Origin of the sequence: Pseudomonas sp. B26(2017), from assembly GCF_002113045.1 — a bacterium.
Taxonomy (GTDB): Bacteria; Pseudomonadota; Gammaproteobacteria; order Pseudomonadales; family Pseudomonadaceae; genus Aquipseudomonas.
Genome location: NZ_NEJJ01000021.1, coordinates 56,265 through 113,652, shown reverse-complemented (window position 1 = coordinate 113,652; position 57,388 = coordinate 56,265). Strand labels below are relative to the sequence as shown.

At 62.0% G+C, this 57,388-nt stretch carries 49 protein-coding genes and 1 pseudogene (1 of these 50 running past the window's edge); 15 read left to right on the top strand and 35 right to left on the bottom strand.

Features of this window, described 5'->3' with window-relative positions; genetic code table 11:
• The 18 genes from CAF79_RS26315 to cbiE form a co-directional block, all read right to left on the bottom strand.
• Positions 1-105, bottom strand: partial view of an urease accessory protein UreD gene (locus tag CAF79_RS26315; protein ID WP_085701011.1) — the start only. 735 nt of this gene lie to the left of the window's left edge; 105 of the gene's 840 nt are visible here — the first part of the coding sequence; it begins with the start codon at positions 103-105; its stop codon lies off the left edge, out of view.
• 43 nt (positions 106-148) lie between these two features.
• Complete coding sequence (gene urtE, locus CAF79_RS26310) at positions 149-847, bottom strand: urea ABC transporter ATP-binding subunit UrtE (RefSeq protein WP_085685026.1); 699 nt, start codon at positions 845-847, stop codon at positions 149-151.
• A gap of 44 nt (positions 848-891) precedes the next feature.
• The gene (urtD, locus tag CAF79_RS26305) at positions 892-1,761 is read right to left on the bottom strand and encodes an urea ABC transporter ATP-binding protein UrtD (RefSeq protein WP_085685022.1); all 870 of its coding nucleotides are present in this window, start codon (positions 1,759-1,761) and stop codon (positions 892-894) included.
• Positions 1,758-2,837, bottom strand: a complete 1,080-nt coding sequence (gene urtC, locus CAF79_RS26300; RefSeq protein ID WP_085701010.1) for an urea ABC transporter permease subunit UrtC — start codon at positions 2,835-2,837, stop codon at positions 1,758-1,760. Before urtC ends, urtD begins: the two co-directional genes overlap by 4 nt.
• On the bottom strand, positions 2,837-4,339 hold the full coding sequence (gene urtB / locus CAF79_RS26295; RefSeq protein WP_085701009.1) for an urea ABC transporter permease subunit UrtB: 1,503 nt from the start codon (positions 4,337-4,339) through the stop codon (positions 2,837-2,839). Before urtB ends, urtC begins: the two co-directional genes overlap by 1 nt.
• A gap of 159 nt (positions 4,340-4,498) precedes the next feature.
• Positions 4,499-5,764, bottom strand: coding sequence for an urea ABC transporter substrate-binding protein (gene urtA, locus CAF79_RS26290; protein ID WP_085701008.1), 1,266 nt, complete (start codon positions 5,762-5,764; stop codon positions 4,499-4,501).
• 205 nt (positions 5,765-5,969) lie between these two features.
• Positions 5,970-6,980, bottom strand: coding sequence for an iron ABC transporter permease (locus CAF79_RS26285; RefSeq protein WP_085701007.1), 1,011 nt, complete (start codon positions 6,978-6,980; stop codon positions 5,970-5,972).
• Positions 6,977-7,924, bottom strand: coding sequence for an ABC transporter substrate-binding protein (locus tag CAF79_RS26280; protein WP_085701006.1), 948 nt, complete (start codon positions 7,922-7,924; stop codon positions 6,977-6,979). The genes CAF79_RS26285 and CAF79_RS26280 overlap by 4 nt, the downstream gene beginning before the upstream one ends.
• Entirely contained in the window at positions 7,921-8,709 is a 789-nt protein-coding gene (locus tag CAF79_RS26275; protein WP_085701005.1) for an ABC transporter ATP-binding protein, read from the bottom strand. The genes CAF79_RS26280 and CAF79_RS26275 overlap by 4 nt, the downstream gene beginning before the upstream one ends.
• A 191-nt stretch (positions 8,710-8,900) precedes the next feature.
• The gene (locus CAF79_RS26270; protein ID WP_085701004.1) at positions 8,901-10,280 is read right to left on the bottom strand and encodes a PepSY domain-containing protein; all 1,380 of its coding nucleotides are present in this window, start codon (positions 10,278-10,280) and stop codon (positions 8,901-8,903) included.
• A gap of 147 nt (positions 10,281-10,427) precedes the next feature.
• Positions 10,428-12,548 carry a TonB-dependent copper receptor gene (locus CAF79_RS26265; protein WP_085701003.1) on the bottom strand — a complete coding sequence of 707 codons (2,121 nt, stop codon included), beginning with the start codon at positions 12,546-12,548 and terminating at the stop codon, positions 10,428-10,430.
• Positions 12,549-12,632: 84 nt separating this feature from the next.
• On the bottom strand, positions 12,633-13,079 hold the full coding sequence (locus CAF79_RS26260) for a DUF2946 domain-containing protein (protein ID WP_085701002.1): 447 nt from the start codon (positions 13,077-13,079) through the stop codon (positions 12,633-12,635).
• Between the two features lie 21 nt (positions 13,080-13,100).
• Positions 13,101-13,580, bottom strand: a complete 480-nt coding sequence (locus CAF79_RS26255) for a copper chaperone PCu(A)C (protein WP_085701001.1) — start codon at positions 13,578-13,580, stop codon at positions 13,101-13,103.
• Positions 13,581-13,628: 48 nt separating this feature from the next.
• The gene (locus CAF79_RS26250; protein ID WP_085701000.1) at positions 13,629-14,030 is read right to left on the bottom strand and encodes a DUF2946 domain-containing protein; all 402 of its coding nucleotides are present in this window, start codon (positions 14,028-14,030) and stop codon (positions 13,629-13,631) included.
• A gap of 97 nt (positions 14,031-14,127) precedes the next feature.
• Complete coding sequence (locus CAF79_RS26245) at positions 14,128-14,418, bottom strand: addiction module antidote protein (protein ID WP_085700999.1); 291 nt, start codon at positions 14,416-14,418, stop codon at positions 14,128-14,130.
• A gap of 257 nt (positions 14,419-14,675) precedes the next feature.
• The gene (locus CAF79_RS26240; protein WP_085700998.1) at positions 14,676-15,404 is read right to left on the bottom strand and encodes a cobalt-precorrin-6A reductase; all 729 of its coding nucleotides are present in this window, start codon (positions 15,402-15,404) and stop codon (positions 14,676-14,678) included.
• Positions 15,401-16,498, bottom strand: coding sequence for a cobalt-precorrin-5B (C(1))-methyltransferase (locus CAF79_RS26235; protein ID WP_085700997.1), 1,098 nt, complete (start codon positions 16,496-16,498; stop codon positions 15,401-15,403). The genes CAF79_RS26240 and CAF79_RS26235 overlap by 4 nt, the downstream gene beginning before the upstream one ends.
• Entirely contained in the window at positions 16,491-17,702 is a 1,212-nt protein-coding gene (gene cbiE / locus CAF79_RS26230; RefSeq protein WP_085700996.1) for a precorrin-6y C5,15-methyltransferase (decarboxylating) subunit CbiE, read from the bottom strand. Before cbiE ends, CAF79_RS26235 begins: the two co-directional genes overlap by 8 nt.
• Before the next feature lie 144 nt (positions 17,703-17,846).
• Between cbiE and cobG the strand changes: the two are divergent.
• The 4 genes and pseudogenes from cobG to cobJ all read left to right on the top strand — a co-directional run.
• Positions 17,847-19,136, top strand: a pseudogene (gene cobG, locus CAF79_RS26225) (precorrin-3B synthase); the annotation flags it as partial.
• Positions 19,137-19,763 (top strand): precorrin-8X methylmutase, encoded by a 627-nt coding sequence (locus CAF79_RS29355; RefSeq protein ID WP_218191889.1) that lies wholly within the window; start codon positions 19,137-19,139, stop codon positions 19,761-19,763. It begins immediately after the preceding pseudogene.
• A complete protein-coding gene (locus tag CAF79_RS26220; RefSeq protein ID WP_371917944.1) occupies positions 19,760-20,494 on the top strand; it encodes a precorrin-2 C(20)-methyltransferase in 735 nt (244 codons plus the stop codon). Before CAF79_RS29355 ends, CAF79_RS26220 begins: the two co-directional genes overlap by 4 nt.
• Complete coding sequence (gene cobJ, locus CAF79_RS26215; RefSeq protein ID WP_085700993.1) at positions 20,494-22,197, top strand: precorrin-3B C(17)-methyltransferase; 1,704 nt, start codon at positions 20,494-20,496, stop codon at positions 22,195-22,197. Before CAF79_RS26220 ends, cobJ begins: the two co-directional genes overlap by 1 nt.
• A gap of 87 nt (positions 22,198-22,284) precedes the next feature.
• Here cobJ and CAF79_RS26210 read toward each other — a convergent pair whose 3' ends face one another.
• On the bottom strand, positions 22,285-22,935 hold the full coding sequence (locus CAF79_RS26210; RefSeq protein WP_085700992.1) for a hypothetical protein: 651 nt from the start codon (positions 22,933-22,935) through the stop codon (positions 22,285-22,287).
• Between the two features lie 231 nt (positions 22,936-23,166).
• On the opposite strand from CAF79_RS26210, the gene CAF79_RS26205 reads away from it, so the two are divergent.
• Together CAF79_RS26205 and CAF79_RS26200 are read left to right on the top strand one after the other, a co-directional pair.
• On the top strand, positions 23,167-23,985 hold the full coding sequence (locus CAF79_RS26205; RefSeq protein ID WP_085700991.1) for a hypothetical protein: 819 nt from the start codon (positions 23,167-23,169) through the stop codon (positions 23,983-23,985).
• 57 nt (positions 23,986-24,042) lie between these two features.
• Positions 24,043-24,705: a hypothetical protein gene (locus CAF79_RS26200; protein WP_085700990.1), complete on the top strand. Its 663-nt coding sequence runs from the start codon at positions 24,043-24,045 to the stop codon at positions 24,703-24,705.
• A gap of 100 nt (positions 24,706-24,805) precedes the next feature.
• Here the strand turns inward: CAF79_RS26200 and CAF79_RS26195 are convergent, their stop codons facing one another.
• The 8 genes from CAF79_RS26195 to prmA all read right to left on the bottom strand — a co-directional run bounded on the left by CAF79_RS26195 (position 24,806) and on the right by prmA (position 35,164).
• Entirely contained in the window at positions 24,806-25,402 is a 597-nt protein-coding gene (locus CAF79_RS26195; protein ID WP_085700989.1) for a MarC family protein, read from the bottom strand.
• Positions 25,403-25,464: 62 nt separating this feature from the next.
• On the bottom strand, positions 25,465-28,242 hold the full coding sequence (locus CAF79_RS26190; protein ID WP_085700988.1) for a hybrid sensor histidine kinase/response regulator: 2,778 nt from the start codon (positions 28,240-28,242) through the stop codon (positions 25,465-25,467).
• A 102-nt stretch (positions 28,243-28,344) separates the two neighbouring features.
• A complete protein-coding gene (gene purD / locus CAF79_RS26185; protein WP_085700987.1) occupies positions 28,345-29,637 on the bottom strand; it encodes a phosphoribosylamine--glycine ligase in 1,293 nt (430 codons plus the stop codon).
• A 155-nt stretch (positions 29,638-29,792) separates the two neighbouring features.
• The gene (gene purH, locus CAF79_RS26180; protein WP_085700986.1) at positions 29,793-31,400 is read right to left on the bottom strand and encodes a bifunctional phosphoribosylaminoimidazolecarboxamide formyltransferase/IMP cyclohydrolase; all 1,608 of its coding nucleotides are present in this window, start codon (positions 31,398-31,400) and stop codon (positions 29,793-29,795) included.
• Positions 31,401-31,482: 82 nt separating this feature from the next.
• Complete coding sequence (gene fis, locus CAF79_RS26175; protein WP_002555375.1) at positions 31,483-31,803, bottom strand: DNA-binding transcriptional regulator Fis; 321 nt, start codon at positions 31,801-31,803, stop codon at positions 31,483-31,485.
• Positions 31,800-32,810, bottom strand: coding sequence for a tRNA dihydrouridine synthase DusB (dusB, locus tag CAF79_RS26170; RefSeq protein ID WP_085700985.1), 1,011 nt, complete (start codon positions 32,808-32,810; stop codon positions 31,800-31,802). Before dusB ends, fis begins: the two co-directional genes overlap by 4 nt.
• Positions 32,811-32,995: 185 nt before the next feature.
• Entirely contained in the window at positions 32,996-34,255 is a 1,260-nt protein-coding gene (locus CAF79_RS26165) for a DUF3426 domain-containing protein (protein ID WP_085700984.1), read from the bottom strand.
• Positions 34,256-34,285: 30 nt separating this feature from the next.
• Positions 34,286-35,164 carry a 50S ribosomal protein L11 methyltransferase gene (prmA, locus tag CAF79_RS26160; protein ID WP_085700983.1) on the bottom strand — a complete coding sequence of 293 codons (879 nt, stop codon included), beginning with the start codon at positions 35,162-35,164 and terminating at the stop codon, positions 34,286-34,288.
• A 194-nt stretch (positions 35,165-35,358) separates the two neighbouring features.
• On the opposite strand from prmA, the gene CAF79_RS26155 reads away from it, so the two are divergent.
• Positions 35,359-39,309 (top strand): type III effector 1, encoded by a 3,951-nt coding sequence (locus CAF79_RS26155; RefSeq protein ID WP_085700982.1) that lies wholly within the window; start codon positions 35,359-35,361, stop codon positions 39,307-39,309.
• 65 nt (positions 39,310-39,374) lie between these two features.
• On the opposite strand, the gene accC is transcribed toward CAF79_RS26155, so the two are convergent.
• From accC to gcbA, 6 genes are all read right to left on the bottom strand, one after another.
• Entirely contained in the window at positions 39,375-40,730 is a 1,356-nt protein-coding gene (gene accC, locus CAF79_RS26150) for an acetyl-CoA carboxylase biotin carboxylase subunit (RefSeq protein WP_085700981.1), read from the bottom strand.
• Between the two features lie 17 nt (positions 40,731-40,747).
• A complete protein-coding gene (gene accB / locus CAF79_RS26145) occupies positions 40,748-41,218 on the bottom strand; it encodes an acetyl-CoA carboxylase biotin carboxyl carrier protein (RefSeq protein WP_085700980.1) in 471 nt (156 codons plus the stop codon).
• A gap of 24 nt (positions 41,219-41,242) precedes the next feature.
• Positions 41,243-41,698, bottom strand: a complete 456-nt coding sequence (aroQ, locus tag CAF79_RS26140; RefSeq protein ID WP_007951022.1) for a type II 3-dehydroquinate dehydratase — start codon at positions 41,696-41,698, stop codon at positions 41,243-41,245.
• Positions 41,699-41,830: 132 nt separating this feature from the next.
• Positions 41,831-43,588, bottom strand: a complete 1,758-nt coding sequence (locus CAF79_RS26135; protein ID WP_085700979.1) for a protein-disulfide reductase DsbD — start codon at positions 43,586-43,588, stop codon at positions 41,831-41,833.
• Positions 43,589-43,646: 58 nt separating this feature from the next.
• Entirely contained in the window at positions 43,647-44,690 is a 1,044-nt protein-coding gene (locus CAF79_RS29830) for a methyl-accepting chemotaxis protein (RefSeq protein ID WP_371917945.1), read from the bottom strand.
• A 953-nt stretch (positions 44,691-45,643) separates the two neighbouring features.
• On the bottom strand, positions 45,644-47,314 hold the full coding sequence (gene gcbA / locus CAF79_RS26125) for a diguanylate cyclase GcbA (RefSeq protein ID WP_085700977.1): 1,671 nt from the start codon (positions 47,312-47,314) through the stop codon (positions 45,644-45,646).
• A gap of 495 nt (positions 47,315-47,809) precedes the next feature.
• On the opposite strand from gcbA, the gene CAF79_RS26120 reads away from it, so the two are divergent.
• The 6 genes from CAF79_RS26120 (at position 47,810) to CAF79_RS26095 (ending at position 54,501) form a co-directional block, all read left to right on the top strand.
• Positions 47,810-48,877, top strand: coding sequence for a DUF2333 family protein (locus tag CAF79_RS26120; RefSeq protein WP_085684934.1), 1,068 nt, complete (start codon positions 47,810-47,812; stop codon positions 48,875-48,877).
• 3 nt (positions 48,878-48,880) lie between these two features.
• On the top strand, positions 48,881-49,438 hold the full coding sequence (locus tag CAF79_RS26115; protein WP_085700976.1) for an NUDIX hydrolase: 558 nt from the start codon (positions 48,881-48,883) through the stop codon (positions 49,436-49,438).
• A gap of 186 nt (positions 49,439-49,624) precedes the next feature.
• Positions 49,625-49,996 (top strand): translation initiation factor Sui1, encoded by a 372-nt coding sequence (locus CAF79_RS26110; protein WP_064379228.1) that lies wholly within the window; start codon positions 49,625-49,627, stop codon positions 49,994-49,996.
• A gap of 218 nt (positions 49,997-50,214) precedes the next feature.
• Positions 50,215-52,128, top strand: coding sequence for an arginine decarboxylase (gene speA / locus CAF79_RS26105; protein ID WP_085700975.1), 1,914 nt, complete (start codon positions 50,215-50,217; stop codon positions 52,126-52,128).
• A 232-nt stretch (positions 52,129-52,360) separates the two neighbouring features.
• Positions 52,361-53,710, top strand: a complete 1,350-nt coding sequence (locus CAF79_RS26100) for a type VI secretion system Vgr family protein (protein WP_085700974.1) — start codon at positions 52,361-52,363, stop codon at positions 53,708-53,710.
• The gene (locus tag CAF79_RS26095) at positions 53,707-54,501 is read left to right on the top strand and encodes a DUF4123 domain-containing protein (protein ID WP_085700973.1); all 795 of its coding nucleotides are present in this window, start codon (positions 53,707-53,709) and stop codon (positions 54,499-54,501) included. The genes CAF79_RS26100 and CAF79_RS26095 overlap by 4 nt, the downstream gene beginning before the upstream one ends.
• A 9-nt stretch (positions 54,502-54,510) precedes the next feature.
• On the opposite strand, the gene CAF79_RS26090 is transcribed toward CAF79_RS26095, so the two are convergent.
• Both CAF79_RS26090 and CAF79_RS26085 read right to left on the bottom strand, forming a co-directional pair.
• Positions 54,511-55,860, bottom strand: coding sequence for an MATE family efflux transporter (locus CAF79_RS26090; RefSeq protein ID WP_085700972.1), 1,350 nt, complete (start codon positions 55,858-55,860; stop codon positions 54,511-54,513).
• Between the two features lie 37 nt (positions 55,861-55,897).
• The gene (locus tag CAF79_RS26085; RefSeq protein WP_064379237.1) at positions 55,898-56,191 is read right to left on the bottom strand and encodes a hypothetical protein; all 294 of its coding nucleotides are present in this window, start codon (positions 56,189-56,191) and stop codon (positions 55,898-55,900) included.
• Between the two features lie 143 nt (positions 56,192-56,334).
• Between CAF79_RS26085 and CAF79_RS26080 the strand changes: the two genes are divergently transcribed.
• Entirely contained in the window at positions 56,335-56,637 is a 303-nt protein-coding gene (locus tag CAF79_RS26080) for a MazG-like family protein (RefSeq protein ID WP_007951009.1), read from the top strand.
• Positions 56,637-57,386, top strand: coding sequence for a methyltransferase (locus CAF79_RS26075; RefSeq protein ID WP_085700971.1), 750 nt, complete (start codon positions 56,637-56,639; stop codon positions 57,384-57,386). Before CAF79_RS26080 ends, CAF79_RS26075 begins: the two co-directional genes overlap by 1 nt.
• Positions 57,387-57,388: the final 2 nt, after the last annotated feature.

Genomic DNA, 57,388 nt, shown 5'->3' with positions numbered 1-57,388 from the left:
CCGGCGTCGGGTCGGCCGCGTGCAATCGCCGAAGCGGGCATAGGCCAGCTCCAGCTCGGCGTGCCAGCTCGGGGTAAACAGGGCAGTCGCAACAGGTAAGTTCATGTTTTCTGATTATCGTTAGGACGCTACAGATTAGACCGTAACCTCAAATAGTCACCAGCCCGCGTACACCTTCGGCTTCCATATTCTCGCCCCGGCCCTGCTGCACGATCTCGCCCCGGGACATCACCAGGTACTGATCGGCCAGTTCGGCGGCGAAATCGTAGAACTGCTCCACCAGCAGAATCGCCATGTCGCCACGGGCCGCGAGCTTCTTGATCACCGCGCCGATTTCCTTGATCACCGACGGCTGAATGCCCTCGGTTGGCTCGTCGAGGATCAGCAACCGTGGACGGCTGGCCAGCGCGCGGCCGATCGCGAGCTGCTGTTGCTGACCGCCGGACAGGTCGCCACCGCGCCGCTGTTTCATTTGCAGCAGCACCGGGAACAGCTCGTAGATGAACGCCGGAACCTCTTTGGCTTCGCTGCCGGGAAAGCGCGACAGGCCCATCAGCAGGTTCTCTTCCACGGTCAGCCGGCCGAAGATTTCCCGGCCCTGGGGCACGTAGGCGATACCGGCGTGCACCCGTTGATGCGGCTTGTACGTGGTGATCGGTTGGCCTTCCCAGTTCACCGCGCCTTCCTTGGCCGGCAGCAGGCCCATCAGGCATTTGAGCAACGTGGTCTTGCCCACGCCGTTGCGCCCGAGCAGGCAGGTCACTTCGCCGACCTTCACGTCAAAGCTCAGGCCGCGCAGGATGTGGCTACCGCCGTAGTACTGGTGCAGCTTGTCGACTTGCAGCATGTTCAAATTCTCCCCGGTGATCGTTCCCACGCTCTGATTCCTCTTCAGCGGCCGAGATAGACTTCGATCACGCGCTCGTTGTCCTGCACCTGTTCCAGTGATCCTTCGGCCAGCACGCTACCCTGATGCAACACCGTGACGTGGTCGGCAATCGAGCCGACGAAGCCCATGTCGTGTTCCACCACCATCAGCGAATGCTTGCCCGCGAGCGACTTGAACAGTTCGGCGGTGAACTCGGTTTCGGCATCGGTCATGCCGGCCACCGGTTCGTCGAGCAGCAGCAATTGCGGGTCCTGCATCAGCAGCATGCCGATCTCCAGAAACTGTTTCTGCCCGTGGGACAGCAGCCCCGCCGGACGATTGACCGAGGAGGTCAGGCGAATGGTGTCGAGCACTTCGCTGATCCGGTCTTTCTGCTCGCCGCTCAACTTCGCCCGCAGGCTGGCCCACACCGACTTGTCGGTCTTCTGCGCCAGCTCCAGGTTCTCGAACACGCTCAAGGCTTCGAACACCGTCGGTTTCTGGAACTTGCGACCGATGCCGGCCTGGGCGATCTGCACTTCGCTCATCTGCGTCAGGTCGAGGGTTTCGCCGAACCAGGCCTTGCCGTGGCTCGGGCGGGTCTTGCCGGTGATCACGTCCATCAGCGTGGTCTTGCCCGCGCCGTTGGGGCCGATGATGCAGCGCAATTCGCCGACGCCGATGTACAGGTTCAGATTGTTCAACGCCCGAAAGCCATCGAAGCTGACGCTGATGTCTTCCAGGGTCAGGATCGTGCCGTGACGGGTGTCGAGGCCCGGACCGACGCGTTGCCCGAGGCCGATCGAGTCGCGGCTGGTGCCTTCGTCCTTGTTGGGCTCCACCGGGAAAAAGGCCGGTTCCAGCATGAATTCAGCGCTCGCCGTGACTCTCATGATTCACCTCGTTTCTTCAGCAGACCGATCACGCCTTTGGGCAGGTACAACGTCACGACGATGAACAGCGCGCCGAGGAAGAACAGCCAGTATTCGGGGAAGGCCACGGTGAACCAGCTCTTCATGCCGTTGACCACGCCGGCGCCGAGCAGCGGGCCGATCAGGGTGCCGCGTCCGCCCAAGGCTACCCACACGGCGGCTTCGATCGAGTTGGTCGGCGACATTTCGCTCGGGTTGATGATCCCCACCTGCGGCACGTACAACGCACCGGCCAGACCACACAACACCGCGCTCAAGACCCAGACGAACAGCTTGAAGCCGCGCGGATCGTAGCCACAGAACATCAGGCGGTTTTCCGCATCGCGCAGCGCCGTCAGTACCCGGCCGAACTTGCTGCGGGCCAGGCGCCAGCCGATGAACAGACTCGCCACCAGCAGCAACACCGTTGCCAGAAACAGCACCGCGCGAGTGCCGGGTTCGGTGATGCCGAAACCGAGGATCGTGCGGAAATTGGTGAAGCCGTTGTTGCCGCCGAAGCCGGTCTCGTTGCGGAAAAACAGCAGCATCCCGGCGAAGGTCAGGGCCTGGGTCATGATCGAGAAATACACGCCCTTGATCCGCGAGCGGAAGGCGAAAAACCCGAACACCAGCGCCAGCAGTCCCGGTGCCAACACCACCAGGCACATTGCCCAGAGGAAGTTGCCGGTGCCGCTCCAGTACCACGGCAATTCGGTCCACGACAGAAAGGTCATGAACGCCGGCAGGCCATCACCGGCAGCCTGACGCATCAGGTACATGCCCATCGCATAACCGCCAAGGGCGAAGAACAGACCGTGGCCCAGCGACAGCAGACCTGCGTAACCCCAGACCAGATCCAGTGCCAGGGCGACGATGGCGTAGCAGAGAATCTTGCCGACCAGTGTCAGGGTGTAAGCCGAGACATGCAGCGCACTGTCCGTCGGCAGCAGCGACAGCAGCGGCAGGGCGATCAGCAATGCGAGAACGACCGCGCCGATGGCGAGCGTGACTTTCGGGCCGGCCTTTTGTGTGGCCGTGACTAGTAGAGGCTGGTTCATCAGTCGATCACCCGTCCTTTCAGTGCGAAGAGGCCTTGCGGACGTTTCTGGATGAACAGAATGATCAGCGCGAGGATCAGGATCTTGCCGAGCACCGCACCGATCTGCGGTTCGAGAATCTTGTTGGCGATGCCCAGGCCGAACGCGGCGAACACGCTGCCGGCCAGTTGGCCGACGCCGCCGAGCACCACCACCAGGAACGAGTCGATGATGTAGCTCTGGCCCAGATCCGGGCCGACGTTGCCGATCTGGCTCAGGGCCACGCCACCGAGTCCTGCAATGCCCGAGCCGAGGCCGAAGGCGAGCATGTCGACACGCCCGGTGGGCACACCGCAGCAGGCGGCCATGTTGCGATTCTGGGTGACGGCGCGCACGTTCAGACCGAGGCGGGTCTTGTTCAGCAGCAGCCAGGTCAGCACCACGACGAACAATGCGAAGGCGATGATCACGATGCGGTTGTACGGCAGCACCAGATTCGGCAGCACCTGAATCCCGCCGGACAGCCATGCCGGGTTAGCCACTTCAACGTTTTGCGCACCGAACAGCAACCGGACAAGCTGGATCAGCATCAGGCTGATGCCCCAGGTCGCGAGCAGGGTTTCCAGCGGGCGACCGTAGAGGTGACGGATCACCGTGCGCTCCAGTGCCATGCCGATGGCGGCGGTGACGAAGAACGCCACCGGCAGCGCGATCAGCGGATAGAACTCGATGGCCTGCGGGGCGTAGCGCTGGAACATCAACTGCACGACGTAGGTCGAGTAGGCGCCGAGCATCAGCATCTCGCCGTGGGCCATGTTGATCACGCCGAGGAGGCCGAAGGTAATCGCCAGACCGAGTGCCGCGAGCAGCAGAATCGAACCGAGGGACATGCCGCTGAAGGCTTGGCCGAGCAGTTCGCCGATCAGCAGTTTGCGTTTGACCTGGGCGAGGCTGGTTTCGGCGGCGGTGCGCACATTGGCATCGGTTTCGACCCCGGGTTCGAGCAAGCCTTCGAGGCGGGTGCGGGCCAGCGGGTCGCCGGTTTCACCGAGCAGGCGCACGGCCGCGAGGCGCACCGCCGGGTCGGTGTCGACCAGTTGCAGGTTGGCCAGCGCCAGGCTCAGGGCGGCGTGGACGCTTTCGTCTTGTTCGCCAGCCAGTTGCCGGTCGAGGAATTTCAGCTGCGCCGGTTTGGCGCTTTTCTGCAATTGCTGCGCGGCGCTCAGACGGATTTTGGCGTCGGCGGCGAGCAATTGGTGGCTGGCCAGTGCGGTATCGATCAGACCCCGCAGGCGGTTGTTCAGGCGCACTGTCTTGGGTTGGCCGTCGACGGTCAGCTCGCCTTGTTGCAGGGCGTTGATCAGTTCGACACGGGCCGGATCGGGCTGCGCGGCCCAGGCTTCCAGCAGTTTGGCCTGTTGCATCGGGTTGGCGGCGACGAAGTCTTCGGCGTCCCCGGCATGGGCGGCCATCGGCAGCAAAAGTGCCAGGGCCAGGATCAAGCGGTAAAGGGCAGTGGGCATATGAAATGGCCTTGCGTAGTGATCGTTCCCACGCTCCGCGTGGGAATGCAGCCCGGGACGCTCCGCGTCCCAAAAGCGGACGCAGAGCGTCCATTGAGGCATTCCCACGCAGACGGTTCGACGCCTCGACGTGGGAACGATCAGGTTGAGCGGGTTAACTCAGTTGCTCTTCACCGCATAATCCGGCTTCTTGTCGTTACCCGGAATGAACGGGCTCCACGGCTGCGCCCGAATCGGCCCCTCGGTCTGCCACACGACGTTGAACTGACCGTCGCTCTGGATCTCGCCGATCATCACCGGTTTGTGCAGGTGGTGATTGGTCTTGTCCATGGTCAGGGTGTAGCCGGACGGCGCGGCGAAGGTCTGGCCGCCGAGGGCTTCGCGGACCTTGTCGACGTCAGTGGATTTGGCTTTCTCGGCCGCCTGCGCCCACATGTGGATGCCGACGTAAGTGGCTTCCATCGGGTCGTTGGTCACCGCTTTGTCGGCGCCCGGCAGGTTGTGTTTCTTCGCGTAGGCTTTCCAGTCATCGACGAACTTCTTGTTCACCGGGTTCTCCACCGACTCGAAGTAGTTCCACGCCGCGAGGTTGCCCACCAGCGGCTTGGTGTCGATGCCGCGCAGTTCTTCTTCGCCCACCGAGAACGCCACCACCGGTACTTCGGTGGCTTTCAGGCCCTGGTTGGCCAGCTCTTTGTAGAACGGCACGTTGGAGTCGCCGTTGACGGTGGAGATCACAGCGGTCTTGCCGCCGGCCGAGAATTTTTTGATGTTGGCGACGATGGTTTGATAGTCGCTGTGGCCGAACGGGGTGTAGACCTCTTCGATGTCCTTATCAGCGACGCCTTTGGAGTGCAGGAACGAACGCAGGATCTTGTTGGTGGTGCGCGGGTACACATAGTCGGTGCCGAGCAGGAAGAAACGCTTGGCGCTGCCGCCTTCTTCGCTCATCAGGTATTCAACCGCCGGGATCGCTTGCTGGTTTGGCGCGGCGCCGGTGTAGAACACGTTCGGCGACATCTCTTCACCTTCGTATTGCACCGGATAGAACAGCAGGCCGTTGAGTTCTTCGAACACCGGCAGCACCGATTTGCGCGACACCGAAGTCCAGCAACCGAACACCACCGCGACCTTGTCCTGGGTCAGCAACTGCCGACCCTTTTCCGCGAACAGCGGCCAGTTCGACGCCGGGTCGACCACCACCGGCTCCAGCATCTTGCCGTTCACCCCGCCCTTGGCGTTGATCTCGTCGATGGTCATCAACGCCATGTCCTTGAGCGATGTTTCGGAGATCGCCATGGTGCCGGACAACGAATGCAGAATCCCGACCTTGATGGTCTCGGCGGCCTGTACGGTCCAGGTCATGCCCATCGCGGCAATGGATGCCGTGAGTGTGAAAGCCTTGATCAAACTGCGACGCTTCATTGTGCGATCTCCATGAACGTTAAAGTTTTTTATGGTTGGCAGATGCGAACGACTGAAGGGGGTTTTGCAAGGGCTGTGCCCGGTCGGGTTTGGGCAGGGAAATGTCGGTTTAGAGCGGTCGCGCTCGAAGGCGGCGCACCATGAGGGGACGTGTTGCATGCAAAGGTGCAACGAGGTGCGCCAGATTGGGGCGCACCCGGAGGATTCACCGGCGGCGCATCAGGCCGATGAAAAACAGGCCGCCGAGGGCTGCGGTGGCAACGCCGATGGGCAGGTCTTCCGGGGCAATCAGTGTGCGTGCGGCGACGTCCACCCAGACGAGGAAAACGCTGCCGAGCAACACGCACACCGGCAGCAGACGCCGATGCTCGGCACCGATCAGGCGCCGGGCAATGTGCGGCACCATCAGCCCGACAAAACCGATGGAGCCGCTGATCGATACCAGCACCCCGGTCATCAGCGAAGCGATCACGAACACCCGCAGACGCACCGCCCGGGCATTCAGGCCGAGGGTGACGGCGGTCTGTTCGCCGGCCATCAAGGCGTTCAGCGGACGGGCCATGCCGATCAGCAGAATCAGGCCGAGCAACACGCTCAGCGCCGGCACGGCCAACAATTCCCAGCGTGCCAGACCGAGGCCGCCGAGCATCCAGAACATCACTGCCGAACTGGCCCGGTGATCGCCCATGAACAGCAGCAGATTGGCGATCGCCATCATCACGAACGACACCGCCACGCCGCACAGCAGCAGACGATCACTGTCCAGCCGACCCTGCCGGCTGGCGATGCCCAGCACCAGAAACATGCTCAACAATGCGCCAATGAACGCGGCGATCGGCAAAGTCAGCAGGCCGACGATTTCACCGACGTGCAGCACCACGATCACTGCACCGAGCGTGGCACCGGAAGTGACGCCGAGCAGATGAGGATCGGCCAGCGGATTGCGCGTCACCGCTTGCAGCACCGCGCCGATCAACGCCAGCCCGGCGCCGACCAATGCACCGAGCAGCATGCGCGGCACGCGGATCAGCCAGACGATGTGTTCCTGGCCAGCGCTCCAGTCCGGCGCGCCGAGGCCGAACAGCTTGTGCAGCAGAATCCGCCACACCACGTCCACCGGCACCCGCGCCGGGCCGAAGCCCAGCGACACCACGCACGACACCAGCAGCACCGCGCCGAGGGCAATCAGCAGCCAGCCGTAACCACGATTGATCATTCGCCGTGGAACCCTTTGGCCAGGGTTTCAACCGCCAGCACGTTGTCGATCCCCGGCGTGGCCTGCACGTAAGGGATGACGATGAAGTGCTGGTTCTTGATCGCGTCCACCGATTGCAGCGCCTTGTTCTTGAGCAGGAATTCAATCTTCTGCTCGGCGGTGATTTCGCTGTAGTCGACGATCACGATCACCTGCGGATTGCGCTCGACCACGGTTTCCCAGTTGACCCGGGTCCAGCTCGCTTCGACGTCATCGAGAACGTTGCGCCCGCCAGCGGCGTCGATCAGCGCTTGCGGCATGCCGAGGCGGCCGGAGGTCATGGCGCGGTCCTCGCCGCTGTCGTACAGGAACACCCGCGGTTTCTCGGCGGGCAGGTCTTTGCGGATGTCCGCAACCTGACTTTGCATGTCAGCGATCAGCGCGTTGGCGCGATCCTGCACGTCGAAGATTTTGCCGAGGTTGCGCAGGTCGTTGTAGGTGTCGTCCAGCGTGGCGGCCGGTCGCTTCATCACGAAGGCGCAGGATTCGGTCAGCTCATAGACGTTGATGCCCAGCGGTTGCAAGGTCTGCGGCGTGAGATCGCCACCCACGCGCATGCCGTAATCCCAGCCGGCGAAGAAAAAATCGACGTTGGCGTTGAGCAGGGTTTCCACCGACGGGTACTTGGCTGCCAGTTCCGGCAGACCGTCGAGCAGCGACTGCATTTGCGGTGTCACCGACTTCCAGCCACTCACGCCGCTGTAGCCGGCCATTTTCGACTTGAGGCCGAGGGCGAGCATCATCTGGGTCATGTTGATGTCGTGGCTGACCGCGTGTCTGGGCGCTTCCTTGAAGGTCACTTCGCGGTTGCAGCTGTGGATCGTCAACGGGTACCGGGTGGCCTCGGCGAAGGCGTGGGTGGTGCCCAGCAACAGAGCGAGGCAAAGCAGGGAGCGCACAGTCATGGTCGGGTTATCCAGGTGATTCGCGGGTAGCCGTGGAGGGGGTGAGGATCGATCAATGCTTCGACGCCGAACACGTCGCGCAGCAGGTCGACGGTCAGGACTTGTTGCGGCGTGCCGCTGGCGACGATGCGACCGTGGTTGATCACATACAACCGGTCGCAGAATGCGGCGGCCAGGTTCAGGTCGTGAATGCTCGCCAACGTGCCGATCTGCAAACGCTTGACCAGTTGCAGAAGCTCCAGCTGATAGCGCGGGTCGAGGTGGTTGGTCGGCTCGTCGAGGATCAGCAGTTGCGGTTGCTGGGTCAGGGCGCGGGCCAGGATCACCCGTTGTTTTTCGCCGCCGGACAGCGTGGCGAAGGCGTGATCTTCGAAGCCATCGAGTCCCACCGATTTGAGGGCCTGGGTGGCGACCTGGCGGTCTTCCAGCGTGTCGCCGTCGAACAGGCCTTTGTGCGGCGTGCGGCCCATGGCAACCACTTCTTCGACGGTCAGGCCGAAGGCATCCGGGAATTCCTGCAGAACCACGGCGATGCGTTGCGCGCACCAGCGTGAAGATTGCTTCCAGACGTTGTGGTGATCGAGTCTGACCTCACCGCGTTCCGGCTGACTGAAGCGATAGGCGCAGCGCAACAGACTGGTCTTGCCGCTGCCATTGGGCCCGATCAGCCCGACAAACTCACCGGCGGCCACGTGCAACGAGGCGTCACGCAGCTGGAACTGGTGATGGCAGTGATCGTGGCCCAAGGGTGACCAGGCGAGATCGGTGAGGGACAGTGAGGTCATGTGTTGTTCAGCTTGAAGTCCATGAAGTGAATCCGGCCGTTCCATCGCCCGCAGTCGGTCAGCGCAAAAGAAAGCCCGCAGCGTGGACGGCGGGCAATGAGCTGAAATTTGGTTATACAGTAACACTTAAATCGGCCGAATATCAGGTCCGGCAGTTTAAGGACTTGTCTGAAACCTGCATCTCGCCAGTCTCATGATGAAGTTGAGGCAGATTCAGCTTGTCGGCCCAGGCGCGACAGCAGCAGTCGATCCAGCACCCACACCACCACCAGCGAAGCGCCCACCAGTGGAAACACCACCGCCAGCACCAGCATGATCGCCACCCCGGTTTTCCACTTCGGCAGATCGTGGCGCAGCGGCGGCACGCCGAACTTGCCCTGTGGCCGGCGCTTCCACCAGATCACCACGCCGCTGACGGCACTGAGCAGGATCATCAGGCAGATCAGCAGCACGATGATCTGGTTGAAGGTGCCGAACATCTTGCCTTCATGGAGCATCACGCCGATCTCGGTAGCGCGGGCAACAGCGCCGTATTGCTCGAAACGCACGTCGGCGAGGACCTTGCCGGTGTACTGATCGATGTGCAGGGTCGCGTCGTTGCGTGGGTCGTCGGCGAACACGGCGATGGTGAATACGCCGGTGGCAGTGGTCGGCAGGGTGATGCTGTAGCCCGGCTCGACCTGGCGCTCAACGGCGATGTTCTGCACGTCCTGCAGGCGGATGGTCGGTGCGGCCGGCCCGTGTTGCATGCCGCCGTGGGCCATGTGTTCGGCGTGGTCGCCCGACATCGGCATCGGAGTGTTTTCCATCGCCCAGGGCACAGTCTGGCGGGCGGCGTTGTTGAGGCTGCCGGCCTCGACGTCGGAGGTCGGCATGTTGTCCCACATCGCCGCCGGGAACACGTTCCACACCTGGGCGTACTGCTTGCCCCAGAAGCCGGTCCAGGTCATGCCGCTGAGCAGCATCACCAGCAGCAATGCCGCGCCCCAGAAACCGGTGACCGCGTGCAGGTCACGCCACAGCACGCGGCCGCGACTGCTCAGGCGCGGCCACAGAATCCCCGCGGCCTGACCGCGCGGCCACCACAGGAAAACCCCGGATACCACCAGCACCACGCCCCAGCCAGCGGCCATTTCGATCAGTCGGTCACCGACGGTGCCGATCATCAGTTCGCCATGGATCGCCCGTGCGATGGCTTGCAGGTTCTGCCTGGCATCCTGCTCGCCGAGGATGTCGCCGTGGTACGGATCGACGAACACGTTCAGCTCATGGCCGGCATTCTTCACCACGAATTGCGCGCTGCGTTCGGCGTTCACGGGTGGCAGGTACTGGGTGACCTGGCCTTGTGGATAAGCGCTTTTGACCTTTTGCAGCAAGTCATCGGCCGGCACCGTGTGATGCCCGGCGGGGACGTTCAGCAGGCTGCTGTACATCAGCGAATCGAGCTGCGGCTTGAACAGGTAAATGATGCCGGTCAGGGCCAGCATCACCATGAATGGCGCGACGAACAATCCGGCATAAAAATGCCAACGCCAGGCCAGGTTGTAGAAATTCGGTTTGGGCTGTTTCATCACGAGTGCTCCGCTTGGCTTGGATCTTCTAGTTGTTCTGCAACCCTTGTGGGAGCGAGCTTGCTCGCGAAGGGGGCGGCACATCCAACATAAATGCCGCCTGATACACCGCCTTCGCGAGCAAGCTCGCTCCCACAGGGGGAAGGGTTAGAAACTCATGTCCACCTTGGTCCAGAGCGTGCGCCCCGGCTCATTGATCGCTTGCGGGTCGTTGGCCGGGTAGCCGAACCCGGCGTTGCCCGCCAGGTTCAGGTGTTCGGCGTAAGCCTTGCCGAACAGGTTGTCGACGCCAGTACTGACCTTCCAGTTTTTGTTGATCCGGTAGGCACCGTTGAGCGAGAACACGCCGAAGCCCGAACTCTTGTCGTAATCCTTGCCGACCACGTTGCCCTTGTTCCGGTCGATCCGGTTTTGCGCGGCAACCACCCTCCACAGTGCGCCGGCGCTCCAGTTATCTTCGCTGTAGGTCAGGCCGAAACGGGCATCCAGCGGCGGCATCTGCGGCAGGGCCTTGCCGTCGCTGCTGTTCTTGCCCCAGGCGTAGGCCAGGGTCGCATCGGCTTTCCAGTTGTCGGTGAGCTTGTAAGCGGCACCGAGTTCACCGCCCATGATCCGCGCGTCGATGTTCTCGGCGCGGGAAGTGCTCATGCCCATCATCCCCGGGGTGTAGTCGAACAGGATGTAGTCGCGCACCTGGCCGATGTAGCCCGAGGCCCAGGCTTCGAGGTCGGCGCTCTTGTAGTTCACGCCGAAGTCGAGCTGAGTGGTCTTTTCCGGCTTGATCGAATCGAACGCATTGACCGAGCCGGCCGGGCCGGACTTGGGCGAAAACAGCTCCCAGTAATCCGGGAACCGTTGCGCGTGGCCGAGACCGGCGTAGAGCGTGGTCGGGCTGTCGGCGAGGTCATGCTCGTAACGGATGAAGCCGCTCGGCAAGGTGTCGGCACGGGTATCGCCGGCGGTCGGGTTCGGCCGGGACATCATTCCTGAGCCGGTGGTCTGCCGGAAATCCCTGGCCGAGGCGCGGTCGACCCGGGCGCCGGTGATCAGCCGGTCGCGGTCGGCGGCGTACCAGGTCATTTCGCTGAACACGCCGTAGTTATGGAAGTCGGCGTCCTTGGTGAACGGCTGATCCTTGTAGGTATCGATACCCATGCCGCTGCGCTGACGGTGTTCGTTGGTCTGCGCGTCGAGGCCGGTGATCAGCTGGATATCGGCCCAGCGCCAGCTCGCCTTGATCCGCGCGCCGAGGGTGCGGCGGTCGACGTTGGACGCCATGGGCCCTGCCATCATCCCGGTGCCGGACGGCGTGCGCAGGGTGTAGTTGTCCATCACGTGGTCGGCGTAGTTGTAGTAGACCTGGGCTTCGAGCTTCTCCAGCACGTCGGTGATGTTGGATTTCTCGACGCGCAGACCGAGGCTTTCGCGCAGGAATTGCGAGCCGTCCATGCCGCGTCCGGCGTAGCGTGCTTCACCGTCGCCCTTGCCGGCGGTCAGCTCGATCAGGGTGTCGGCGTCCGGGGTCCAGCCCACCGCTACATCGCCGTTCCACTTGTCATAGCGCGAGGCAACGATGTCGTTGTTGCCGTCGCGGTAATCGTCGGAGTGCGCTGTGTTGCCGATCACCCGCACGTAGCCCAGCGAGCCGCCGGCTGCCGCATCGACGACTTTGTCGAAGCGTCCGTGAGAGCCGGCCAGTACGCTGGCGTTCACGCGGGTGCCGAGTTCGCCGAAGCTTTCCGGCTCGCGGTCGAAGAGGATCGTGCCGGCCGAGGCGCCCGGTCCGTAGAGCACGGTTTGCGGGCCTTTGATCACCGTGAGCTTGTCGTAGGTCTCGGGCGAAATGTACGAGGTCGGCGCGTCCATCCGGCCGGGGCACGCACCGAGCATCATGCTGCCGTTGGTGAGGATGTTCAGGCGCGAACCGAACATGCCGCGCAATACCGGATCACCGTTGGTGCCGCCGTTGCGCACCAGGGCGAAGCCGGGAATGGTCTTCAGGTAGTCGCCGCCATCGCTGGCCGGCACTGGTTGGCGCGGGTCTTTCGGATTGGTGACGATGGTCAGCGGCGAGCTCGGGGCGATGGCGGTGATCACCGTCGGGCTCAATTCGTCAGCGTGGCCGGCGTGTTCGTCGGCATGGACCAGCGGGGACAGCAGGACGCCGCAAAGGACGGCGCCAGCGTGCCTGAAACGAACACGGGACTCGTTCAGGGCAAAGGACGCCGGGGCAGAACTCAAGCGTGGGACAGCAGAAAACCTGGACATGACAATTTCCATCAAACAGTCGTAAACGACACGGCCGGCAGCCTGAAGCTGTCTTCTCAACCGTGTGCAATCAGAGTCAGGTGTTTACGCTGCGACGGGCGGGGCGCGGGTGCGGGCGCCGGGGAAGAAGGTCTGCCGGGCATGGCCCAGACGCGGGGAGGGTGGGGTGAAGGTGTTGACGAGAGGAATGCTGAAAGTGGCGAAGCTGCCGCCGCCAGTCAGCGCCGGGCAATTGAACAGCAGGCTGCAATAGCCGCATTTTTCCCACAGCACGTGGTGCGAGGATTGTGACGGACAGTGTTCGGCGGTGGGCTGTGCACCGTGCCCGGAATGATCCATCCCCGGCATGTCCATCGACATGTCCATGCTCATCGGCATGGAGGTCGAGGCGTGCTGATCCATCGGCATCGACTGGGAAATCAGCGGGCCGATGAAGATCATCAACATGGCGAACAGGGCGATCCAGCTGCCGCGTGTCAGATGTTCAGTCTGACGGCGTTGCAGGGAGGGCCTGGCGCTCAGGGGGCGCATGGGCGGAGTCTGCCGGAACGGTTACTGGGCGTGCGCGTGGGCTTGCGTGGCTTCCGACGGCTTCTTCTGCACGGCAACTTCGACGGTCACGTCACCGGCCTTCTCGAAGTGCATCGTCAGCGGGAAGCGCTTGCCGTCAGTCAGCAGGCTGCGGTCGGTCGGATTCATCAGCATCACGTGATAGGCCATCGGCGCGAAGGTCACGTTTCCGCCGGCCGGGATGGCCACGTTCGGCACCTGTTGCATCTTCATCAGATCGCCCTGCATCACGTGCTCGTGCAGTTCGGCCGTCGGGGCGATCGGCGAGTCGACGCTGAGCAGGCGGTCAGCCGTCTTGCCGGCGTTGTGAATGATGAAATACGCGGCAACGGTTGGCGCGTTCGGCGGCAGTTCCTGCGACCACGGGTGGGCGATTTCCAGCTCGCCGGCCTTGTATTCGTGGGCATGGGCGAAGCACGCCGGCAGCAACAGCGCAGCGATGACGATGAATTTGTTCAACATGACAGTTCTCCAGAACGATTTGAAACGCAGGTCAAATGCGGGAACAAATCAAACCAGAGGGGACGCGCGGGGATTGAGGCTCGGCCATTGCTGGCGCGGTGTCGGAGTTTGCAGCAAGGCGGGCGCCACGCTGCGATTGCTTTCGTATTGGGCGAAATACAGCTGCGGCGAGTGCCCCGGCAACGCCACCACCGGCGCCGATCCGGAACAGCACCAGCAATGCTGCATGGTCGAATGACTGTCACCGCTCTGCGGCGCTTTCTGATCGAGGCTGCCGATGTCGATCGCCACCATCTTCGTCCCGCTGCCGGTGCAGAAACTGCTCCACAGCAACTGCTCGGCCGGCGTCTGCGCCGCCTGTGCCATCGCTCCCGTCAACGGCATGGCAAGCATGTTGAACAGCACTGCGAAGCAGGCGATCCAGGCAAATGCGAGCCGGTGTCGGTTCATGGGACAGATCCGTAGGGTGGGCGATCAGGCGCGGCTATTTAGCCTGATCAGGGCCGATAAGTAAAAAAGCGTCGTGCGGTTTGGTGTCGCAGAGGATTCAGCCTGCTACGGCATGCAACCGCAAACCCAGTGCCTTCATGACTTTCATGATAGTCGCGAATTCCGGATTTCCAGTGCTGCTCAGCGCTTTATAAAGGCTTTCGCGACCCAGGCCTGCATCTCGTGCAACCTGAGTCATGCCTTGGGCACGGGCAATGTCATTAAGCGCTGCACGGATAAGAACGCCATCGCCAGCATCTTCGTCAAAACAGGCGTCCAGGTAAGCCGCCATTTCCTCCGGCGTTTTAAGAAACTCTGCAGCGTCGAAGCGAGTGAATTTTTCGAACATTGGAATCGCGTCCCGAGGCAGGTTGATATTGCAAAACGTATGCTCGGGAGACTGCTGCAGGTAGTCAGTCGGGCTTTAAGTTGTTGTGCGTAGCGTCCGATTGACTGGTAGGACTCAAGTTTTTCGCTGTGAGAGCCGGCGCCATCGCGGGCAAGCCCGCTCCTACAGGATTAGCGCTGGACATCAGTTTTGTGATCGGCGTTAACCACTGTGGGAGCGGGCTTGCCCGCGAAGGCGTACTCAAGAGCGCAAAAGGCTCAGGGCTGTAAGTTGATGGTGAGTGCGCTGATGGCTTCATCCACCGTCGCAAATTCCCGATCAACCCCCGCCAACTCCGGCCGCTTCAACACCATCACCGGCACCCCAAGCTCCCGTGCCACTTCCAGCTTCGGCTCGGTCGCGGTGCTGCCGCTGTTCTTGCTGATCAGCACGTCGATCTGCCGGCGTTCGAACAGCGCCCGTTCATCCTCCAGCAGAAACGGTCCACGGGCGCCGATGACTTCGCAGCGTTCGTTGCCGGGGTAGACGTCGAGGGCGCGAAGAGTCCAGAACTGGTGCGCAGGGATTTCGTCGAGGTGTTGCAGCGGTTCGCGGCCAAGGGTGAACAGCGGGCGATGGAACGGGGCGAGAGCGGTGATCAGTTCCGCCCAGTCGGCAACTTCGCGCCAGTCATCGCCCGGCTGTGGTTGCCACGCCGGGCGGCGCAGGGCCCAGCAGGGAATGCCGGTGAGTTGCGCAGCGGTGGCGGCGTTGTGGCTGATTTGCGCGGCGTACGGATGGGTGGCGTCGAGCAAAAGCGTGATGCCTTCGTCGCGAATGAACTGCGCCAGACCTTCCGCTGCGCCGTAGCCGCCGACGCGCACCTGACACGTCAGATCGGTCGGCACCCGGCCCACCCCGGCCAGGCTGTAAATGTGTTCCGGCCCCAAGGTGCGCGCGATGGCTAACGCTTCAGTCACGCCGCCCAGCAACAGAATCCGTTTCATACAAAAGCCCCCGCATGGCCGACGATGCCGCCCTGACGATCGATCGCAAACACTTCGACCTGAACCTGCGCCGGCACCACGCTGCGGGCAAATTCAAGAGCATGGCGGCAGACCTCATCACCCAGCGCAACACCCGCCGCACTGGCCATCGCCAACGCCTGCTGGCTGGTGTTCGCCCCGCGAATGGCTTGCTGCAACGCGTCGTCAGCGCCAATCGCCGCCGCCCACTCGGCCAGTTGTGGCAGGTCGATGCTCGAATGACGCGAGTGCAGGTCCATGTGCCCGGCCGCCAGCTTGCTGATCTTGCCGAAGCCGCCGCACAGGCTGAGTTTATCCACAGGCACTTTGCGCAGATGCTTGAGCACGGCGCCGACGAAGTCGCCCATTTCGATCAGGGCGATTTCCGGCAGGTCGTAAACCCGGCGCATGGTGTCTTCGCTGGCGTTGCCGGTGCAGGCGGCGATGTGCAGGTAGCCGTTGGTTTTCGCGACGTCGATGCCTTGATGAATCGAGGCGATGTAGGCCGCGCAGGAAAACGGCCGGACGATGCCGCTGGTGCCGAGGATCGACAGGCCACCGAGAATGCCCAGGCGCGGGTTCATGGTTTTCAGCGCCAGGGCTTCGCCGCCCTCGACGTTGACCGTTACCTCGAAGCCGCCGCGATAGCCGGTTTCTTCGGCGAGCAGGGTCAGGTGATCGCTGATCATCTTGCGCGGTACCGGGTTGATCGCCGGTTCGCCGACGGCCAGCACCAGCCCCGGGCGAGTCACGGTGCCGACGCCTTTACCGGCAATGAAGCGGATTCCCGGCTCGGCTGTCAGTTGCACGCGGGAGTAAAGCAGGGCGCCGTGCGTCACGTCCGGGTCGTCACCGGCATCCTTGAGGGTTCCGGCTTCAGCGCCGTTCTCGGTCAGCCGGCAGAACTCCAGGCGCATCTGCACCTGCTTGCCCTTGGGCAACGCGATCTGCACGGCGTCGGCCGATGGGCCGCCGAGCAGCAGGCGAGCCGCGGCGAGGCTGGTGGCCGTGGCGCAACTGCCGGTGGTCAGGCCGCTGCGCAGGGGCGCGGGTTGCTCGGCGGTTTCGTCACGCATCGAAGGGTTTGACCAGATCGAGCAGGGTGATCGGCAACGCCTGGCGCCAGGTGTCGAACTCGCCCAGCGGCTGCGCCTGGGCAATGTGGATGCGGGTCAACTCACCGCCATGGCGTTCGCGCCAGTTCATCAAAGTCATTTCGCTTTGCAGGGTCACGGCGTTGGCGACCAGTCGGCCGCCAGGTTTGAGTTGTTCCCAGCAGGTGTCGAGCACGCCGTCGCGGGTGACGCCGCCGCCAATGAAAATCGCGTCCGGACGCTCCAGTCCTGCGAGGGCCTGAGGAGCACTGCCGCGAATCAGTTGCAGGCCGGGAACCCCCAGCGCATCGCGGTTGTGTTCGATCAGCTGCTGGCGACCGTCATCGGCCTCGATGGCCAGCGCACGGCAGCTCGGGTGAGCGCGCATCCACTCGATACCGATCGAGCCGCTACCGGCGCCGACGTCCCACAGCAATTCGCCCGGTGTCGGGGCGAGGCGAGCGAGGGTGATTGCGCGCACGTCGCGTTTGGTCAGTTGGCCGTCATGCCGAAAGGCGGAGTCCGGCAGGCCGGCCAGGCGGGACAGGCGAGGTGTCTGCGGATCGGCCAGGCATTCGATGGCGATCACGTTGAGGTCGGCAACGCGCGGATCGTTCCAGTCGTTGGCGGTGCCGTCGATCCGGCGCTCGGCGTTGCCGCCCAGATGTTCCAGAACACTAAGGCGACTGGCGCCGAATCCACGTTCGCGCAGCAATGCCGCAACCGCTGCCGGGCTTTGGCCGTCATTGCTCAGCAGCAACAGGCGCACGCCGCTGGACAACTGACTATTGAGGGCCGCCAGCGGGCGAGCCACCAGCGACAGTACGCTGACGTCCTGCAACGGCCAGCCCAGTCGGGCTGCTGCCAGCGAGCACGAAGACGGCGCCGGCAGGACCAGCATCTCGGCCCCCGGAACCTGACGCGCCAGACTCGCGCCAACGCCGTAGAACATCGGATCACCGCTGGCCAGCACGCACACCGCTTCGCCACGGCGCTCAAGCACCGGGGCCAGGGAAAACGGGCTCGGCCACAACTGGCGCTCGCCACGGATGCACACCGGCAACAGATCCAGCTGACGCTGACCGCCGATGATCCGCGAAGCGCCCATCAGGGCGCGCCGGGCATTCTTGCCCAGGCCCTTGAAGCCGTCTTCACCGATTCCTACTACTGTCAGCCAGGGTGACATCTGTAGTCCCTCAAAAAAGTGTCCGCAAACGCGCCGTTCCGACGGGCAGACTTTTCATGCCGTCGGACAAAGCAGGCATAATACCGCGCCTTCGTCCGCGAAGCGCCTTTCCCACAGAGCTGCCAGCCCTTGAACGAACGCCCGATGTCCAACGCCATACGCCCCTCGGCCTGCCCGGGGTTGCTGCGTATCGTCCAGGCGCTGGATGGCGGGATCTGCCGGATCAAGCTCGATGGCGGTTCGATCACGGCCGATCAGGCCGATGCGGTGGCCAATGCCGCCGAGCGATTTGCCGGCGGGGCGATCGAGGCGACCAACCGGGGCAATCTGCAGATTCGTGGCATCGGCGATCAGTCCGCCGCGCTGATCGACAGCCTGCTGGCCGCCGGTCTCGGGCCACGAACCCCGGCGGGCGACGATGTGCGCAACCTGATGCTCAGCCCGGCTGCCGGCATCGACCGGCAGATGCGCTTCGATACCCGTCCATTGGCCGGGCAGATCCTCGAGACTTTGCAAAGCCATCCGCGCTTCCATGAACTGAGCGCCAAGTTCGCCGTGCAACTGGACGGCGGTGAAGCGCTGGCGATGCTCGAACATCCCCATGACTTGTGGCTGTCGGCATTCAAAAGCGGTGAAGACACGCTGTTGGCGTTCGGTCTGGCGGGTTGTCCGACGGACCGGCCGCTGGCTGCCGTGGCGCTGGCGGATGGGCATGCGCTGGTGGTTGCGGTGCTGGAGCTGTTCCTCGATCTGGCCCGGCCGGAGCAGACGCGAATGCGTCATCTGCTGGATGAATGCGCGGCGCCGGTGTTCCTCGAAAAACTCGGTCAGCGGATCAAACTGCAAGCCGCCATTGATTGGCAGCGCGAAGCCGGACCCGAAGGTTTGCACCTCGGCATTCATCCTCAACTCTCGGCCGGTCAGGTCTATGTCGGTGCTGCACCGGCACTCGGCCGGCTCGATCCGGACATGCTGCGTGGCGCTGCGCAACTGGCCAGAACCTTCGGCGATGGCAGCTTGCGTTTCACCCCTTGGCAGAGTCTGTTGCTGCCCGATGTGCGGGAAACCGATGCGGTTCAAGTGCTCGACAAATTGGCCAGGCTGAACCTGCTGACCCATGTCGAAGACCCGCTGTCGCACCTGATCGCCTGCACCGGCGCCAACGGCTGCGGCAAAGGCCTGGCCGACACCAAACACGATGCCCGCCTGCTGGCTGCACTGTTGCCACACGCCGTGGATGTGCACCTGTCCGGCTGCCCGCGCTCCTGCGCTGCTGCACACCGTGCCCCGGTCACGCTGCTGGCGGTCGGCCCCGGTCACTACGATCTCTATTTCCGCGATGCAGCGCTGCCGGGTTTCGGCGCGCTGCACGCTCACAACCTTACTATCGAAGCGGCCGCGAAACTGCTCGCCGCCCGCTCACGGAGCCCCTTGATGCTTGATTACATCCGCGACGGTCAGGAGATCTATCGCAATTCCTTCGCGATCATTCGCCGCGAGGCCAACCTCGCGCGCATCCCGGCCGACCTGGAAAAACTCGCGGTGCGGGTGATCCACGCCTGCGGCATGGTCGAGGCCATCGACGGGCTGCAATTTTCCGAAGGAGCCGGCAAGGCGGGGCGTGATGCGCTGGCCGCTGGCGCGCCGATCCTGTGCGATGCGCGGATGGTCTCCGAGGGCGTGACCCGTGCGCGCCTGCCGGCCAACAACGAAGTGATCTGCACCCTGCGCGACGACAGCGTGCCGGAGCTGGCGCGTGAGCTGGGCAATACTCGCTCCGCTGCCGCTCTGGAACTGTGGCGTCCGCATCTGGCGGGCAGCGTGGTGGTGATCGGCAACGCGCCGACTGCGCTGTTTTATCTGCTGGAAATGCTCGACGCCGGCGCGCCGAAACCGGCGCTGATCCTCGGCTTCCCGGTCGGCTTCGTCGGCGCTGCCGAATCCAAGGCCGAGCTGGTCGCCAACAGCCGTGGCGTGCCGTTCGTGATCATGCAGGGCCGCCTTGGCGGTAGCGCCATGGCCGCCGCTGCGGTCAATGCCCTCGCCACGGAGATCGAATGATGCAGGCTCAAGGACGTTTGATTGGTCTGGGCGTCGGCCCGGGTGATCCTGAACTGATTACCGTCAAGGCCCTGCGTCTGCTGCGCGAATCGCCGGTGGTGGCGTACTTCGTGGCCAAGGGCAAGAAGGGCAACGCATTCGGCATTATCGAAGCGCACCTGCAGGACGCGCAGAACCTGCTGCCGCTGGTGTACCCGGTGACCACCGAAGTGCTGCCGGCGCCACTGTCCTACGAGCAGGTGATCAGTGATTTCTACGATGACGCGGCAGAGGAAGTGGCCGCGCATCTGGATGCCGGTCGCGATGTGGCGGTGATCTGCGAAGGTGATCCGTTCTTCTACGGCTCCTACATGTACCTGCACGATCGTCTTGCCAGCCGTTACGAAGCCGAAGTGGTGCCGGGCGTCTGCTCGATGCTCGGCGGCGCATCGGTGCTGGGCGCGCCGCTGGTGTATCGCAATCAGAGTCTGTCGGTGCTGTCCGGCGTGCTGCCTCATGACGAGCTCAAGCGTCGCCTGGCCGATGCCGACGCGGCGGTGATCATGAAGCTGGGACGCAACTTTCCAAAAGTGCGTGAGGTGTTGGGCGAGTTGGGCCTGGCCGGGCGTGCGCTGTACGTCGAGCGCGCGACCATGGCCAACCAGAAGATCGTGCCGCTGGATGAGGTCGAGCCGATGTCGTCGCCGTACTTCTCGCTGATCATTGTTCCCGGCGAACGGTGGCAAGGCTGATGACCCATTCCACACCGGCCATCGTCATTCTCGGCCAGGGCGCGCTGGCCACGGCCCGTCGCCTGCAGCAGGTCTATCCGGCTGCACAGATTCATGGACTGAAAGGGCGCGTCGAAGGCGCCGACCTGACCTACAGCGAATTCGGTGCGACCCTGCGTGAGCTGTATCAACAGGACACGCCGATCATTGCCCTGTGCGCGGCCGGCATTGTCATCCGCACCCTGGCGCCGCTGTTGCTGGAGAAAGGCGTCGAGCCACCAGTGCTCGCCGTCGCTGAAGACGGCAGCGCCGTGGTGCCGTTGCTCGGCGGCCTCGGCGGGGTGAATGTCATGGCCCGCGAGATTGCAGCAGCGCTTGAAGTCGCTGCGGCGATCACCACCAGCGGCGAGTTGCGTTTCGGCACCTGTCTGCTCAACCCGCCGGGCGGTTACGCGCTTGGTGATCTTGAGCAGGGCAAGCGCTTTGTCTCCGACTTGCTCGCCGGCCACAGCGTGCGCATTGATGGCGAGGCGCCGTGGCTTGAGCAGGCGCAGCTGCCGGAGGATCCACACGCGCAGCGCTCGATTCATGTGAGCAGCGATGCCCGCGCGGCGAGCGCCAGTGAGTTGCTGATTTATCCGCGCAGCGTAGCGGTGGTGGTCGGTTCAGAAGTGACCGATCTGCCGCGCGCAATTCGCGAGGCGTTGCAGCAGGCCGGTGTGGCGATTCAATCGCTGGCCTGTCTGGTGGCGGCTGATGTTCAGATGGCCAGCCCGGTCTTGCGTGAGGCAGCGCTTGAACTGGCGGTGCCGTTGCGCTTTGTCGCGCCGGCCAGTGACATCGGTGAGCTGGCTCGCGACGCCGTCCCCGACGCTCGAATCATCACGACATCCCAAGACCTTGCCATCGCCGTGGCCGGACAGCCGCTGGACGTTTCGCGGATCGGGCGCCCGCGCGGTCGTCTGGCGGTCATCGGCCTCGGTCCGGGTGCGGCAGAGCTGATGGTGCCGGCGGTGAAAGCCGAACTGGCACGCGCCACCGATGTGCTCGGCTACGAAACCTACGTACGCATGGCCGGCCCGTTCCGCGATGATCAGGTGCAGCATTGCACCGATAACCGCGAAGAAATGCAGCGTGCCCGTCATGCCTTCAGGCTGGCCGCCGAGGGCCGTTCGGTGATTGTCGTTTCATCGGGTGATCCGGGCGTGTTCGCCATGGCGGCGGCGGTACTCGAAGCGTTGCACGAGTCGACGGATCCGGCATGGCACAGCGTCGACCTGGAGATCCTGCCGGGTGTTTCCGCGTCACTCGCCACCGCTGCTCAGGCGGGTGCACCGCTGGGTCACGATTTCTGCGTGATGTCGCTGTCGGACAACCTCAAGCCGTGGTCGATCATCGAGAAACGCCTGGATCTGGCGGCCGAAGCGGATCTGGCGCTGGCGTTCTACAACCCGATCTCCCGTGCCCGCCCTTGGCAACTGGGGCGAGCGCTGGAAATCGTCGCGCAACACCGCACGCCGGAAACGCCGGTGGTATTGGGGCGCGATATCGGCCGGCCAGGGCAGACACTGCGGGTGACAACATTGGGAGCGCTGACCCCGGATCAGGTGGACATGCGCACCATGGTGTTGATCGGCTCATCCACCACTTGCACCTTCCCGCGTGCCGACGGCCGGGAGTGGGTGTATACGCCGCGCTGGTACGGGGAAAAGCCGGCAGGCTGATGCCCCTGGCTTCCAGGGAACGCCAGGCAATAACCGACAAGGCCGCGAATTGAATATTCGCGGCCTTGTCGGTTATTGCCTGCAGGTTTATTGCTGCGATTTCCTCAATGCAAAACGGCTCGCGGTAATCTTTGAAAGTGCGGCTTCCATTTGCCTTCTTTGTGCGTTGAGTTCGCTTCGATTGAGTTTAAGAAACGCACTGCGCTGAATGAGCTTTGCAGAATTTTTGCTCCAGGACCAAAACAGGAAACTGTTCTGCTCGACGCTGGCAACCAGCTCAATATTGAAAATGGCCAGGTGCAGGTCGCCGTTTGAGTCATACCGAGTGGGTGCAACTTGAAAGCGCCGGCCTCTATGGCTCTCGTTATCGAGCGAAAGTAATGCGGGTTTGTCGGGTTTCAGGGCATCCAGAGTGTCCATCATTGCGCTGGCCTGACGGACATCATTCATTTTCTCTGCGCTGAGTACCAGAAAGTCGGCGATGCTTCCATCAAGCACTGTCGTTGTTCTGGTCGTGACAGTACCCTGATGAAGCTTCCAGCCCAGATACATTAACGTGCGTAAATATTCTTCCAGCCAGACTTCAGAATCGGAATAGCGGTTGTGGGCCATGTCGGCTGAACGGGTGGCGACGCGGGTACAGTCAGTCAGGTCGTTATAGTCTTGAAGCGACAAGTTGTCGATGCAAGAAATAATGTTGTGTTGAGTGAGTGCGCCAATTGGAGTCTCATTGTTCATCGTGTTCTCGGTTGTCAAATGGCATTTTCAATGTGCGGTGTATCTTGCAAGCTCCGGACGGTGTTTGAAATGCAGTATTTGTAAGTATTTTGGTTTTTTAGAGTGGCGCGTGAAAGTTAATATGTTGAATTAAGTTGAGGGTGTTCGTTTGGTTGTTCGTCAGTTAGTTTTGTTTGCGCTTGAACAGTGAGCACAAAAAAAACATTACTGGTTTATGGAGTTGGAGTTGTGATGGAAAATACAAAAAACAGCGAACAATGTGTGTCGTTGGTAAAGGCACGTATCGCCAAGCGTCTGGAGTTGGGTGCTGAAGTCATGGGCACTGCTCGTGCCAGGGCCTTTTTCACGGTTGATCCGACCAGTCCGACCAAGGAGCTTGATGCAGTTGTTCTGGCGAACGCGCTGGTGGGTTATGGCGAAAATATTACCCTTGAGAACATGGCAATTATCGAGAATCTGATCAAGTTCGCCAAACTCGAAGCGAGTTTCGAGGTGCCTGGGAATAATCCGGAACAGTGGTACCACGCATTCTTGCAGTGTATGGATGACCTGGGGTGTTTCGTTGCGGATTCCGGCTACACGGTTTATGAAAAGAACGCTGCGACACTGACGATGGATAACGTCGTAGTGGATATCGTTAAATCCGGTATTGCGGCTGCGAAAGCTGCAATTCCAGGTGCTACAGCACTTTCGGCAATCGTTGATACAACACTCGACTCCTTGAAGAAAGAGCCCGAGGCTATCAATCTTTATAATCGCGAAGTGACCAAAGACAAAGGCGTCAGAATGGCGGTCTTGCCGTGCGACCAACTGGCGAACGGTATTATTCTGACTTCCCTGTCGTCGATAGATAGCTCAGGAAGTGAAAGTGAAACTTCGCCGCTGTTTTTCAACTGGAAAACCTCTGGGCGGAGAATCTTTCGCGGCAGTGCCTATCTCACCTTCAATCCTCTGCGTTATTCGGAATTGAAGGCTGACCTGGAGGAGTACCTGGGCGAGCACTTCAAGGCGGCACTGAGCAAGCGTTTTGAACGACGCAAGAAAAAATAACCAATGGTTGCGAAGGCTGGCGAATGTGATCGCCAGCCTTGTTGCGGAGTTAAACAGATGACTTACTCGTTATATGTAAACGCGGGTGTCGTTCTGGCTGTATCGCAGGCGCTGTCCCCCGCCATTAAAAAAGATGTGCTGGATACGGTAGCTTTCGCCACGCTGGCGGCGGACGAGGATTTTCCGGGAGAGCTGAACGACGAACAATGGTTTGGTACCCACTCAGAGATGCTGACTTCCTGTGGCTGGAGTCTGTTTGCTCATGAGATGGATCAGGTGCCATTGATCAAAGGGCAATTTCTTTCAGCAAGGGCCGCTATCGGGCATGTGGCTGAATTGCGATTGCCTGGTCACCAGGCTGCGGTGATCTCGGCTGCATTGGAGGCGCTGGCTTCAGTCACCAGAAGTGGTGAATTGCCCGAGCGATTTAGCCAGCATTGCCTGGTGAGTGACGCTCAGACGTCGTGGCTCAGGGCAATGGTCGGGATCGTTGAAGACGATGGGATTCTTAGCATCGTTTCCGTGTCGTTCAACACTTCGGAACAATCCGGAAAAGGGAAGGTGTCGCCGGATTCTGGTCGACGAGCTACTCGTCTTACTTATGCGGCGCGTTTCAATCGGGATCAGTTTGAAGCATTCCGGCAAGACACGATCGAATGGCTGGCCCAGGAGCCGCAACCCGCGTACATCGAAATCGGCGTGTTTTCGGGTCCAGTGTGAAAACAGGTCAGGTGCGGGCACGTAGTCGTGAACGGCAAGTTCACGACTTTTTCGTTTTATCCGAATGGTCTGGTTGTCTGGATTTTGCATGACGCCAGATTCAGGGCACCAGATAGCCCTTGATGCCGGTAAATATGATCTGGGCCGCCAAGGCACAGACAAACAACCCCATCAGTCGGCTGACAATCTGCAAACCCTGGTCTCCGAGGATCCGCTCGATGCGGTTCGACAGGTACAGCACTACGCCCACCGTGAAGCTGGCCAGCGCGATACTGAGGATCGCTGTGAGCTTGTCGTCCCAATGGGGCTGGCTCACGCCCATCACCAGGAGCGCACCGATGGTCCCGGGGCCAACCGTCAGGGGGATGGTCAGCGGGACTATGGTTACGTCCTGCTGCACGTTATCGGCTTGTACCGCAGACTTGCCCTGGGCCATCCCCAGCGCTGAGATGAACAGCACGCTGCCGGCACCGATACGGAATGCGTCCACGGTAATGCCGAATACGTCGAAAATCACTCGGCCGAACAGATAAAGCAGGACGCTGGATACCAGTGTGGCAATCGCCACTTTCCACGCCAGGCGACGTTGTTCCTTGCGCGAATAACCGCGGGTCAGGCTGATAAAGCAGGACAACACGAAGAACGGGCTGTAGAGCACCAGCATCTTCAGGTAAACGCTGAATAACACGTGGAGCATGGCGCGGGCTCGCTGGCGGGAAAGTCGTGGGCAGTCTATCAGGCGCTATCGGGTCTGTCGGCTTACGACGGTTGAGTTGTTGCGCGGTTCTGTTGATCACGCTGGGCCACCCAGTGCTCGATCAGCTCGCGCAGTTGCGACAGCTCCAACGGTTTGGCCATGTGCCCGTCCATCCCGGCCTGACGCGCACGCTCCTTGTGTTCGGCGAGGATGTGCGCGGTCAGCGCGACGATCGGCGTACGGGTGCGCTGATTGCCGACTTCCCAGGCCCGCAGTTGCTGGGTGGCGGAGAATCCGTCGAGGATCGGCATTTCGCAGTCCATCAATACCAGGTCGTAGCGCTGGGCTTTCATCGCCTGCAAGGCCTCTTCGCCATTGCTGGCGGTGTCGGGCTGCAGGTTGAGTTTGCCAAGCATGCCGCGGATGACCTTGGTCGAAATCGTGTTGTCTTCGGCCACCAGAATGCGGAAATCGCTTGGCACCTTGACCGGCGCTGCGGGACTGGCCGGCTGCGGCTGAAACACTACCTGGCCACGGTTGCGCTGGTTCAGTTCGTCGGCCAGCGTGGTCTTGAGGGTGTAGCCGGCCACCGGTTTGGCCAGGATGCGCTTGATCCCCGAGTTGCGTGCGATGATCTTGCTCGGCGCATTGCTGATGCCGGTGAGCATGATCAGCAGGATGTCGTGGTTCAGGCTCGGGTCTTCCTTGATCTTGGCCGCCAGTTGCATACCGGTCATGCCGGGCATGTTCTGGTCCAGCAGGACCACGTCGAAGTAATCACGAAGGTGCGCCTTGGTGCGCAGCAAGGCCAATGCTTCCTTGCCCGACGGCACGGCGCTGACGTTCAGGCCCCAGGCGCTGCATTGCTGCACCAGCACCTTGCGGCAGGTGTCGTTGTCGTCAACCACCAGCACGCGCGCGCCTTGCAGCGGGCTGTCGAGGTCCGAGGTCGGGTGCTCCAGGCGATCAGGGTCCAGCGGCAGGGTCAGCCACAGCGTACTGCCTTGGTTGGCGCCGCTCTTGATGCCGAATTCGCCCTGCATCAAACGGATCAATTGGCGGGCGATCACCAGCCCGAGATTGCCGCCCAGGCGGTTGGCCGACAGGAAGTGCTTGCTGTGCAGCTCGGCATGCATCAGTGCGTCGCGCTCTTCCTGATCCATGGGCTGGCCGCTGTCCTGAACGGCAATGCGCAGACGTGGCCCGGTGCTGCGTTCGTCGAGGGCGACCACCACCAGCACTTCGCCTTCTTCGGTTTTCTTCAGGGCGTTTTCCAGCAGGCTCAGCAACGTCTGGCGCAGACGCGTCGGGTCGCCGCTGATGACCCGTGGCACTTGCGGCTGGATGAAGCTGATCAGTTCGACGTTCTGTTGCTCGGCCTTGGCGCGGTAGATGCTCAGGCAATCGTCGATCAGCGCGTTGAGGTCGAACTGCACGTCGTCCAGTTCGATCTGCCCGGACTCGAGCCGCGAGATGTCGAGGATCTCGTTGATCAGGGTCAGCAGTTCGTTGCCGGCGCTGTGGATGGTCTGCACGTAGTCGCGTTGTTTGACCGACAGCGGCGTGCCGAGCAGCAGCTCGGTCATGCCCAGTACGCCATTCATCGGCGTGCGGATTTCGTGGCTGATCTTGGCCAGGAATTCGGCCTTGGCATTGATCTCGGCGTTGCTCGCGGCGAGGTCGCGGCTGATGCTGAAACGGCTTTCGGTGATGCTGCGCTGACGTTCGCCGAGAGCGATGCTCATCAACAGGCCACTGATGCAGATAAACCCCGTCAGGACCATGATCAAGCCCTGCGGCGCCACCAGGGTCAGCCCCAGCAAGGCCGGAAGGATGATCAACGTGCCGATGTTGAACACCACCATCGCGGCAACGAACAACCGGGCAGGGCGGTAGCCTTTCTGCCAGTGATAGAAACCCACCAGCAACATGCTCAGCCCGGCCAGGGCCACCAGCGCGTAGGTGATGATGTTCAGCGGCAGGGTGTTGACGAACAATAGCAGCAGGCTGCAGATCACGATGAACAGGATGTCGCCGATCAGCAGCTTGTTCAGCGGATGCGGGCCGAGCGGAGCGAAGAAACGGTAGGCGAACATCAGGCCCGCGGGTGCGGTCAGCAGCAAAGCCAGGTAGGCACCGGGAGTCTGGATCGCGTGCCAGTTCGGCAGCCACGGACCGAGGAGGTTGAGCAACAGCAACAGGCTCAGGCTCAACAGGCCCTCACACACTGCGAGCCACAGGCTGCTGCGCGAGCGGGTGTAGGCGTAGCGGATCAGGTTGTGCAGGATCAGCATCGCCAGACAGCCGAAGAGCAGGCCGTAGATCAGCGTCTGATTGTGATTGGCCGCGGCCATCACCGCCGACTGCAGGGTGATGTACGGGCGCAACTGGTGATCGGAAACCAGTCGCAGGTAAACGTCGAGGGGTTTGTCGCTCTGCGGCAACGGCAGCATGAAGTCGCTGCTCGGCAGCGGTCGCTCCACCTGGGGCTGGGTGGTGCCGGTGTCGCGCTGTTCGATCAGGCGGTCGCCGTCGAGGACATACAGATTGAGGTGCGACAGGTCGGGGGCGAAAATCCGCAGCACTTGTTCGTGCTTGCCGGGTGCCAGTCTGAAGCGCAGCCACAAGGCGCCATCGGGTTCGGCCGCGGTCAGGCGGTCAAGCTCGATAGGACTGAATTGATTGGTGTAGCGGGCGGAGCGGATATCGCTCAGTTGGAGGTTGCCCTGATCGTCAAGCAATACCGACCAGCCACTGCCTTGCGCGGCCTGGGCCGGCAGCATGCAGAGCATGGTCAACAGCGTGACAGTGAAGCCTATGGCAATCCTGAGCCAGCGCACGGCGAAATCCCTTCGTAGGTTGATGCCAGAATATAACGATGCGCAGCGTCGGAACAGTCCGGCAGGGGCGTTGAGCCCCTGCCGGAAACACAGCGTAGCTTATTACCGGGATTCGCCGCGTTCACGGGCAATGGCGCGGTAGCCAATGTCGGTGCGGTAGAAGCAGCCTTCCCAGTCGATGGCCTTGGCCAGTTTGTAGGCCTGCTCCTGGGCGGCACCGACGCTGGCGCCCATGGCGGTGGCGCACAGCACCCGCCCACCGGCCGTCACCACGTTGCCGTCCTTGAGCGCGGTACCGGCGTGGAAGACCTTGCCTTCCAGTGCGGCGGCTGCGTCCAGACCGTTGATCGGTGCGCCCTTGGCGTAGTCGCCCGGGTAACCGCCGGCGGCCAGCACGATGCCGACGCTCGGACGTGGATCCCACTGCGCTTCAACCTTGTCCAGCGCCTGAGCCAGTGCCGCTTCGACCAGCAGCACCAGGCTCGATTGCAGACGCAGCATCACCGGCTGGGTTTCCGGGTCGCCGAAGCGGCAGTTGAACTCGATGACCTTCGGATTGCCGGCCTTGTCGATCATCAGACCGGCGTACAGGAAACCGGTGTAGACGTTGCCTTCATCGGCCATGCCGCGCACGGTTGGCCAGATCACCTGGTCCATCACGCGCTGGTGCACGTCGGCGGTAACCACCGGAGCAGGGGAGTAGGCACCCATGCCGCCGGTGTTCGGGCCGCTGTCGCCGTCGCCGACGCGTTTGTGGTCCTGGCTGGTGGCCATCGGCAGGACGTTCTTGCCGTCGACCATGACGATGAAACTGGCTTCTTCGCCGTCGAGGAATTCTTCGATGACGACACGTGAGCCGGCATCGCCAAAGGAGTTGCCGGCGAGCATGTCACGCACGGCGTCTTCGGCTTCGGCCAGGGTCATGGCAACGATCACGCCTTTACCGGCGGCCAGGCCGTCGGCCTTGATCACGATCGGTGCGCCTTTTTCACGCAGATAAGCCAGCGCCGGCTCGATCTCGGTGAAGTTCTGGTAGTCGGCGGTCGGGATTTTGTGGCGCGCGAGGAAGTCCTTGGTGAAGGCTTTGGAGCCTTCCAGCTGCGCGGCACCGGCGGTCGGACCGAAGCAGTCCAGGCCACGAGAGCGGAACAGGTCGACGACGCCGGCCACCAGCGGCACTTCCGGACCGACGATGGTCAGGGAAACGTTTTTCTCGGCAAAGTCAGCAAGCTGCTCAAGGGCCAGCACGTCGATCGCGACGTTTTCGCACTTGGCTTCAATCGCGGTGCCGGCGTTGCCCGGCGCGACGAAAACTTTCTGCACACGCGGATCCTGAGCCACTTTCCAGGCCAGTGCGTGTTCGCGGCCACCGCTGCCAATGATCAAAACATTCATTTCAAAAACCTCGGATGACGCTAATTCTGTTGAGCGCCGCTGGGGCGCTTTTCTGTGGGAGCGAGCTTGCTCGCGAAAGCGGATTTTCAGTCACATCTGAATTGAATGTGCCGCCGTCTTCGCGAGCAAGCTCGCTCCCACAGTGGATCGTGTACTTAGTGGCGGAAGTGGCGCATGCCGGTGAATACCATAGCGATGCCGGCTTCGTCGGCAGCAGCAATCACTTCAGCATCACGCATCGAACCACCCGGCTGGATCACCGCCGTGATACCGACCTTGGCCGCATTGTCCAGGCCGTCGCGGAACGGGAAGAACGCATCGGATGCCATCACCGAACCGGCCACTTGCAGACCGGCGTGCTCAGCCTTGATCGCAGCGATACGTGCCGAGTTCACGCGGCTCATCTGGCCAGCGCCGACACCGATGGTCTGACGGTTCTTGGCGTAGACGATGGCGTTGGATTTGACGAACTTGGCCACTTTCCAGGCGAAGATCAGGTCATTGATTTCCTGCTCGGTCGGGGCGCGCTTGGTCACCACTTTCAGGTCGTCGGCGCCGATCATGCCGATGTCGCGGCTCTGTACCAGCAGGCCGCCGTTGACGCGCTTGTAGTCCCAGGCCGGAACGCGATCGGCGGACCACTGGCCGCAGGCCAGCAGACGCACGTTGGCCTTGGCGGCGACGATGGCGCGGGCTTCTTCGCTGACGCTCGGGGCGATGATCACTTCAACGAACTGACGCTCGACGATTGCCTTGGCGGTCTCGGCATCCAGTTCACGGTTGAAGGCGATGATGCCGCCGAACGCCGATTCGGTGTCAGTGGCGTAGGCCAGTTCGTAGGCCTGACGGATACCGCCTTCGGCTTCCGGGCTTACGGCCACGCCGCACGGGTTGGCGTGCTTGACGATCACGCAGGCCGGTTTGACGAAGCTCTTCACGCATTCCAGCGCGGCGTCGGTGTCGGCCACGTTGTTGTACGACAGTTCTTTGCCTTGCAGTTGGGTGGCGGTGGCAATGCCGACTTCGGCAGGCTTGCCCTCAACGTAGAACGCCGCGCTCTGGTGCGGGTTCTCGCCGTAGCGCATTTCCTGGGCCTTGATGAACTGGCTGTTGAAGGTGCGCGGGAATTCGCTGCGGTCTTCGGTGCTCAGGGTGTCGGCAGCCTGGTTCACGGTGCCCATGTAGTTAGCGATCATGCCGTCGTAGGCGGCGGTGTGTTCGAACGCCTTGAGCATCAGGTCAAAACGCTGAGCGTAGGTCAGGCCACCGGCCTTGAGGTTTTCCAGAACGTTGGCGTAGTCGCTGGCATTCACCACGATGGCCACGTCTTTATGGTTTTTCGCCGCCGAACGGACCATGGTCGGGCCGCCAATGTCGATGTTCTCGATGGCGGTCGGCAGGTCGCAGCCTGGCTTGCTGATGGTGGCTTCGAACGGGTACAGGTTGACGGCTACCAGGTCGATCGGCTTGATGCCGTGCTCGTTCATGATCGCGTCGTCGATACCGCGACGACCGAGGATCCCGCCGTGGATTTTCGGGTGCAGGGTTTTCACCCGACCGTCCATCATCTCTGCGAAACCGGTGTAATCCGCGACTTCCACTGCGGCCACGCCGTTGTCCTGCAGCAGTTTGAAGGTCCCGCCGGTGGAAAGGATTTCCACGCCCAGGGCTTCCAGCTCCCTGGCGAATTCGAGGATCCCGGTCTTGTCGGAAACACTGATCAAGGCGCGGCGGATCGGCAGGCGGGTAGTCTGGTCGGTCATCTCAATTTCCATCAAAAGCAAGGGAAGTCAGCAAAAAAGGCGACCGGTTTTACGCGGGCGCCTTTCAGGTTTGATTGAATGCTTACAGCAGATCGTACTGCTTGAGTTTCTTGCGCAGCGTGCCGCGGTTCAGTCCGAGCAGCTCGCTGGCCTTGGTCTGGTTGCCCTTGACGTAGTTCATCACGCTTTCGAGCAGGGGAGCCTCGACTTCGGAGAGCACCAGGTTGTACACATCCGTGACGGACGCGCCCTCAAGGTGGGCGAAATAATTGTGCAGCGCCTTCTCGACACTCCCGCGAAGGGTCTGGCCTTCTTCGCTCGGGGTATTGAGGTGCTGTTTCAAATTCACGTTGTCGCTCACGGGTGTTGTTCCACTCACTAAAGTCTCGGTCATCATCGTCATGCGGCCACCCCTTCTCCGTCCCCTGCCAGGCTCTTGTAACGTTCGGCGAAGAACTCCCGAACGTTGGCGCATTGTGTTTCCGTACCATCCAAACGATTGAAGTGGGCGCGAAATTCCCTGGCGCCCGGCAAGGTTGCGAGATACCAGCCCACATGCTTGCGGGCAATTCGCACACCCATCACGTCCCCATAGAAGGCGTGAAGGGCGGCCAGATGCTCAAGCAGAATGCGTTCCACCTCGATCAGCTCCGGCGCCGGCAGTTTTTCGCCGGTACGCAGGAAGTGTTCGATCTCGCGAAAAATCCATGGCCGCCCCTGGGCAGCCCGGCCGATCAACAGGCCATCGGCACCGGTCGCGTCGAGCACGTAACGGGCCTTTTCCGGCGATACGATGTCGCCGTTGGCAAAGACCGGAATCGACACCGCCTGCTTGATCGCGGCAATGGTGTCGTACTCGGCTTCACCGGTGTACAGGTCGGCGCGGGTGCGGCCATGCACCGCCAGTGCCGTGATCCCGGCCTGCTCGGCGATCTTCGCCACGGTCAGGCCGTTCTTGTTGTCGCGATCCCATCCGGTGCGGATCTTCAGGGTCACCGGTACATCAACTGCTGCCACAACGGCATGCAGGATTTCGGTAACCAGTGCCTCATCCTTCAACAGCGCGGAGCCGGCGGCCTTGTTGCAGACCTTCTTCGCCGGGCAACCCATGTTGATATCAATAATCTGTGCGCCCAGCTCGACGTTGGCCCGGGCCGCATCCGCCAGCATCTGCGCATCGCCACCGGCGATCTGCACCGAGCGTGGCTCGGGATCACCTTCGTGGATCATGCGCATGCGCGACTTGCGGGTGTTCCACAGGCTCATGTCACTGGTGACCATTTCCGAGACTACAAGCCCTGCGCCCAAACGCTTGCACAGCTGACGAAAGGGCTGGTCGGTGACACCCGCCATCGGGGCGAGGATCAAGCCGTTCTGCAATGTATATGGGCCGATGCGTACCGCCGACATAGGACTTCCCTGAAGTGGGGCCGGATCATGAGAGTTCGAAAAAGGGTTGGCATGATACCCGCTCTCGATGACTGGATAAAGGCTGAATTGAACAAAATCTGAACAGTTATTCTGTTATTACCGCCGGTTTGGTCGTGCGCGGCGCAGTCAGAAAACTGCCGTCAATCCGGGAACGGTGAAGCGTTTCACTCGGGTGAGTGGAAACTCAGGCTGTAGTTCACCGCTTTCGGGCCTGGATCGAGGATGTCCAGAGCGATGTGGATCGGCGTCTGCGGCGGCATTTCCGCCATGCCTTCAAGGTCGCCGTTGAGGTATTCGCCGGGTTTGAAGCGACGACTGGCGATCAGGTGCCCGTTGAGGTCGGCGAAGCGCAACTCCAGCAGCGGAAACGGCTGCGAGAACGGGGCGCGGTTGTAAATGATCGCGTCCACCACCAGCGCACCGCTGAATTCCGGGTGGCTGCGCACCACCAGGTTGCTGCTCTTGATCTTGGCGATGTCCACCTTGGACGGCACCGTGCAGCCAATTTGCGGGCATATTTGCTGGAACCAAGGCCGGTACTGATCCTGGCGGGCCAGTTCATCGAAGTGATAGGCGATGTACTGTCCGCCCAGCCCGGCGGCGGCCAGCACGATCAGCAGCAGCCAGAGCAGGCGACGGCCCCAGGGCGAGCGGCGTTTCTGCCAGTCCAGTTGCAGCGGGTCGTCGGTCAGATCCTGCAAGGCTTCGGCGCGAACACTGGATTCGACGCGTTCGCGTTTTTTGCGCGCAGGTTCGATCAGTGGCAGTTCGTCGTCGATGTCGTCGCCGGCGGACAGGCGCTCGCGGCGGGCATTCGGGTCGATCGGGTCGTGCAGGCGCAGTTGCGGAATCGGCGGTTCGTCATCGAGATCCACCGGCTCCAGCGACAGCGAAGGCTCGGTGCGCTCCGGTCTGATCGGCTCGGCCTCGACGGCTTCGGGTGCCTCTTCGACGTCTGCTGCGCGCTCATCCGCCGGTTCGCTGAACAGGCTGTCCGGCCATGTCGTATCTTCCGGTTCGTGGCTGTCGCGGCGGGCACTCAGGGCGTCTTCACGCGGGCGGCCGAACTCGGTGGTCGGCTGGATTTCCCGCTGTTCAAGGCGAGCCAGTTCTTCGTCCAGATCCAGGCTGTCCAGATCCAGCTCGGCGGCACTCCATTGCTTCTGGCTGATGGCGCGCGGTTCGGGCGTTTCGACGATGGCCGGTGGCTCGACAGGCGCCGGCTCGCTGATTAACGGCGCCACCGGCGTGACCGGCGTGACCGCTTCCTTGCCTGCATGTTGCTCCAGCAATTGCTTGGCGGCATTGAACACTTGCAGGCAGGAGCCGCAGCGAACCACCCCGCGGGCCACGCTCAACTGAGCATGGCTGACGCGGAAACTGGTTTGGCAATGCGGGCACTGGGTGACGAAGCTGTCGGTCATGCGGCGGTCCGGATTGAGCAGGCGGTCATTCTAGCGCCGACGGCCGGTGATGCGCACCCAGCCATCACGATTGGCGATCGGGTCGAGATCGAAGTCTTGCGCGTAGGCAGCGGCGACTTCGTCACCTTGTTCGGCGAGGATCCCGGACAGTGCCAGGCGCCCGCCGGATTTGACCAGGCCGGACAGTTGCGGTGCCAGGGAAACCAGCGGACCGGCGAGAATGTTGGCCACCAGTACGTCGGCTTTGACCTGCGGCAGGTCTTCCGGCAGGTACAGCGCAAACAGTTCGTCAGCGATGTTGTTGCGCCCGGCGTTGTCGCGGGACGCTTCCAGCGCCTGCACGTCGATGTCGGTGCCCACGGCTTCTTTGGCGCCGAGCAGCAGGGCGGCAATCGCCAGAATCCCCGAGCCGCAGCCGAAATCCAGCACGTTGCAGTCTTTCAGGTCCTGGCCGTCCAGCCATTCCAGGCACAGAGCGGTGGTCGGGTGAGTACCGGTACCGAACGCCAGGCCCGGATCCAGCAGCAGGTTGACCGCGTCCGGCTCCGGTGCGGCGTGCCAGCTCGGCACGATCCACAGGCGCTGACCGAAACGCATTGGCTGAAAACCATCCATCCAGCTGCGTTCCCAGTCCTGGTCTTCGATCACTTCGCTGTGATGCTCGGGCAGCGGGCTGCCGGTCAGCAGTTCCAGATGGGCCAGCACCGGTTCCGGTTCGGTACCGCCTTCGAACAGCGCCAGCAAATGGGTGTGCGACCACAGCGGCGTGGTGTTGAGTTCCGGTTCGAAGATCGGCTGATCTTCGGCGTCCATGAAGGTCACCGACACGGCGCCGACTTCGAGGAATGCGTCCTCGTAGGTTTCGGCTTGTTCCGGGGTGATGGCGAGACGGACTTGCAGCCAAGGCATGGCGGGCACCTTTGAAAATCTGTGGGGCAGCCCGAAGCTGCAAAAGCGCGCAGTTTACGCCAGGTCGCCGGCAAAGTGGACACACCGCTTGGCTGTTACACATTCGCGGCCGCGATATACCTATGTATGGCCTGAGCACTGTTGTCGGCAAATAGAGTCAGGGCTCATCTCTATGCAACAAAAGGCTGGGCGACATGGCGGATCAACAAGGGATTGTAGAAGAACTACCGGTAGCCGCTGCGTCTGCGGGGTCGGTGCAGGAGATCCTGCTGCGTATTACGCGCTGGCAGGTGATGATCGACAAGCGCTTGAACAGCCAGATGACGTTGCTCGAGGCACTGGAGCATTTCGCATTGACTGAACTGCGCAGGCATTACCCGGACGGCCATTTCGCCCCGGGTTTTGTGATTGCCCTGCTTGACGCCATTCTGCAGAAGCTTATCGACGGCCGGCCAGTCATGTTCCTGGCGCTCCAGGACGCGCCATTTCGCTGGCCGGGGGGCGCCGACCCCGGTTTGCCGTCCAGCCGTCATGAGCATGTTATCCGGACGGTGGATAGCGTTTCGCTGCATTTCCTCGACCAGTACAAAAAATACCTGCGAGAACATTGGGCGACAAAAGGGCAGGAAGTGCTGTTTGATCGTCTGGTCAAACGCAAGCTGCGGCGCTATATCAAGGACATCGAGTTGCTGTTGCACCGTGATCGACTGGCGGGCCTGACACTGGATCGATTGCGCAGCAAAATCGACCGGGTTCAGGCCCGGAGCACGCGTCGGTACCGGTTGACCGCCCTGGCAACCGGTGCAGAGAAAAAGATTCTCGAGGCGCATTCCTTCGCGCAACTGCCGTCATGGATGAAGGCGCTGAAGGAGCCGGAACGCGCCCTGTTGCGCGATTATCAGGAGCAGACTTCACTGGCCCAGGCAGCACTCGATGACCTGCTGCTGGGCTACGGCTCGTTGCGCGACTTTGCCCGCCAGCAGGCCATCGAATACATTCAGCTCAAGCTCGACATGACGGTTGAACCAGACCGGATCGACGTGCGGCTCAAATGGCGCTCGGCGGTCGGTGAGCCGACCCGCAATCGCAGCCTCAGTGATCTGCTGGCCTGCGGGCCGATCGGGCAGGACTTCGCAGCGGTACTGGAGATCAGCAGTCCTGCGCCATTGCGCAATCAGTCACTGAAGCCGACATTCGTTGCCGATATGCTGGCGATGCAGGATTACCCGGCAGACTACCTGCGAGTTCTCGCCGTGCAATATGAGCGCACAGAAGTACAAAAGGCGCTCATCGATTGGTTCGCCGCACGGCTTCGGCAGAGCGCATTCGTCGCGCGCTGCGCAGCTCATCTGTCGGATTCCGACCATGAGCGTCTGGAGCAGACGTGGTCTGGACACGCTATCAACAAACCGTTGCAAGTGGCCGCACTGACACTGCCCAACGGCATGCAATGCGCCGATCTTCTGGTGTTCTACCAGGCAGAAACCGAGCAAGTGGTGAATCACCTGGTGCTGTACGCGCCCAACAAACCGGACGGTCAGGAGTGGGTGCGGTTGCCGTCGATTGCGGCGTTGACCGGCGAAGTGTGGAGCTGGGCGCAGAGCGAATCCGGTCGTGAGTATCTGTTGCAGCAACTTTCGCCGACGGCACATCACGCTGCACGGGATTATCTTTTGGCCGCGGCGGCCAGCCCCGCTCTCTGGGGCATGCAGAGTGACCTTCGACGAGCGCCTCTGCCGTTTGCCGAATGCGTCGAAGCCGCTGCAAAAATGGGTCTGGCAAACAACCTGCAGCGGGTCGAGCAGGACAACTCGCTGCGCTGGTACACGACGCTGGGGCTCGAGGCCCGCCGGCACATCAGCAGTCTGAATCAGGAACTGATCGTTCATCAGCAGGTTTTCAACGAGCTGCTTGGCGGTTTCGAGGTTTTTGTTGATTTCGCCAAGCGCACGGTTGCCGCAGCGATCACGCCCTACATGCGCAGCAAGAACGTGCTGGAACCGGTCGATCCGGCCACCGTGTTGATCGATTACAACCCTGGCGTCGCCGACCGCAGGAAGCAGCAGGTGGCCACGCTGCTCGACCTGGCCATTCACGGCTACGATGACAACTCCGGCATCGAACATCCGAAAAAAGGCGTGCGATCGTCGGTTGGTCAGGATCTGAGCCTGGTGCGCAGCGCCGATCTGGCGCTGTTTCTTCGTCGGGCGGGGCTGGGTGAAAAATACGCCAGCGAGATCCGTGGCAAATATCTCGACCCGCGTGATGCAGCCTACGAACCGCGTCGCTTTGCCTATCGCAACGTACTGCTGTCAAAGATGGACCGTGATTTACGCGTGGCCAGAAGTCAGGCGCGATTGAGCGACGCGGTGTATTCGGCGCTGGTCCGTCAGGTCTCTCTGTTGAGCCAGGTGCCAGCACCGGGTGCGCATTTTCCCGGCGCGAGCATGGTCGAAAGTGACGGCGTGTTCAGGTTCACCGTGCGCCACCACGTCGTGCTCGGGGTTTATGTTCTGACCTCGTTCGACCCCGAGCCGTCCTGGTGGCTGTACACGCCTGACGCGCCCGACGGCGTTGTGGTGCGTGCATATCAATCACTGTTCGGCGATATCGCAGGCGCTTTGCATGACTACTTGATGGCGCGTACGCCGGTTGCCGCGCGCAGCATCGTGTCGCGCACCCTGTATGCGATTGCGGCAAAAAAACAACGGGTCGATACGCTGTACGAAGCGCAGCGCCTGATTGACGCGCGCAGCGAGTTCAATGCGTACATCGAGCGCGCGGTTACGGATGTGCAGGACATCACCACCAGCCGCGCGCAAATGATCGAACGCCAAGTGGTCAAGGGGCTGATGTTTGCAGCCGCACCGTTTTGCATGGTGTTCCCTCCGTTTGCCTTGCTGCTTGATGTAGTGTTCATTGCCGTCAGCGCCGGTCGGGCGGTCGCTGCGCATCTGGAGGGTGACGTCGATGGCGCTCTCGGCCACTGGCTGGAGGCGTCGTGGGGAGCATTGTTCGCTATGGTCGGCGCTGGCAGTGCGATCAAGTGGCTGGGCAGCGCGGCCAGAAGCCTGAAGAGCACGATGAGGCCGGTCTCGTTGTTGTCAGAGCGTCTGAATACCGTGGCTCCGCTGCGCAGGGAAGCGCTGCCGGCGACCCGAGAAGTACGCTTCCATGCCAGGCAGGCCGTCAGCAAGAAGCCCGAGGGTTTGCAAAGGGTGAGCGAAGAAGGCGTCTTTTTCGGCACCTGGCGCAGCCCGCCCAGCGCTGCACAGCCGCACCCGGCCTATTACATTCGCAACAAAGGCAAGTATTTCCTGGTCAGGGAAAATCCGCATTTCGGTGGGCTGAGCCTGGTCGATGCCCGTCGCCCGAACGCGATCTATCAGCAGCCGATACGTCTTGCTGCGGGCGGCAAGTGGGTACGCGCCAGGGTCGGACTCGCAGGTGGCAACGTGCGCGACCTTGGGCGCGTGAACAATTTGAATGATGCTTTTCCTGGAGGTGTCGAGCCGGTGCTGAACCGCGGCGCGCTGCAGGGCGAGGCCGTGGTGGCGGCTTTCCATCCCGGATCGCAAGATAACTACCTGTTTTCCCTGAATGCGCAGAGTTGCGTCATCGCCTCGCTGTATAACCCGACGACAAGAGCGGGGGCGGTCATTCATTTTGATCACAATATTCGTCCGTTGATCGAGCGAAGTGTCACGCAGGTGCTGGAGCGTCTGGGGGGAACACCGCAGAACATTCGCGCCACGCTGGTGGGTGGCGACTGGCTGTCGGCGGGCGCTGACATCGGCGGTCCGGTCAGGCGCGTGTTGCGCGAACAGGGCCTGCAGCCGACCTGGGATTACTGGTCATACTCGTCATGCCTGGGCAACAGCTATGGCGTGGTGCTGAATCTGAACAATGGAGTCTCGAGAGTGTTCAAGCATTCCTCTGGTCAGATTGGCGGGCTGTACAACCCGCTTATCGCCAGATCGACCTATGCCACGGACGGCCTCTCGATACGCGCCCGAAACTTTACGAGGCGGTTCAAGCGCAGACCGTTACATGAAAACGCAGCAGGAGTGGTGGTCGATGATGCTGGCCAGCGGGCGTCTGACACAATGGTCGAGCAGCACGCGTTCTCCACGGTAATGGTCTGATGGCTTTGTTGCAGGTATAAAAAAACCCGATCCACAGGGATCGGGTTTTTCATGCCGCTTCAGCCTTACGACTGTTTGGCCAGCTTGTGCTCGAGGTAGTGAATATTCACGCCCCCTTTGCAGAAACCTTCGTCACGGGTCAGATCACGGTGCAGAGGGATGTTGGTCTTGATCCCGTCGACCACGATTTCGTCCAGGGCATTGCGCATGCGGGCCATGGCTTCGTCGCGGGTCGCGCCGTAAGTGATCAGTTTGCCGATCAGCGAGTCGTAGTTCGGCGGAACGGCATAACCGCTGTACAGGTGCGAATCGACGCGAACGCCGTTGCCGCCTGGAGCGTGGAAATGCTTGACCGTCCCCGGGCTCGGCATGAAGGTGCGTGGGTCTTCGGCGTTGATCCGGCACTCCAGCGCGTGGCCGCGGATGACCACATCTTCCTGGCGGATCGACAGCTTGTTGCCGGCGGCAATGCTGAGCATTTCCTTGACGATGTCGACACCGGTGACCATTTCCGAAACCGGGTGCTCCACCTGAACACGGGTGTTCATTTCGATGAAGTAGAAACGACCGTTCTCGTACAGGAACTCGAAGGTGCCGGCGCCACGGTAGCCGATGTCGATGCACGCCTGGACGCAGCGGGCGAAGACTTCCTGGCGGGCCTTCTCGTCGATGCCCGGTGCCGGCGCTTCTTCGAGAACCTTCTGGTGACGGCGTTGCAGCGAGCAATCGCGGTCGCCCAGATGGATGGCGTTGCCCTGGCCGTCGGACAGAACCTGCACTTCGACGTGACGCGGGTTGGTCAGGAATTTTTCCAGATAGACCATCGGGTTGCCGAACGCCGCGCCCGCTTCGGAGCGGGTCAGTTTCGCCGAGGCGATCAGGTCTTCTTCCTTGTGCACCACGCGCATGCCGCGACCACCACCGCCGCCGGCGGCCTTGATGATCACCGGATAGCCGACTTCACGACCGATGCGCAGCGCCGTTTCCTCGTCTTCCGGCAGCGGGCCGTCGGAACCTGGAACGGTTGGCACGCCCGCTTCGATCATCGCGTGCTTGGCCGATACCTTGTCGCCCATCAGGCGAATGGTTTCGGCTTTCGGGCCGATGAAGGCGAAGCCGGAGTTCTCGACCTGCTCGGCGAAATCAGCGTTTTCCGCGAGGAAACCGTAGCCTGGGTGAATGGCGGTAGCGCCGGTCACTTCAGCGGCCGCAATGATTGCCGGGATGTGCAGGTAGGATTGCGCGGCAGAAGCCGGGCCGATGCAGACGGATTCGTCTGCCAGACCCAGGTGCATCAGCTCTTTGTCGGCCTTGGAGTAAACGGCGACGGTCTTGATGCCCATCTCTTTGCAGGCACGCAGAATCCGCAGGGCGATCTCACCGCGGTTAGCGATCAGAACTTTTTCCAACTTCGCAGTCATCAAAGGCTCTCCGCAGTTCAAACGATGGTGAACAGCGGTTGGTCGTACTCAACCGGCTGGCCGTCTTCGACGAGGATGGACTCGATCACACCGCTGGTTTCAGCTTCGATGTGGTTCATCATCTTCATGGCTTCGACGATGCACAGGGTGTCGCCTTTCTTCACGGTCTGGCCGACTTCAACGAAGGCTGGCGAGGTTGGCGAAGATTTGCGATAGAAAGTGCCGACCATCGGCGAACGGGCAACGGTGCCGTTCAGCGCTGGAGCAGCAGCGGCAGCTGGAGCAGCGGCTGCAGCAGCAACCGGAGCGGCAGCGGCGGCAGGTGCAGCGGCCGGAGCCTGCATCGGAGCCGGTGCGTAGTACTGCTGCGCCGGGGTCTTGCTGTGACGGCTGATGCGTACGGACTCTTCGCCTTCCTTGATCTCGAGCTCGTCGATGCCGGACTCTTCCAGCAATTCGATCAGTTTCTTAACTTTACGGATATCCATGAATCATCAACTCCCAAGGGTCGGTCAGGGGCGTATAGCTTGTTGTTCAAGCTGCTCTAGTGCAGCCTCCAGGGCCAGTCGATAACCGCTGGCGCCAAGGCCGCAGATCACTCCTACTGCTACATCGGAGAAGTAGGAGTGATGGCGGAAAGGTTCGCGTTTGTGCACGTTGGACAAATGCACTTCGATGAATGGGATGCTCACTCCCAGCAGCGCGTCACGTAATGCGACACTTGTGTGTGTAAATGCTGCCGGGTTGATCAGAATGAAGTCCACACCCTCGCCACGTGCGGCATGGATGCGGTCGATCAATTCGTACTCGGCGTTGCTTTGCAGATACAGCAGATGATGGCCGGCTTCACGGGCGCGGCGTTCCAGGTCCTGATTGATCTGCGCCAGGGTGGTCGACCCGTAGGTCCCCGGTTCCCGGGTGCCGAGCAGGTTCAGGTTGGGGCCGTGCAGCACCAGTAGCGTTGCCATCTGCGTGTTCCTTGTTATGGGTGAGCCTTCGTCAGAACCCGGCGACTATGCCGCAAAGCCTTTGTGACTGTCCAGTTCTCTGCAATAGCCAGCACGATGACCGATGTTTGCGCAAAATATGTGACTGAGTGATTAAATCCGGTCATTCGCTTTGGCAACACGTTCGGCGAAGTCGCTGGCGTTGATCTCGCCGATCACCCGCACATCGCGACGTTCCACCCCGTCCTTGCCGAAGAACATCAGCGCCGGTGGGCCGAACAGGCTGTAGCGGTCGAGCAGGGTGCGCTGTTCGGCATTGCTCGCGGTGATGTCGAAGCGAATCAGCCGATAGCCCTTGAGCCGATTCACGACCGTGGCGTCATTGAGTACTTCGTGTTCGATGACTTTGCAGCTGATGCACCAGTCGGCGTACCAGTCGAGCAGCAGCGGGGTGCCGGCGGTTTTCGCTTCGAGCAGCACCCGGTCCAGTTCTGCCGGGGTGCTGACGGTCTGCCACGAACCGCCGTCCTGCGCCGACAATCCGCTGTCGGCAAGGCGCGCCGGGGCTATCGGATTCAACGGGTCGGTCTGCCCGCTGAACGCGCCGTACCAGCAGGCCAGCGCATAAAACAGCAGGAACATGCCGAGCAACTGGCCGAGGCGTTTGCGCGGTGGTTTGTAGACGAATTCCAGAGCGCCGAGGAACAGGCCGACGCCACCGGCCAGCAAGCCGATCAGCAGCAGCGTGATCTGGCCCGGCAATACCCGGCTGAGCAAACCGATGGCCAACCCGAGCAGCAACACGCCGATGCCGTTTTTCACGTACATCATCCACGGCCCGCTTTTCGGCAGCCACGCCGCGCCGCCAGTGGCCACCAGCAACAACGGCGCGCCCATCCCCAGGCCGAGCATGAACAGCTTCAGGCCGCCGCCCAGCGCGTCGCCACTGGCGCTTATATAAAGCAGCGCGCCGGCCAGCGGGGCGGAAACACACGGCGATACCAGCAAACTCGACACCACACCCAGCACCGCCGCGCCCCACAGCGAGCCGCCTTCGGTGCGCCCGGCGATCCGGTCGAGGCGGCTGCTGATGAAGTGCGGCAGTTTCAGCTCGAACACGCCGAACATCGCCAGCGCGAACACCGCAAAGAACATCGCGAACGGCACCAGCACCCACGCCGATTGCAGCCGTGCCTGCAAATTCAGTTGCGCGCCGAACAGCCCCATCAAGGCCCCGAGCAGCGCAAAACAGGCGGCCATCGGCAGCACATAAGCGAGGGAAAGATTGAAACCACGCAAACCGCCGACCTGCCCTCGCAGCACCACGCCGGACAGGATCGGCAGCATCGGCAATACACAAGGCGTGAAGGTCAGCCCCAGACCCGCGAGGAAAAACAGCGCCAGGTCACGCCAGTCCCAACCCGTCACCGGAGTGGACGCGCCACTTGCCACTGCGTTGCCTTCGATGCTCAGGCGTTCGGTTTCCGGCGGATAGCATAGACCCTTGTCGGCACAGCCCTGATAGGTGACGGCCAGTGTGAACGCCCGGGCGTCATTGCGCGGCAGTTCCACGTCGAGAATGCCGTGGTAGACCTCGACGTCGCCGAAATACTCGTCGTGTTTCTGTTCGCCCTGGGGTAACTGTGCGGCACCGAGTTTCACCTCGGCAGGTTCGGCTCGAAACTGGAAGCGATGGCGGTAGAGGTAATAGCCTTCGCTGGCGACGAAGCGCAGTTTGACCGATTGCGGGGTGCTCTCGACCAGGCTCAGTTGAAAGGCTTCGCGCACCGGCAGGAAGTCGGCACTGTTGTTGACCGAGCCCAGTGTGGCGCTGGGTTTGCTGTCAAACAGACCGGCGGCGCCGGCCGGCAGGGCGAAGACGAAAAACAGCAGGCAGAGCAGACGGCGCATGACAATCTCGCGAATCAAAGGTGCGGGAATGATAGCGGACTTGGCCCTGCGCTGTATGTCACACGCGGAACGCTTGCACGGCGGTGTGCAACTGGCCGCCCAGCAAAAGCAGGTTCTCGCCTTGCTCGCGGCCCTGGCCGATGCGCAGCAGATTGTCCCCGCCCAACTGGTGAATCCGCTCGCTGTGATCGCGAATCTCGCTGACCGCGCCGCTCTGTTGTGCGGTGATGTCGGCGATGCGGATCGCGGTGTCGGAAATGGTCTGGATTGCGCCGACAATTTTGTCCAGCGCTCCGTCCGCCGATTGCGCCTGATTGGCCGTGGCCTCGGCGTGTTCGACCTGCGCGCGCATGCCCTCGACCGATTGCCTTGCGGCGGTTTGCAGGCCGGCGATCAGGGTCTGGATTTCTGCCGTGGCGCCGGCGGTGCGTTGTGCCAGCGAGCGAACTTCCTCGGCCACTACGGCAAATCCGCGACCCATTTCCCCGGCGCGGGCGGCTTCGATTGCCGCGTTGAGCGCCAGCAGGTTGGTCTGGTCGGCAATCGAGCGGATCACCGTCAGTACGCCGCCGATGGTGGCCGACTCTTCGGCCAGGTGTTCGATCATCTGCGCATTGCCCTGCACCTCGCCGACCAGCGCGTGCAGGCCGGTGAGGCTCAGGCCGATCACTTGTTGCCCGTGTTCGACGGCCAGCCCGGCATGGCGACTGGCGTCGGCAGCCTGGCGTGCATCGCCGGCCACTTGCTGGATGGTCGCTTCCAGTTCGCCGAGGGAATCACGGATCAGCGCGGTATCGCCGGCCTGATGTTCGGCACCGCTGTGCAAGTCATTACTCAGCTCGGCGAGGGTGCGACTGCTGCCCGCCACCTGCTCGGCATTGCCGCGAATGGTCCCGACCAGGTCCACCAGATAGGCACGCAGGCGATTGAGCGAGGCTTCAATGTCGTGCAGTTCGCGGTTGGTCTTGCCCAGATGAATGTCGCGGCTGAAGTCGCCTTCGGCCCAGGTCGACAGCGCCGGGGCGAGGTTGGTCAGGGTGCGGGCCAGGCGTCGTTGCAGGGTGTCGATCAGCAGCGCGATCAGCAGAATCAGGCCAATCATCACGCCTTGCATCAGGCGCACTTCACCCTGAATCTGCCCATGCTGGGCGCGCACCACCGGTTCAAGACCGGCGATGGCTTGCTGCACGGCGGCGATTTTCTGGTAGGTCGCGGTGCTCAGGTCGGTGCGTTTCTGGATCTGATCGCGGGTGCGCGCCAGCTCCGCCGGATAACGGCCGAGCAAACTGTTGAGTTCGCGTTTGAGGCCGACGCCGGCATCTTCGGCAGCGGCTTTTTCCGTGCTTTCGATGCCCATCATCGCGGCAAAGTCGTCGCTGCCGGACTCACTGCTGGCGACCACGCCGAGCAAGGGCAGGGCGTCGATTGTCTGGGCCTGGGTGCGGATATTGCTGACTTCGCGTTCGACATCGGCGGCCAGTTCACTGCGTCCGCTGCTGACCAGCTTGTCCCGGGCCAGCGACAGTTTGCCCAGATGTTGAGAGGCAACCAGCAGGGGCGTGAGATAGGTCGCGTTGCCGCCGGCGTAGGTGCTGAGCTGATCGAGGCTGGCGCTCAATTCGCGTTCGGCCTGCAACAGCAGAGCCTGCGGATCGCCGGCCAGTTTGCCGGCGGCCAGCAGGTCGGTCTTGCTGAATTCATCGAGACCGGTGAGGCTCGGGCGCAAGGTGTCGGCCAGCGCCGGCGGCAGCTCGCCAAGTTCTTTCTGCAACTGTTCGATGGCCTGGCTGGCGCTGCTCAGGCGAAGGGCGTCGCCGCTGGCAAGGTAGTCCTCGACGTTGCGTGCCACGTCATTCTGAAATTGCTGCGACAGTCCCAGATAACGCTCCATCAACAGATATGGGCGCTCCAGGGCTTTCTGCGACCACCACAGCGTGGCGCCGAGGGCCACGCAGACGGCGACCAGCAACAGAGTATTGAGATTGGTGAGCAACTTCAGGCGCATGACGGCTACCAACGGCAGAACGGTAAGCGCCTGAATTTATTGCGGTTCTATTACAGGGTTATGACCGATTGGGTCGATTCCGATGAAAAAGTGGCACTTTGCTTTGAGTCGCGCGCGATCTGCACCCGATTGCGTCCTTCGCCCTTGGCGCGGTACAGCGCCTCGTCGGCCTGGCTGGCCATCATCAGGCTGTCGGAGTCGTCGTGCATTTCCACCACGCCAGCGCTGAAGGTGCACCACAGATCCTGCGGCTGGGCCGGATAGTGAATTTCGGCAAAGCGCTGACGGATTTCGTCGAGCACTTTGTGCGCCGCTTCTATATCGGTGTCGGGCATGACGATGGCGAATTCTTCGCCGCCGTAACGGCCGATGAAATCGGTCTTGCGCAGCCGCTGCTTGAGGAACAGCGCCAGGCTCTTGATCACCCGGTCGCCCATGGGATGGCCGTGGCTGTCGTTGACCCGTTTGAAGTGGTCGATGTCGAGCATCGCAAAGCTCAGCGGCTTGTTCTCGCGGCGAGCGCGGAACGAGCAGTCTTCGAGCAATTGCAGAATGTGCGTGTGGTTGTACAGGCCGGTGAGGCTGTCGCGGACCATCCGTGCTTTCAGGTTGCGTGCGCGGGCGGCGCGGTTGCGCACGGTGGTGATCAGGTGGCGCGGCTTGATCGGCTTGGTCAGGAAGTCGTCGCCGCCCTCGCTCATGGCGTCGAGCTGTTTGTCCAGATCGTCCTCGGCCGACAGATAAATGATCGGCACGCTGACATAGCGGTCGTTGTGGCGGATGACTTTCGCCAGCTCGGTACCGGTGCAGGCCGGCATGTACATATCGAGGATGATCAGGTCCGGCTGGAAATCCGCCAGCTCGGCCATCGCCTGGATCGGTTCGATCAGGGTGCGAGTGACGATCCCGGCACTGTTGAGCAGGCGTTCGGTGTGCAAGGCCTGGGCGCGGGAGTCGTCGATGATCAGCACTTTATAGGGTTCGTACTGGGCGACGCAGGTCAGGACCTCGATCTTCTCCAGCAGGCTTGAGGCTTCGAGGGTGCCGGTGAGAAATTCCTGGCCGCCAGCGCGAACCGCTGCGAGGCGGGTCGGGGTGTCGGTTTCGTGCAGGCTGAAAAACAGCAGCGGCAGCGGTTCTTCCAGACCTTGCTGAGCTTCGGCGGCGAGTTTCAGGCCGACGCCGGCGCCGCTGAAGTCCACGTCCATAACAATCGCGGCGGGCAGGCGCTCGACCATCGACGAGCGAAACGCCGCCACACTGTCCAGCGCCTGAGCGCTCAGACCGAAAAACTCCAGCTGCTTGGCCAGACGTTCGGCGCGGTCATGATCCTGCAGCATCACGTAGATCGGTTTGCGCAGGGGCGGCAGGAAGGTCTGGTCAAGCTGATCGCCATGGCGCAGACCGGTGCGCGACAAGCGCTGCATCAAGCGGTTGAGATCGGTGATCAGGCCGCTGCTCAGGCGGCCGCGATTGGCGTCCACCGCTTCCAGCGACTGGCTGATGTGGCGGGCCAGTTGCGTGTGTTCGGGCTGTTCGAAACGCTCGGCAAAACGCAGCAGGCGCAGATTGGCCTCGCTCAGTTCGGCGAGATCGGCAGTGGACCACTCACTGCGTTGCAGGCGCTGCCATATCTCAAGAATCTGACGTGCCTGATGAATTACCCGCTGGGCAAAGTGGTGCTTGAGGCGCTCACGGCTGGGGTCTTCTGGCTCGGTCATATCCTGACTACTAGTTAGGCTGCATGCTGAGATCGACTGGTGGCTCTATGCTAGCACCTCTTTTCCCTTACATGAGTGTCGTACGTCAATAATCTGCGGTGCGGCATCATTCAGTTTCTGACTGGTTGGTTTTGTCCGCGACTTGCTCGTCGACCAAGGGCCCGTAATCCGGGCCTTAAAGGATATTTCCCAGGGCTTTTGAGGACGCTTCCCCTGCGCTGGATGGTCATCGTTTGTCAGGGCTTTCTGATTTTTCCAAGGTCAGCTTCACAAGGGTTTTGCGCTGGCAGGGTCAGGGAAACCCCTACGAGACATTTGCCTGAACATGACCCTGTGTCACCGGAACGCCGCGCATTTGTGCCTGCGACTATCCTTTCGTTCACTGACGAACCCCGCCTGTTTTTTTCCGCGACCCTGATCGCGGGTGCCGGGGCGAGGCACGTTGTTGTATGGTTGTGGTCGAACCGTTGAACCCAAGATTGAAAGGATATCGCCATGCTGGACTGGAAGAACCGCGCGGGCAGCGCGCCTGAACGTGCCGCCGAGCCCAAGTCGGCCGCCCGCAGCTATGTCGGCGGGCTGTTGTTCAGCCGGGCGCTGGCTACGCTGGTTGCCATTTATCTGTTGGTGACCATTGGCCTGGGCTGGTACTGGAGCCAGGAACCGGCGCTGTTTCCCGTGGCGCAGAACGCCCAGGTTGCCGCCGAGAAGGAAGGCAAGCAGATGGTGGTCGGTTACACCACCGTAGAAACCCTGAAAACCGTTGCCGGCACTTTGCTCGACAAGCCGGGTGGCTATATTTCCAACGACCGTTTCCCGCCGGGCCTGTGGATGGACAACATGCCGAGCTGGGAATACGGCGTGCTGGTGCAGGTCCGCGACCTGACCCGCGCCCTGCGCAAGGACTTCGCCCGCTCGCAATCGCAATCGGCTGAAGACGCCGATCTGGCCAAGGCCGAGCCGCGCTTCAACTTCGATAACAAGAGCTGGATCCTGCCGTCCAGCGAGTCGGAATATCAGGAAGGCATCAATTCCCTGAGCCGTTATCAGGCGCGCCTGTCCGACCCCACCCAGAAAAACGCGCTGTTCTATGCCCGCGCCGACAACCTGAACAACTGGCTGGGCGATGTCGGCACCCGTCTCGGTTCGCTGTCGCAACGGCTGTCGGCCAGTGTTGGCCGGGTCAAGCTCAACACCGCGCTGAAAACCGAAGTTCCGGCGGTGGGGGAAGTGCCGCAGGTCGACGAGGAAGTCGTCGAGACTCCGTGGATGCAGATCGACAACGTGTTCTACGAAGCACGTGGTCAGGCCTGGGCACTGTCGCACTTGCTGCGCGCGATCGAGGTCGATTTCGCCGACGTGCTGGCGAAGAAGAATGCGACTGTCAGCGTGCGTCAGATCATTCGCGAGCTGGAGGCGTCTCAGGAGCCGGTCTGGAGCCCGATGATCCTCAACGGCAGCGGTTTCGGTGTGCTGGCCAACCACTCGCTGGTCATGGCCAACTATATTTCCCGGGCCAACGCCGCCGTGATCGATTTGCGTCAACTGCTCAATCAGGGCTGAGTCATGGATGAGCACGCCAGAGAGGCGGCCCACCGCGCCGCCTCGGATGCCGAACAGATCGCCTGGGTCGACGAGCAGGACAACCTGCTCGGCGCCCTGGTGCGTTCCGACCTGCGCGAGCGCGGGCTGATCGGTCGTGGCACCTACATCATGTTGTTCAACTCCGCCGGTGAACTCTGCGTGCATCGGCGCACGTTGAGCAAAGCCATCTATCCCGGTTACTGGGATGTGGCGGCAGGCGGCATGGTGCAGGCGGACGAGACCTACGCCGAGTCGGCAGCCCGTGAGCTGGAAGAAGAATTGGGCGTGAGTGGCGTCGAGCTGACGGCCCACGACCATTTCTACTTCGAAGACACCGGTAATCGTCTGTGGTGTTCGGCGTTTTCGGCGGTGTGGGACGGGCCGTTGATCCTGCAGCCCGAAGAAGTGCTCGAAGCGCGCTTCATTCCGGTCGAACAGGTCATGCTGGAAATCCAGCAAAAGCCTTATTGCCCGGACTCTCTGGCCGCATTGAAACGCTATCTGAAGGCGCAACAGAGCGACGTCGCAAAGAACACATAAATTGGCGCCGATTGGCACTTAGCAATCGGCGTTTTTGCCGTTACACTGCGCGACCTTTTCAAGCTGTGCCGACCCGCTTTCAGGAGCTCATGGCACAGTAGCGCTGCCCCTGCCTGAGTGGGGCTTCGCGGTCGATAGCCTTGCCCAAGGCTGCGATCAGTCTTTGTCCTCCCGAGAGGATTGCCGGTGGCCAAAAAAGCCGCATCCTTCGCCGCCCTGGGCGGCCTGGTATTTTCCACCGACGCAGGTCGTCATTGCCCGGAATGCAGCAAGCCGGTGGACGCCTGTATCTGCAAGCAAACCGTGATCCCGGCCGGCGACGGCATTGCCCGCGTGCGCCGCGAGAGCAAGGGCCGTGGCGGCAAGACGGTGACCACCATCACCGGCGTGCCTCTGGCCGAAGACGCACTCAAAGAGTTGGCGACAACGTTGAAGAAACGTTGCGGCACCGGCGGTGCGTTGAAAGACGGGGTCATCGAGATTCAGGGCGACCATGTCGAGCTGCTTCTGGCCGAGTTGGTCAAGCACGGTTTCAAGGCGAAGAAGTCCGGCGGCTAGCAGCCTCTGTGAAACCCACCGGCGGCTTGATTCAGCTCCAGAGCGCCTGGGCCTGACGTCGTTTCCATGGTTTTCACAGAGCCTGTTCATGACCGGTTTCTAAACTCAACGCTGTCAGCGCGGTCTACCGCCCCGCTGACGAACCGTCATTTTCATTCTTTAGACTGCGCCGGCCTGAGATCAGGCGACGCACTATGACTTCTTTATAGGGGACTTCGATGTCCGTACGACGCACACGCAAAGACGATGGCAGCCAATGGACAGTTGCGGACAGCCGCAGTGTTTACGGGATTCGCCATTGGGGGGCCGGGTATTTCGCGATCAATGACGCCGGTCGCGTCGAGGTTCGTCCGAACGGCCCGAACAGCTCGCCTATCGATCTGTTCGAACAAGTCGACCAGTTGCGCAAGAGTGGCTTGTCCCTGCCGCTGCTGGTGCGTTTCCCCGACATCCTGCAAGACCGCGTCCGTCAGCTGACCGGTGCGTTCGATGCGAACATCGAGCGTCTGGAATACCAGAGCAAATACACCGCGCTGTACCCGATCAAGGTCAACCAGCAGGAAGCGGTGATCGAAAACATCATCGCCACCCAGAACGTCTCCATCGGTCTGGAAGCCGGTTCCAAGCCCGAGCTGCTGGCGGTGCTGGCACTGGCGCCGAAGGGCGGCACCATCGTCTGCAACGGTTACAAGGACCGCGAGTTCATCCGTCTGGCGCTGATGGGCCAGAAGCTTGGCCACAACGTGTTCATCGTGATCGAGAAAGAATCCGAAGTCGGTCTGGTGATCGAAGAAGCCGCCTCGCTCAAGGTCAAGCCGCAGGTCGGCCTGCGCGTGCGTCTGTCGTCGCTGGCGTCGTCGAAGTGGGCGGACACCGGTGGCGAGAAATCCAAGTTCGGCCTGTCGGCGGCGCAACTGCTGTCGGTGGTCGAGCGTTTCCGCGCGGCCGGGCTGGATCAGGGCATCCGTCTGCTGCACTTCCACATGGGTTCGCAGATTGCCAACCTGGCCGACTACCAGCACGGCTTCAAGGAAGCGATCCGTTACTACGGCGAGCTGCGCAACCTCGGTCTGCCGGTCGATCACATCGATGTCGGCGGTGGCCTGGGTGTCGACTACGACGGTACACACTCGCGCAACGCCAGCTCGATCAACTACGACATGGATGACTACGCCGGTGTCGTGGTCGGCATGCTCAAGGAATTCTGCGATGCGCAGAGCCTGCCGCATCCGCACATCTTCTCCGAAAGCGGTCGTTCGCTGACCGCGCACCACGCCATGCTGGTGGTGCAGGTGACCGACGTCGAGAAACACAACGACGACGTGCCGCAGATCGAGAACAAGGAAGCGCTGCCGGAAACCGTGCAGTGGCTGGTGGACCTGCTCGGCCCGACCGACATCGAAATGGTCACCGAAACCTACTGGCGCGCCACCCACTACATGAGCGACGTGGCTGCCCAATACGCCGACGGCAAGCTGACCCTGGCTGAAAAGGCCTTGGCCGAGCAGTGCTACTTCGCCGTGTGCCGGCGTCTGCACAACTCGCTGAAGGCGCGTCAGCGTTCGCACCGCCAGGTGCTGGACGAACTCAACGACAAGCTGGCCGACAAGTACATCTGCAACTTCTCGGTGTTCCAGAGCCTGCCGGATACCTGGGCGATCGATCAGGTCCTGCCGATCATCCCGCTGCACCGTCTCGACGAAGAGCCGCTGCGTCGTGCCGTTCTGCAAGACCTCACCTGCGACTCCGACGGCAAGATCAACCAGTACGTCGACGAGCAGAGCATCGAGACCAGCCTGCCGGTGCACGCGCTGAACGAAGGTGAAGACTACCTGTTGGGCGTGTTCCTGGTCGGCGCCTATCAGGAGATCCTCGGCGACATGCACAACCTGTTCGGTGACACCGACTCGGTGAACATCTACCAGAACGCCGACGGCAGCGTGTACCACGCCGGCATTGAAACCCACGACACCATCGAAGACATGCTGCGCTACGTGCACCTGTCGCCGGAAGAGCTGATGACCCACTACCGCGACAAGTGCGCCAGTGCCCGCATCAGCGCCAACGAGCGCACTCAGTTCCTCGATGCATTGCGCCTGGGTCTGACCCGCTCCTCTTACCTGTCTTCCTGAGGTCAGGTTCCGCTTTCATCTGGTTGTCTGAAATTTTTCCGCTCAGTGCGGACGTTTCAGACAACCGGGTGAGACGCTTCTTTTTCTCTTTGCGAAACGGCTTGCTTCCAGGCTGGCAAAGTGACGTCGTCTGCTTTTCGCGTAGGTCATTTCCGAATTTGTAGTTCGGCCCTCTACTCGGCCATGGGTCTCGGCGAGAATCCCCGCCCGCCCCCCTGTAGAGAATCCCCCCATGTTCGATCCAGCCGACGAGCCGTCGTTTCGTCTCGATGTAGCGGGCCTGTCCGACTCACTCGAAGTCCTCGCATTCACGGGTTGCGAAGCCATCAGCGAGCCTTTTTCATTCGAAATCGATGTGCTGGTCGATGACCCTCACCTTGACCTTGCAGGCCTGATGTATCGTTCCGCGCGCTTGTGCTTCGGGCCTTGCGGCAATGGTATTCACGGCCAGTTGCACAGCCTTGTCCAGCATGAACAGCGGCGCGGTGCGCGGTTGTTTCAGGCGCGGCTCGGGCCGCGGCTTAGCTGCCTGGGCCTGCGTAACAGCCAGCGCATCTTCACTGATCTCTCGATACCGCAGATTCTTGATCAGGTGCTCAGGGAGCACGGAATCAGTGGCGCCCGACGCCGATTCGATCTGCAAGGCGCGTATCCGCCCCTGACATTCTGCACCCAGTATGGCGAGTCGGATCTGCAACTGTTGCAGCGGTTGTGCGGCCAGGCACGCATTCACTACCACTTCGAACACGGGAGCCGGGGACATTGCCTGGTGTTCGGCGACGATCCGGCCCGGCTGCCCCGCGCCGGGAGCCTGCAATTCGAGGGCGAGGAAGGGGAGCCGATTCCGACATTGAGCCGCTGGCAAGTGAGCGAGCACGCGCGCCTGCACACAGAAGGCTCGCGGCGGGCGCGTTCGGCGCAGGGGCATTCCGCTTCGCCGACCCTGCGCAGTGGGCACTGGCTGACGATTTCCGGCCAGCCCCTGGAAGACTCGAATACGCACTGGCTGGTGAGCCGAATCGAACATCGGGCCGATCAGTCCCTCGAGCCGCCCTACAGCAACCGGATTTTTGCCACTGACCAGTTATCGCTGCCCCGGTCATCTATTGCAGACCGGGGGGCGCGCATGTGTAGCCCGCAACGTGCATGGGTGGTGTCGGTCGAGGAGGCGCAACCGGATCCCGTGCGGCCGGTGGCCGTTCAGTTCGACTGGCTCTATCAGGGGGAAGGGGCCCGCCCCAGCCACTGCTGGCTGCCGGTGGCGCCGGCGTTGGCCGAAATGCAGATGGCGTCATTGAAGGACGGGGTAGAGGTGGTGGTGAGTTTTCTGGAAGGTGACCCTGAGCAGCCCGTGATCAGCGGCGTCCTGCAGGTCCCGGCACTGACCGAAGTCATCGAGGATGATGCACCGTCACCGCTGCCCTCGCGTATGGCGAGCGTGGGCCTGCCTCAATGGTTGAAAGCGGCCGAGCCATTATTGCTGTTGTGCCTGATACCCGGAGGCGGCAGTTATCACCATTGCGCGGCGTCACTGTGCAGCTGTCGATTGGTCGCCGGGCTCAAATCGAGCAACGGAAGATGAGCCTCGCGACTCCCGGACGGCACGCTCAGTGGTTATTGCTGGACATCGCACAGGCGCCGCAGGCCGTGCAGACGTTACGCCATGGATTTGCCGGTGTGCACAGCCTGAAGCTGTTTGACGGTACGGAGTTTCAGCCTGTCAGTGAACAGGGCCCGTGGTTGATCGATTTGCGCGACAGCCCGGCGCTGTCGGCGCTCTGCCACACCGATCCGTTGACCTGGCAAGGTCTGCTGCTGGGCAGCGAGGCCTCGGAGCCGTCATTGCGCGAACACTTGCAGCGGATGCTGACCGTGTCTGTCGGCCTGAACCATCGGGCACTGCTCAATTTCTACAATCGGCAGACCGCCAGCTACTTTTTCGATGCCTGCGACGCCCGACAATTGAGCTGCTGGCTCGGACCGATCGGATGGCTGCGCTGGTTCGGCGGGACCTGGGCCGATCTGGCCGGCGGCAGCCAGGGCTGGCAGCAACTGCGCAATCCGGGACTGGCCGTGGAGCCGCTGCGGATCGAACAAAGCCTGACCCGCCGACAGCGCGAACGTCTGCACCGTTGTCTGCTGGATCAGCAGGTCTGGCGCTGGAGTCAGGCGATGGGAAACGACTATCGGCTGATCTCATCCTTTCAGGAGCAAGGCCTGGAACTGGGGTTCAGCGAGCAGGCGTTGCTGGACGACTGGTTGTGGCTGCGTTTGCAGCATCCGCATGCCGAGCTGACACCGCTGCCACATGGATTGACCCCACGGGAACGGCTTGAGCTGTTGCGTCGGCGCTGGCTCGACGACCCGTCGTGAGGCGCCGCTTCAGTGAGCGGCACCGTTGAACCAGCCATCGGTGCGCCGCAGCCACCACGCCAGGCCCCCGAGCGTCAGGCTGCGCAGCACCATGAACAACAGGAATGAAATCCACAGGCCGTGATTGCCCAGACCTTGCAGCGCCCAGGCGACAGGCAGCAACAGGATCACGGTCGCCAGCATGCCGTTGCGCATTTCCCGGGCGCGGGTGGCACCGATGAACAGGCCGTCGAGCAAGTAGCTCCAGACCGCGATCAACGGCAGGACGGCGAGGTAGGGCAGGTAGATGAACGCGGTCTCGCGCACGCTCTGGATGTCGGTCTGCATTTCGATGAACAAGTGGCCGGCCAACAGAAACAGTGCCGCGAAGCCCAGGCTCGCCAGCAACGACCAGCCACCTGCAACCACCAGCGACCGGCGCAGGGCCAGACGATCGCGGGCGCCGATGGCGTGGCCGCACAGGGCTTCGACGGCGTGAGCCAGACCGTCCAGCGCGTGGGCGGTCAGCAGCAGGCCGTTGAGCAGCAGCGCGTTGGCCGCGACCGTGGCATCGCCCAGTCGCGCGCCCTGTACGGTGATCAGGAAAAACACCGATTGCAGCGCCAGGCTGCGGATGAAAATGTCGCGGTTGACCGCCAGCAGCGGGCGCCAGCTCTGCCAGATTTTCAGGGCGGCCCAGGCGATGTGTCCGGGATAGGCGCGCAGTGCCTTGCGAGTCATCCACAGGCCGAGCAGGGCGCCGCTCCATTCGGCGATCACCGAGGCTCGGGCCGAACCGACCACGCCCCAGTCCAGACCCATCACGAACCACAGGTTGAGCACGATGTTGATCAGGTTGGTGCTCAGCAGAATCGCCAGCGGTGCCCGGGCGTTCTGCGTGCCGAGGAACCAGCCGACCAGCGCATAACTGGCCAGCGCCGCCGGCAACCCGAACAGCCGGGTGTGGAAGAAGTCGCGGGTCAGTTGATCCAGTTCCGCCGACGGTTGCATGAAGTGCAGCGCGACTCCGCTCAGCGGTACGCCCAGGGTTCCGAGCAACAGCGCCAACCCCATCGCCAGCAACAGGCCCTGAAGCAGAATCTGCCGCAAGGCCGCGCCGTCGCTGCGCCCGGCGGCCTGCGCGGCGAAACCGGTGGTGCCCATGCGCAGAAAACCCATGGCCCAGGCCAGAAAGGTGTACAGGCTGGCGCCGACGGCCACTGCGCCCAATTGATGGGCATGAGGCAGATGCCCGATGACGGTGCTGTCGACCAGCGCCACCAGCGGCACGGAAATGTTGGAGAGGATCATGGGGGCGGCGAGGGCCCAGACCCGGCGATGGGTCGGGCGGTCGCGCCAGTCGGTGATCAGGTTGGACATGCGGGCTCCTTGGGGAGCGGCATTGTAGCGGCAGGTGTCAGTGAATGATCCAGCTCAACAGCCATAATCCCAGCAGCAACCAGATGATCCCGGCAATGATCGAGGCATTCATGAACGCGCGAATCGCCGACCACAACAGCATCAGGCCAACGATCAGCGCGATGATGCTGATGATCGACGTGTCCATGCCCAACGCCCTCGACAGCCCGTCGACGAAGTTGCCGCCGGCGTTGCCCAGCAGATTGAACAGGCCGCTGAGGCCATCGACGATGAAGCGGATGATCGAGCCGAGCGCCTGGCCCAGCCATTCGAAAAAGCTTTCTACCTGCATGTCTATTTCCTGATGAAAGAGCTGAGCCTTGGGCCGCAGCGGAGGCGGTCGAGTTCCCTGCAAGCATAGAGGGTTTTAACGGGCGACTGGCGCTTGCCTTCGATACGCATCCCCCCGAAGCTATACGCCTTCAGGAGAGCCCGATGAACCTTGTTGAACTGACCGAACGCCTGCACGCCATTCGCGACCGCAATGACTGGCGGCAATTTCACAGCCCGAAAAACCTGGCCATGGCCGCCAGCGTGGAAATGTCCGAACTGGTGGAAATCTTCCAGTGGCTGACCGAAGACCAGTCCCGCCAACTGCCGGCGGACAAACTCGCCCACGCCGGGCAGGAAGTCGGCGACATCGTTCTGTATCTGTTGCTGCTGTGCAGCGAATTGGGGCTGGACATGAATGAAGTGGTGCGCAGCAAACTCGCCGACAGCGAACGGCGGTTCAGCTGATGAGCGACCGTCATTTCGATCAGCTGGCGACCCGCTTCGCCGAAAAAATCTACGGTGGCGCCAAAGGCGCGATCCGCCTCGCGGTGCTGCAGGCCGACCTCGCCGAAGCCCTGCCGGATCGTCCGTTGCGGGTGCTGGACATTGGCGGCGGCCTGGGCCACATGTCGCTATGGCTGGCCGAGCGCGGGCACCAGGTGACCTTCACCGAGCCAGCCGAACCGATGCTTGAAGGCGCACGCCAGCGCTTTGCCGACGCCGGGCAAACCGCGACGTTCATTCAGGCGCCCTGGCAGGAACTGCTCGGCCAGCTCACCGAACCCTACGATCTGGTGCTGTGCCATGCGGTGCTGGAATGGCTGGCGGAACCCCACGCGATCCTGCCGGTGCTGCATCAGTTGACCAAGCCCGGCGGCTGGCTGTCGCTGGCGTTCTACAACCGCGATGCGCTGATTTACCGGAACCTGCTCAAAGGCCATTTCAAGAAAATGCGCAAGAACGACATGGCCGGTGAAAAGCAGAGCCTGACCCCGCAACAGCCACTCGATCCACGGGAACTGGCGACGCAACTCGCCGGGTTGTGGCAGGTCGAAACCCAGAGCGGGGTGCGGGTTTTTCACGATTACATGCCGGTGGAATTCCAGGCCCGCGCCGAATTGATTGATTTGCTCGAGATGGAGCTCGCCCACCGTCGTCACCCAAGCTTCGCCGGGCTTGGGCGCTACTTGCACTGGATCTGCCGGCCGATCTGATC

What these genes read in the sequence shown, in the direction of transcription:
- urtE (WP_085685026.1), bottom strand. Translation starts at nt 847, where the DNA reads ATGCTGCAAGTCGACAAGCTGCACCAGTACTACGGCGGTAGCCACATC.
- urtD (WP_085685022.1), bottom strand. Translation starts at nt 1,761, where the DNA reads ATGAGAGTCACGGCGAGCGCTGAATTCATGCTGGAACCGGCCTTTTTC.
- urtC (WP_085701010.1), bottom strand. Translation starts at nt 2,837, where the DNA reads ATGAACCAGCCTCTACTAGTCACGGCCACACAAAAGGCCGGCCCGAAA.
- urtB (WP_085701009.1), bottom strand. Translation starts at nt 4,339, where the DNA reads ATGCCCACTGCCCTTTACCGCTTGATCCTGGCCCTGGCACTTTTGCTG.
- urtA (WP_085701008.1), bottom strand. Translation starts at nt 5,764, where the DNA reads ATGAAGCGTCGCAGTTTGATCAAGGCTTTCACACTCACGGCATCCATT.
- CAF79_RS26285 (WP_085701007.1), bottom strand. Translation starts at nt 6,980, where the DNA reads ATGATCAATCGTGGTTACGGCTGGCTGCTGATTGCCCTCGGCGCGGTG.
- CAF79_RS26280 (WP_085701006.1), bottom strand. Translation starts at nt 7,924, where the DNA reads ATGACTGTGCGCTCCCTGCTTTGCCTCGCTCTGTTGCTGGGCACCACC.
- CAF79_RS26275 (WP_085701005.1), bottom strand. Translation starts at nt 8,709, where the DNA reads ATGACCTCACTGTCCCTCACCGATCTCGCCTGGTCACCCTTGGGCCAC.
- CAF79_RS26270 (WP_085701004.1), bottom strand. Translation starts at nt 10,280, where the DNA reads ATGAAACAGCCCAAACCGAATTTCTACAACCTGGCCTGGCGTTGGCAT.
- CAF79_RS26265 (WP_085701003.1), bottom strand. Translation starts at nt 12,548, where the DNA reads ATGTCCAGGTTTTCTGCTGTCCCACGCTTGAGTTCTGCCCCGGCGTCC.
- CAF79_RS26260 (WP_085701002.1), bottom strand. Translation starts at nt 13,079, where the DNA reads ATGCGCCCCCTGAGCGCCAGGCCCTCCCTGCAACGCCGTCAGACTGAA.
- CAF79_RS26255 (WP_085701001.1), bottom strand. Translation starts at nt 13,580, where the DNA reads ATGTTGAACAAATTCATCGTCATCGCTGCGCTGTTGCTGCCGGCGTGC.
- CAF79_RS26250 (WP_085701000.1), bottom strand. Translation starts at nt 14,030, where the DNA reads ATGAACCGACACCGGCTCGCATTTGCCTGGATCGCCTGCTTCGCAGTG.
- CAF79_RS26245 (WP_085700999.1), bottom strand. Translation starts at nt 14,418, where the DNA reads ATGTTCGAAAAATTCACTCGCTTCGACGCTGCAGAGTTTCTTAAAACG.
- CAF79_RS26240 (WP_085700998.1), bottom strand. Translation starts at nt 15,404, where the DNA reads ATGAAACGGATTCTGTTGCTGGGCGGCGTGACTGAAGCGTTAGCCATC.
- CAF79_RS26235 (WP_085700997.1), bottom strand. Translation starts at nt 16,498, where the DNA reads ATGCGTGACGAAACCGCCGAGCAACCCGCGCCCCTGCGCAGCGGCCTG.
- cbiE (WP_085700996.1), bottom strand. Translation starts at nt 17,702, where the DNA reads ATGTCACCCTGGCTGACAGTAGTAGGAATCGGTGAAGACGGCTTCAAG.
- CAF79_RS29355 (WP_218191889.1), top strand. Translation starts at nt 19,137, where the DNA reads ATGCTTGATTACATCCGCGACGGTCAGGAGATCTATCGCAATTCCTTC.
- CAF79_RS26220 (WP_371917944.1), top strand. Translation starts at nt 19,760, where the DNA reads ATGATGCAGGCTCAAGGACGTTTGATTGGTCTGGGCGTCGGCCCGGGT.
- cobJ (WP_085700993.1), top strand. Translation starts at nt 20,494, where the DNA reads ATGACCCATTCCACACCGGCCATCGTCATTCTCGGCCAGGGCGCGCTG.
- CAF79_RS26210 (WP_085700992.1), bottom strand. Translation starts at nt 22,935, where the DNA reads ATGAACAATGAGACTCCAATTGGCGCACTCACTCAACACAACATTATT.
- CAF79_RS26205 (WP_085700991.1), top strand. Translation starts at nt 23,167, where the DNA reads ATGGAAAATACAAAAAACAGCGAACAATGTGTGTCGTTGGTAAAGGCA.
- CAF79_RS26200 (WP_085700990.1), top strand. Translation starts at nt 24,043, where the DNA reads ATGACTTACTCGTTATATGTAAACGCGGGTGTCGTTCTGGCTGTATCG.
- CAF79_RS26195 (WP_085700989.1), bottom strand. Translation starts at nt 25,402, where the DNA reads ATGCTCCACGTGTTATTCAGCGTTTACCTGAAGATGCTGGTGCTCTAC.
- purD (WP_085700987.1), bottom strand. Translation starts at nt 29,637, where the DNA reads ATGAATGTTTTGATCATTGGCAGCGGTGGCCGCGAACACGCACTGGCC.
- purH (WP_085700986.1), bottom strand. Translation starts at nt 31,400, where the DNA reads ATGACCGACCAGACTACCCGCCTGCCGATCCGCCGCGCCTTGATCAGT.
- fis (WP_002555375.1), bottom strand. Translation starts at nt 31,803, where the DNA reads ATGACGATGATGACCGAGACTTTAGTGAGTGGAACAACACCCGTGAGC.
- dusB (WP_085700985.1), bottom strand. Translation starts at nt 32,810, where the DNA reads ATGTCGGCGGTACGCATCGGCCCATATACATTGCAGAACGGCTTGATC.
- CAF79_RS26165 (WP_085700984.1), bottom strand. Translation starts at nt 34,255, where the DNA reads ATGACCGACAGCTTCGTCACCCAGTGCCCGCATTGCCAAACCAGTTTC.
- prmA (WP_085700983.1), bottom strand. Translation starts at nt 35,164, where the DNA reads ATGCCTTGGCTGCAAGTCCGTCTCGCCATCACCCCGGAACAAGCCGAA.
- CAF79_RS26155 (WP_085700982.1), top strand. Translation starts at nt 35,359, where the DNA reads ATGGCGGATCAACAAGGGATTGTAGAAGAACTACCGGTAGCCGCTGCG.
- accC (WP_085700981.1), bottom strand. Translation starts at nt 40,730, where the DNA reads ATGACTGCGAAGTTGGAAAAAGTTCTGATCGCTAACCGCGGTGAGATC.
- accB (WP_085700980.1), bottom strand. Translation starts at nt 41,218, where the DNA reads ATGGATATCCGTAAAGTTAAGAAACTGATCGAATTGCTGGAAGAGTCC.
- aroQ (WP_007951022.1), bottom strand. Translation starts at nt 41,698, where the DNA reads ATGGCAACGCTACTGGTGCTGCACGGCCCCAACCTGAACCTGCTCGGC.
- CAF79_RS26135 (WP_085700979.1), bottom strand. Translation starts at nt 43,588, where the DNA reads ATGCGCCGTCTGCTCTGCCTGCTGTTTTTCGTCTTCGCCCTGCCGGCC.
- CAF79_RS29830 (WP_371917945.1), bottom strand. Translation starts at nt 44,690, where the DNA reads ATGATTGGCCTGATTCTGCTGATCGCGCTGCTGATCGACACCCTGCAA.
- gcbA (WP_085700977.1), bottom strand. Translation starts at nt 47,314, where the DNA reads ATGACCGAGCCAGAAGACCCCAGCCGTGAGCGCCTCAAGCACCACTTT.
- CAF79_RS26120 (WP_085684934.1), top strand. Translation starts at nt 47,810, where the DNA reads ATGCTGGACTGGAAGAACCGCGCGGGCAGCGCGCCTGAACGTGCCGCC.
- CAF79_RS26115 (WP_085700976.1), top strand. Translation starts at nt 48,881, where the DNA reads ATGGATGAGCACGCCAGAGAGGCGGCCCACCGCGCCGCCTCGGATGCC.
- speA (WP_085700975.1), top strand. Translation starts at nt 50,215, where the DNA reads ATGTCCGTACGACGCACACGCAAAGACGATGGCAGCCAATGGACAGTT.
- CAF79_RS26100 (WP_085700974.1), top strand. Translation starts at nt 52,361, where the DNA reads ATGTTCGATCCAGCCGACGAGCCGTCGTTTCGTCTCGATGTAGCGGGC.
- CAF79_RS26095 (WP_085700973.1), top strand. Translation starts at nt 53,707, where the DNA reads ATGAGCCTCGCGACTCCCGGACGGCACGCTCAGTGGTTATTGCTGGAC.
- CAF79_RS26090 (WP_085700972.1), bottom strand. Translation starts at nt 55,860, where the DNA reads ATGTCCAACCTGATCACCGACTGGCGCGACCGCCCGACCCATCGCCGG.
- CAF79_RS26085 (WP_064379237.1), bottom strand. Translation starts at nt 56,191, where the DNA reads ATGCAGGTAGAAAGCTTTTTCGAATGGCTGGGCCAGGCGCTCGGCTCG.
- CAF79_RS26080 (WP_007951009.1), top strand. Translation starts at nt 56,335, where the DNA reads ATGAACCTTGTTGAACTGACCGAACGCCTGCACGCCATTCGCGACCGC.
- CAF79_RS26075 (WP_085700971.1), top strand. Translation starts at nt 56,637, where the DNA reads ATGAGCGACCGTCATTTCGATCAGCTGGCGACCCGCTTCGCCGAAAAA.